The sequence below is a fragment of the Selenihalanaerobacter shriftii genome (genome assembly GCF_900167185.1).
Lineage (GTDB): Bacteria > Bacillota > Halanaerobiia > Halobacteroidales > Acetohalobiaceae > Selenihalanaerobacter > Selenihalanaerobacter shriftii.
On record NZ_FUWM01000006.1, the window covers coordinates 57,672 to 115,342 of the forward strand.

The window sequence follows — 57,671 nt, forward strand, 5'->3', positions numbered from 1 at the left end:
TAAACTTCTTATCTCTCGTTTATGCAATAAAAGCTTTCTAACTCTTTCAGGATCATGGTTATAACGATTACCCTGTTTATATGGAGCTATATGCATATTATACAAAAATAATTCTCCATCTTCAACTATAGCAAAACTATCCTTTAGGTTAACCCTACCCTGGCGAATAGACTTAACCTCTGTCCCTTGCAAGACAATTCCTGCTTCATAGGTCTCTTCAATATGATATTCGTGTTTTGCCTTTCGGTTTCGCACAATCACTTTACCATTTTTACTCATAGTCTATTCACCTCTTAAATCAAGCTGCATATAACATTATAACACCTATATTCTATCTGTCAAGGGGTAAAGCAAATAAAGGTTATCTTTTATTTGGAAGTTAAGACTAAATCTACTTGCCTATCTGCTAAATTCACTCTATCAACCGCTACTTCTACCTGGTCTCCTAATCGATAAGTATTTCCAGTTCGTTCTCCAATATAGGCTTGCTTATCTTCATGATAAATATAATAATCATCAGTTAAATTACTTACGTGAACTAATCCTTCTATTGAATTTGGCAACTCTACAAAGAAACCAAATGACATCATGCCACTAATAATTCCTTCATATACTTCACCTTCTTTATCTTGCATATACTCAACTTTCTTTAAATCCTTAGACTCCATCTCAGCATCAGAAGCTTTTCGCTCCCTAATAGATGAATGATCAGTGATTTCAGGCAATAGCTCTTCTAATTTCTCACTTCTACTTTGGTTTAACTTACCTTGATTAATTACTTCCTTTATAATTCTGTGAATCATTAAATCAGGATAACGTCTTATAGGTGAAGTAAAGTGAGAATAATATTCACTGGCTAAACCAAAGTGTCCAATATTTTGATCTGCATAATGAGCTTGTTTCATAGACCGAAGTAGAACCGTATTAATCACTTTCTCTTCAGGTTCTCCTTTTACATTTTCTAAAACCATCTGTAATGCTTTAGGATGCGTTTCACTGTCTATTCCTTTTATATGATAACCAAAATTATGGATAAATTCATTTAGTGCTTCTAAATCACTTTGATCCGGATAATCATGAACTCGATAAATAAATGGTACTTCTCGCCAGTACATATCTTCAGCCACTACTTCATTGGTCTTAATCATAAATTCTTCTATTAATTTCTCGGCTATACTTCGTTCTACCTTAATAATATCTATCGGTTTACCATCATCATCTAAAACTAATCTAGTCTCAGGGAAATCAAAATCAATACTACCTTGAATAAATCGGTTTTCTCTCAATTTTAAACATAATTCTTCCATTAATCTTAACTCATCAATAAAATCATCATATTGTTGAATCAACTCTTCATCTTCATTAACTAATATTTCTTTTACTTTATTATAAGTCAAACGATGGTTCACATTAATTATACTTTCTAATATCTCATAATCAGTTAACTCTCCAGTCTCTAGGTCATAATTCATTAAAACAGTCATTGCTAAACGATCCTCACCTGACCGTAGACTACATAGATTATTTGATAGTTTCTCTGGCAACATAGGTATTACCCTATCTACTAAATAAATGCTTGTTGCTCTCCTTCTAGCTTCTTGATCTAAAATATCACTTTCTTTAACATAGTAAGCAACATCCGCAATATGCACCCCTAATTTTACATTTTTATCTCCTATCTTTTCGATAGAAACTGCATCATCATAATCTTTAGCATCATCTCCATCAATAGTTACCATCTTTAAATCTCTTAAATCTCTTCTACGTTTTGCTTCCTGCTGAGGAATTTCTTCAGAGATAGCTGCTACATGCTCCTTTACTTCATTAGGAAACTCTTTAGGGAGGTCTAATTTGCGAATAATTGCTTCAATATCTACTCCTGGTTCTCCTCGATTACCTAAGATTTCAATAATTTTACCTTCAGGATTTCTTCTCTCTTCTGGCCATCTAGTAATCTCCACAACTACCTTCTGACCTTGACTAGCACCATTAGTCTCTTTTTTAGGTACAAAAATATCATAATGAATATGTGAATCATCAGCTACTACAAATCCAAAGTTCTGACTTGCCTCAAAATCACCAACTATTGTCTTATTAGTTCTTTCTAATATTCTGATAATCTCCCCTGATAATCTCTTTCCATTTTCTGTTCCTTTAATTCTAACTATTATTCGATCATTATTCATTGCACCATTTATGTCACCAGCACTTATATAAACATCCTCTTTTTCTATATCATCAGGAATTAAGAATCCAAATCCTTTACTATGTCTTTCTAGTCTCCCTACTACTAAATTCATTTTCTCTGGTATTCCATACCTACCTATTCTAGTCTGAACTATTTCACCATCTTGCTCCATTCGATCTAATATTTTTAAAAACATATCTTCTTCTTGCTGCGATATTTCAAATGCATTCAATAACTCTTCTGCAGTTAATGGCTTATATGCTTTATTATGCATAAAGTTTAAAATTTCATCTTTAGCGCCCATTCCTACCCCTCCTAATTATTAAATTCTTATTTATCAAACATGCTTTAGGCACCCCTTCTTTATAATTTTAGGGTGCCCAATTTATATCTAAATTATACCACCTAGTTCTATTTCAAAAAATTACAATCCTAATTCATCACTTTTAGATTGCATTCCCACCAATACTAATTCAATAAAGTCATCTAAATCTAGATCTAATTCATTACAAGCTTTAATCTGCTCACGATTTGCACCTCTAGCAAAAGAAGTTTCATCAAATCTATTCATTACAAAGTCCACATCAACAACATCTAATTTCTTTTCTGGATGAATTAAAGTAGACGCCACAATAAGTCCTGTTAATGGATCAACTGCATAAAGAGCTTTATCCATTTCGCTTTTTCGTGGTAAATCATGAGCTTCATTGTGCACCTTTACAGCATAAACTATCTCATCGGATAGTCCTAACTCTTCTAACATTTTAGCGCCTATTATACTATGTTTATTAGGCTCATCTTTTGTTTCCTCATAATCAATATCATGCAAAAGACCAGCCAATCCCCACTTTTTCACATCTTTATCAAAATGTTTTGCTAATTCCTCCATACCTGCTTCTACAGCAATAGAATGTTTTATAAGATTTTTATTATTTAGATTTTCTTTTAATTTCTGTAATGCTTCATTCCTCTTCATTGACACTCCCTCCTATATATAGTGTCAGTGATCAGTGTCGATGTCAATGGTCAGTGTCGGTATCAGTGACAGTATTAGTATCTAGTCTTTGTTATTTGCCATCTATCCTCATAAAGACTGCCTCAGCTTCAGCAACCTTCTGCCCTTCTTGATTAATTATCTTAGCTGCTGTATTTATAGTCCGTTTCTTTTCTCTTTCTATCCAACCAGTAATAGTTAATTCTTGGCCAATCTCTACTGGTTTTCTAAATTTAGTTTCCATTTTAGCAGTTACAGCCTTAACACCTTGTAAATAAAGCATATTTGCCATTATTTCATCCAAAAGGGTAGAAACTAATCCACCATGCATAATGCCATCAAAACCTTGGTGTACTTCCTCAGGGGTGAATTTGCTTTCTATGATGTCATCATTTAATTCAAACTCTAATTTTAATCCAATAGGGTTTTTAGGTCCACATGCAAAACACATCTCTTCCCCCTGTCTTTCCATAATAATTCCTCCTAGACTTACCTACTCTTCATAATTTAATTCTATGTTAAAATAAAATCTCCTTTTTCAAGGCTTACTCAAATTTTTCAAATGACATTGAACTCATAAATTCATTCTGAAAATCCTGCCTACCGGATAATTCTAAGTAATCCACTTTTTCAGCTATTTCTTTAGCTATCTTCCGTTTTTCTTGGCTCAATATAGCAGCCTTTGCTCCACTACCAGCAGCATTACCGATTCCCTTAATTTTAATTTCAGGTGAAGTCGGTAATACACCAATGGTAACTGCATCTTGTGGCTGAATATAATTACCAAAACCACCCGCAATTAAAACTTCAGAAATATCTTTGCTCTCTACTCCTAATTCACTCATAAGTATCTTAATTCCTGCTTTAATAGCACCTTGAGCTAATTGAATAGCTCTAATATCCTTTTGACTAATAGTTACTGGCTCTCCATTAGCAGCTTCTTTTGCATTAACTAAAATTATTTTTCTATTATTCCCTTCTTCAATAATTGCATCTTTAATTACCTGTGGTACTGAATCATCCATCTCTTCAACTGATAATACCTTACCTGTTTTATTAATAATACCTTTCTTTAATAACTCAGCTAATAATGAAATAATCCCAGAACCACAAATACCTTTAGCCGGCTGATTTCCAATTACACTAATCTCTAGTTCATCATTTATTCTGACTTCTTCTATGGCACCTTCTACACCGTTCATACCAAATTCAATTTCTGCACCTTCAAAAGCTGGACCAGCAGCTGCTGCACAGGCTATCATCCTGTCTTGATTACCTAATACAATCTCGCTATTTGTTCCAAGATCAACCAATAACTTAAGGTCTGAGCTTTGATCTATTCTAGTAGTGAGTAACCCAGCTACTATATCTGAACCTACATAACTAGCAACATTAGGTAAATATGTAACAGAAGCATTTTGACCTAAATCAATCCCCAATTTATTAGCAGGCACCATTTGAGGCTCATTAATTACAGAAACATATGGAGATTTAGCCACATTATCTGCCTTTAATCCCAATAATAGATGATTCATAATTGTATTCCCAACAAAAACCAGCTCATATATCCTCTCTTTCTCAATCTGATATTTATCAATTAATTCAACGATAATTTGATTAATTACTTTAATTATTCTATCTTGAAGATCATTTCTACCTGTCTCTCCTTGAATAGCATGATTAACTCTAGATATAGCATCACTACCATAATCACTTTGACGATTAGCCATAGCTACTTTTCCTACTTGCTCTCCAGTAGTTAAATCCAATAAGTATCCAACTACAGTAGTCGTTCCAATATCAAATGCTAAACCATAATTAAAATCTGTAGTATCACTAGGTTCTATCCCAATTGCCTGTCCATTCCGTCTAACTACAGTAATATTATACTCAGCATTACGAAGAATATCAGGTAGTTTATTCAATATATCTAGATTAACCTTTAACTCTTCATCAAACTCACGATTAATTCGTGTCCAATCTGAAGCTTGATCTTCTAAAGTAGGCTCCTCTAATTCTAAATAATCTTTTTGAATTAATGGTTCTAAATGTAGCTCGTCTTCATCACCCTCATCTAGTATTCGTAAAGTAGACCTGCCCTCACTTATTAATTCAACTTCAATATCTCCCTCTATAGTAGTTAAACATGCTAGCCTAATCCCTCGTTCTAACTCTAATTTAGATAACAAATCTCTTTCTTTAATTTTCACATCTGAAACTTCACCCTTAACCTTCACTTTACATTTTCCACAGACTCCATTTCCTCCACAATTAGCATCTACTTCTATATCATTTTTTTGCAAAAAACTTAATAAATTATCACTAAATTCAGCCTTTAAATTTAAATCTTCTTCTAAACCTATGATTTTTACTTCTATCACTAATTATTCCTCCTTTACCAGTCTATTATTATTAAATTTCTGTCTTTAATATCATTTTCCTTTGTATAATTTAGTTATTCACATATATTTAATAAATCAAAAAATAAAAAAACCTTCTGACCGAATCTAAAATTGGTCAGAAGGTTTTTTATTAACATATATTCTGATTTAATTATATTCTTAGTTATCATCTATTGTAAATTATACAAATAAAGGTGCAAATACTAATGACACAATAGTCATTAACTTAATTAAAATATTTAAAGAAGGTCCAGAAGTATCCTTAAATGGATCACCTACTGTATCTCCTACAACTGTAGCATCATGTGTCTCAGTACCTTTACCTCCAAAATTACCACTTTCAACATACTTTTTAGCGTTATCCCAAGCTCCACCGGCATTAGACATCATAATCGCCATCAATACACCAGAGGATAAAGCACCAGCTAATAAACCACCTAGAGCTGCAGCGCTCCATAATCCAATAACTATCGGTGTAATAACTGCCATAGCACCTGGTAATAACATTTCTCTTAAAGCAGCAGCAGTACTAATATCTACACATTTAGCATATTCTGGTCTACTTTCACCTTCCATGATTCCTGGAATATCTCTAAATTGCCGTCTAATCTCTTCAATCATTTCAAAAGCTGCTTTTCCTACAGCCTCCATAGTAATTGCTGAGAATAAAAACGGTAACGCAGCACCAATAAAGAGACCAATAATTACATTTGGATTAGTTAAAGCAATAGTCTCTAAATTAGCTGCTTCAGTAAATGCTGAGAATAAAGCTAATGATGTTAAAGCCGCAGACCCGATAGCAAAACCTTTACCTATAGCTGCAGTAGTATTCCCAACAGCATCTAATTGATCTGTAATCTCTCTAACTTCAGGTTCTAGCTCTGCCATTTCTGCAATTCCACCAGCATTATCAGCAATTGGTCCATAAGCATCAACTGCTAATGTAATACCAGTAGTTGATAACATTCCAACAGCAGCTAAAGCAATTCCATATAATCCACCTAAGTTAAAAGCTATATAAATCGCAATTGAAATTACAATAATAGGTAAAGTAGTACTTCTCATACCAACAGCTAAACCACTAATAATATTAGTAGCTACACCAGTCTGTGATTGATCAGCAATATGTTGAACCGGTGGCTTATGATCGGAAGTATAATATTCAGTAATTCGACCGATAATAATTCCAGCTAATAATCCAGCCAAAATCGCCCAGAAATAATTTAAATCTCCAAGTAAATAATTAACTAATATATAAGTGCTAACTAAAGTTAAACCTGCTGCAACTAAAGTTCCTCTTTCTAATACAGCACCTAAATTAACTTCATCTTTAGCTTTAACAAATCGCGTTCCAATAATAGCAGCAACAATACCAATAGCAGCAATAAACATCGGTAATAAAACAAAATTAACTCCAATCTCTGGCATCTTTTCTGCTAATCCAGCACCTAATGCCATAGCTGCCACAATAGAACCTACATATGACTCAAATAGGTCAGCGCCCATCCCTGCTACATCACCAACATTATCACCAACATTATCAGCGATTACACCAGGGTTACGAGGGTCATCCTCTGGAATTCCTGCTTCTACTTTACCAACTAAATCCGCTCCTACATCAGCAGCTTTTGTATAAATCCCACCACCAACACGAGCAAATAAAGCAATAGAACTAGCACCAAAGGCAAATCCTCTTATATACTCTACATTACCATTAAATAATATGTATAGTCCACCTAATCCTAAAAGACCTAAACCAACAACCGACATTCCCATAACTGCTCCACCAGAAAAAGCGATTTGTAACGCTTCATTCATTCCACTACGAGCAGCATTAGTAGTTCTAGAGTTTGCTCTAGTAGCAATCTGCATTCCAAAATAACCAGCTAAAGCTGAAAAAACTGCCCCTGTAACAAAAGCAATGGCAGTAGGAATATTAAGAAAAATTCCAATAATAATTGCTACAACTACTACAAAAATAGATAAATTCCTATACTCTGTACTTAAAAACGCCATAGCCCCTTCATTGATAGCTATAGTTAACTCTTCCATTCTTTCTGTCCCCATATCCGCTTTGCTAACCTTACTTCTAAGTGCAAATGCAAAAATTAATGCTATAATTCCAGCAAGCGGTATTGCATAAATCCCCACAACATATTCCTCCTTCTTTTCTATTAAATTCTATTATATTATTATACCCCTAAATAAATTAGGGGATTAAAAACTTATAAAGCAGCTAATAGTAATGAAGTTAGCATAAATAAAACTGCCGCTACAGTAGTTAGCTTACTTAACTTTTCATTTAATGCTTTATTTTCATTTCCAAAAAGTGAAGAAGCACCACCAGAAATCGCTCCAGAAAGTCCTGCACTTTTACCTGACTGTAAAAGAACTCCAGCAATTACACCGATAGACATTATAATATGAATTATCTTTAAAAATAGCACCCTTTTCTACACCTCCTAAGAAATTTACCATTATTAATTTTAACACACTTCTATGGAAAAGACAACAAAAAATTAAAATTTGATTACAATTAATGGTTAAAAAATAAAAATAGGGCTTAAACAGCCCTATTTTTATTTTGAAATTATAAATTATAAAAAGCATCAATTCCTTTATAATAACCTATTGTCCCTAATTCTTCTTCAATTCTTAACAATTGATTATATTTAGCTACTCTGTCAGTCCTCGATGGAGCTCCAGTCTTAATTTGGCCAGCATTGGTAGCAACTACTAAATCAGAAATAGTAGTATCTTCTGTTTCTCCTGAACGATGCGAAACTACTACGGTAAATCCGGCCTTCTTAGCCATCTCAATAGCTTCTAAAGTCTCAGTAACAGTACCAATTTGATTTACCTTAATTAAGATAGAGTTACTTGCACCCATCTCAATTCCTTTAGCTAATCTTTCTGTATTAGTTACAAAAAGGTCATCTCCAACAATTTGAACCTGGTCTCCTAATTTTTCAGTCATCTGCTGCCAACCCTTCCAGTCATCTTCAGCTAATCCATCTTCAATTGAGATAATTGGATACTTATCTACTAATTCTGAATAAAAAGCAACCATCTCTTCAGATGTCTTCTCTACACCTTCACCGGCTAAGATATACTTTTCATCCTGATAAATTTCAGTGGCAGCTACATCAAGAGCAAAATTAATATCTTCACCTGGAACATACCCAGCAGATTCTACAGCTTCTACAATTACTTCTAGTGCTTCTTCATTAGAGCTTAAATTCGGAGCAAAACCACCTTCATCACCTACAGCAGTATTTAAATCTCTCTCTTGTAAAACATTCTTTAAATTATGGAATATTTCTGCTCCCATTCTCAAGGCTTGGTAGAATGTATTAGCGCCAACCGGCATAATCATAAATTCTTGTATATCTACATTATTATCTGCGTGTTCTCCACCATTTAATATATTCATCATAGGTACTGGTAGTTCCTTAGCATTTACTCCACCAATATAACTATATAATGGTAAGTTTAAAGCATGAGCTGCTGCTTTAGCTACTGCTAATGAAACTCCCAAAATAGCATTAGCGCCTAAATCCCCCTTATTTTCAGTTCCATCTAATTCAATCATAATTTCATCTATTTCTACCTGTCTAGTTGCATCCATTCCAACTAATTCCGGAGCAATTACTTCATTTACATTATTAACTGCTTGCCTAACTCCTTTTCCTAAATACCTATCTTCATCCCCATCTCTTAATTCTACTGCTTCATAAGCACCAGTAGATGCTCCTGATGGCACTGCAGCTCTACCCATGGCACCGCTACTTAATATCACCTCTACCTCAACAGTAGGGTTACCTCTTGAATCAAGAATTTCTCTAGCATAAACATCTTCAATAGCAGTATAAAACATATTCATTTCCTCCTCTTTTTAATTGTATAATCTTTTAGTTTTTAATGATCTAATTATTTAAGAATTTTAATTGTCAATTATCAATTCTAAATAATGGGTTTCCAGTCATCTCTTTAGGCTGTTCAATATTTAGTATTTCCAACATGGTAGGGGCTATATCTGCTAAAGTTCCTTCATTAGCTATTTTAATATCCTGTTCAGTTTGAGTAACATAGATACATGGTACCTTATTATTAGTATGAGCAGTATATAAATCTTTAGTTTCATAATCGAGCATCTGCTCTGCATTACCATGGTCAGCTGTAATTAAAAGCTCCCCTCCCATATCCAAAATCTTATCTACAACTTGTGGTAAAGTTTTATCGACAGCTTCTACAGCAGCTTTACAAGCATCTAAGTCTCCAGTATGTCCTACCATATCTGGGTTAGCGAAATTCATAATCACTACATCATAATTATTATTCTCTAATCTATCAAATAATCTATTAACCACTTCATAAATGCTCATTTCAGGCTTTTCATCATAAGTAGCTATCTTTGGTGAAGGAATTAATTCTCTGTCTTCACCTGAATTAGGTTTCTCTTTACCTCCATTAAAAAAGAAAGTAACATGAGCATATTTTTCAGTTTCAGCAATCCGTAACTGTTTTAAATCATTCTTACCTAAAATTTCTCCTAGAGTATTGATAATAGTCTCTGGAGGATAAGCTACTGGAGCATCAATTGTCTCATCATACTCCGTCATACAGACAAATTGCACCTTAGGTGCTTCTGGCTTACGTTCAAAACCATGAAAAGCTGAATCAGTAAAAGTACGAGTGATTTGTCGAGCTCTATCAGCTCTAAAATTATAAAAAATTACTGAATCATTCTCATTTACTTTAGCAACAGGATTATTATCTTTAACTATTACAGTTGGTAAAACAAATTCATCTGTATTCTCATCTTGATAAGATTGCTCTACAGCTTCCAATGCACTTTCTGCTGTAATTCCTTCACCAAAAGCCATAGCATTATAAGCTTTTTCTATTCTATCCCATCTTTCATCTCGATCCATTGTATAATATCTACCACTAACTGTTGCTATCTCTCCTACACCTATTTCTTCTATCTTCTTCTCAAGCTCCTTAATATAGCCCTTAGCACTCTTTGGAGGCACATCTCGACCATCCAATATAGCATGAATATATACTTCTTCTATTTCATTCTTTTGAGCTAATTCTAATAATCCATAAAGATGTTCAATATGACTATGAACACCACCATCTGATAATAACCCTAATAAATGAAGGGCTGAATCATTCCATTTACAGTTCTTAATTACTTCTAAAATAACATTATTCTTAAAAAATGATCCATCTTCAATCGCTAAACTAATCTTAGTTAAATCTTGATATACAATTCGACCTGCCCCTAAATTCAAATGACCTACTTCTGAATTACCCATCTGTCCCTCGGGTAACCCTACTGCTTTCCCCGAAGACTCCAAAACTGTATTAGGATATTTATCTAAAAGTTTTTCGAAATTATTTGTATTAGCTTGTTTAATTGCATTACCTTTCTCCTTTTCATTAAGCCCCCAACCATCTAAGACAACCAAGGCAAAAGGTTTGGGTACCGATGTCACATAAATTACCTCCCTTAACTACTAAACTTAGCTATTTCAGCAAAAGATTGAGCTTCTAAACTGGCACTACCCACTAAGGCACCATCAATATCTGAAGTCTCCATGAATTCAGCAATATTATGAGGCTTAACACTACCTCCATACTGAATTCTCATCTGATCAGCTACATCACCAAACTCATTACTTAAAACATTTCTAATATATTTAATTACTTCGTTTGCATCTTCAGCAGTTGCAGACTCACCAGTTCCAATTGCCCAAATAGGTTCATAAGCAATAGTGATTATTGCTAAATTATTACTATCTACATCACTTAACGCATTCAAAACCTGACTCTTAACTTTTTCTTTTGTTTCACCTGCTTCTTTTTCTTCTAAAGTCTCACCAACACAAATAATTGGCTTAATCTCGTGTTTTAAAGCAGCTTTTACTTTTTTATTCACTTCTTCATCCGTTTCTTCAAAATACTCTCTTCTTTCAGAATGGCCAAGGGTCACATACTCACACCCAACATCTTTAAGCATTAATGGAGAAATCTCACCAGTATATGCCCCTTCTTCTTTCCAAAACATATTTTCAGCACCTAAAGCTACATTAGTATTATCAACTAATTCATTGATTGTGGATAATGCTGTAGCTGGTGCACAAATAGCTATATCTACATCATCTACTCCTTGCACTAAGTTTACTAATTCCCTTACCATCTCTGCCGCTTCACTATTCGTTTTATGCATCTTCCAATTACCTGCTATAAATGGTCTTCGCATAATTACTCTCCTCCCAATTCCTCTTAATCTATATTTATATATAGAACTTACTTACTATAAATCAATCTTGATTTTCATATGACTGGCTGCGTATATATTCATTATTATATTTCTTATTAAAAGATTACTATACTTTGAGTTATCTTTGTACTTATTTGTTATCTAGGGCTTCGACTGCCTGCAAAGGTTTACCTTCCATAAACTGTAGAGAAGCTCCTCCACCAGTGGAGATATGAGTCATATCATCAGCTAAACCAGCTTTTTTAACTGCTGCTGCTGAATCTCCACCACCGATAATAGTTATGGCATCAGATTCGGCTAATGCTTCAGCAATTTCAAAAGTCCCTTTAGCAAAAGTAGCCATTTCAAATACTCCCATTGGCCCGTTCCAGACTATAGTCTTAGCATCTTTAATTACATCTTTAAAGTCATTCACTGTCTCTGGTCCAATATCTAGTGCCTGCCATTTATCTTCAATCTGCTTAACAGAAACTACTTTATGTTCTGCATCAGCAGCAAAGTCATCAGCAATTACTACATCCTTTGGTATTAACAGTTTTACCCCTTTTTCTTTAGCTTTATCAATTAATTTTTTAGCTAAATCTATTTTTTCTTCCTCTAATAAGGAATCTCCTATTTCATAGCCTTGAGCTGCAATGAAAGTATTAGCCATACCTCCACCAATCAATAAGGCATCAACTTTCTCAATTAAAGTCTCAATAACTCCTATCTTATCAGAAACTTTAACACCACCCATAATTGCTACAAATGGTTCTTCAGGATCCTGAATAGCGTCACCCATAGTCTCTAATTCTTTCTGAATTAAAAAACCCATCACTGCTTCATCTGTATATTCAGCTACACCAGCTGTAGAAGCATGTGCTCTATGAGTCGCTCCAAAAGCATCATTAACATATAAATCAGCTAATTCCCCTAACTTCTTCGCGAAGTCAGAGTCATTTTGTTTCTCTCCTGGATTAAAGCGAGTATTCTCTAATAGAACTACATCTCCTGTTTCTATTTCATTAATAGCTTTTTCAACTTCAGCTCCTACTGTTTCATCAGTTTTAAATACTGTTTTATTTAATAAATTAGCTAACCTCTTAGCTACCGGGTCTAACCTTAATTCTTCTTTTACTTCTCCCCCTGGTCTACCTAAATGAGCCATTAAGATTACTTTAGCTTCTTCATTTATTAAATATTCGATTGTAGGTAAAGCAGCTTTAATTCTAGTGTCATCTGTTACTTCCCCATCTTCCATAGGCACATTAAAATCAACTCTAACTAGTACGCGTTTATCTTTAACATTTACATCCTTTAGAATTTTTTTCTGCATATTAAACAACACCTCCATTTTTAAAATATAACCGCAAAGGTAGTTTTAATCTTACTAACTTTGCGGTTTATTTTATATATTATAATCTAAGTGCTAAGTCTATTACTCGATTAGAATATCCCCATTCATTATCATACCAAGATAAAACTTTAACTTGATTACCGGCAACCATCATCGTAGATTGAGCATCAATTAATGATGAGTAAGGAGAACCAATAATATCACGTGACACTACTTCATCTTCTGTATAACCAAGTACTCCTTCCATCTCTCCTTCAGATGCCTCTTTAAAGGCTGCATTTACTTCTTCTACTGTTACATCAGTTGATAAATTAAAGACTCCATCAACTATAGAACCATCTGGTACTGGAACTCTCATAGCCATACCATCAATCTTTCCTTCTAGCTCCGGTAAAACCTTAGTAGTAGCAATTGCAGCTCCAGTAGTCGTTGGAATAATATTCTCAGCTGCAGCTCGACCTCTACGAGTCTTCTTCATTGGAGCATCTAGTATAGCTTGACTAGCCGTGTAACCATGTACAGTAGTAAGCAATCCTTTCTCAATACCAAACTTATCATTCAATACTTTAGCCATTGGTGCTAAGCAGTTAGTTGTACATGATGCATTAGAAACAATCTTATCTGAATCCTTTAATTCATCGTCATTAACTCCTAATACAATTGTATTATCTATTTCATCTTTAGCCGGTACAGTTAAGATAACCTTATTAGCACCAGCATCTAAATGTTTCTGTAACAGAGCACGTTTGCGGAAGACTCCTGTAGCTTCAATTACAATATCTATATTTTTTTCATCCCAAGCTAGATTAGCAGGGTCTTTTTTTGAAGTAACTTCAATCTCTGTTCCATTTACTTTAATACCATTAGCAGTGGCTTCTACTTCTCCATCAAATCTTCCATGTACAGAGTCATATTTAAGTAAATAAGCTAAAGTCTCTGCATCTGTTAAATCATTAATAGCCACAACCTCAAGGTCATCATCTCTTTTTTGAATAATTCTAAACACATTTCGACCAATTCTACCAAAACCATTAATCGCTAATCTCTTTGTCATAATTATTTCCTCCTTATTATTTATCTTAAAATTTAGTTCTAACCTTTAATTTTAAAATCAAACCAATTTATTAAATAAATTGGTTCATCACCCCCTCAATAAAGTTAACATTCTTTCACCAGCATGCTGATCAGTGATCAAAACATCTTGATATTTATTGGAAACAACAGCAATGATTGCTTCGGCCTTCTCTTTTCCACCTGCCACAGCAATAGTTTTCTCTATCTTTGCTAACTCATCCAACTGTAGTCCTACACTGGTAGTTGAATAAATTATATCTACTTCTTGATTAAAGTAATAACCAAAAGCTTCTCCTACTGCCCCATCATTTAATATCTGATTCATTTTCTTTGAATTAACCTGACGCCTTTTAGCCATTAATTCAGCTGTTCCAATACCATGAATTAATATATCAGCATTCTTGACTAAATTTAGTACTCTTTTAATTTGACTCTCTTTAGTAAGTGTCTCCAATAAATCTTTATTTAAATTATCAGGAACATGCAAAAGATGGTATTTACCATTTATCTTTTTGGCTATCTTAGCTGCAATAGTATTTGCTTGGATCTCTACTTCTTCTCCTAAACCGCCTCGTCCCGGAACTACAACTACATCTGTTAACTCTTTTTTAGTTAACATTAAATCCGCCACTATGGCTAAAGTAGTTCCTCCTGTTACAGCTAATGTATATTCATCTTTTAAATTTTGTTGCAAAAATTCAGCAGTAAATTTTCCCAATTCTCTTTGTGTTTCAATATTATTTAACCCACTAGGAACAACATATACTTCTTTTAAACCTAACTCTTCTTTCAATCCTAACTCTAATTCATCTAAACCTCGTAAAACCTTAATATATCTATTCAATTGATAAAAAAGCTTCTCGCCAGCTTCAGTTATTTTAGCACCAGCACTGGTGGCATCAATGTATCGCTGATCTTTTAAGAAGTTCAAGTTATTCCTAACTCTACGTTCACTCATCTCTAATTTTTCAGCTAAAGATCTTCTCCCAATAGGCTGTAAATAAAAGATGGTTCGAAGTATATTATATCTTCTTTCTACTATTTTTATTAGTTCTGGTGCAATTTTTTGTTGAATTTTAATAAGTTCTTTCATAAATTATATTCATACCTCCAGGGTCATAATTGTACCCATTGAGACAAAATTGTCCCATGTTTATTATACATTAACCTTTATATAATTAATATCATATGGATTATTCATTAATTATATTTATTCTAAATAATTTTTTTATAAATTTAAATCAAATTCGTATCAACTTTTATCTATAATAAACTAATTTCAACTTAACTCACAATTATTGGGACAACTATGTACCCATTACACCAAAAATGTCCCAATAATTTTAAAGCAAAACTTGAACCATTTAAATAATTCTATATTATCTTGTAATCTCCTGCAAAACAAACTAAATTTTTATTAAATTCATAATTAAAAAGTCAATATATTTCTAATATTAGAAATATATTGACTGGATATCTGGTTACTCATATCTCTTGCGCTTAGTAGAAGATGAAATACCTAATTCATTGCGATATTTAGCTACAGTTCGCCGTGAAACTTCTGCACCTAAATCAGTTAATCTATCTGCTATTTTCTGATCACTTAATGGTTTAGTTACATCTTCATTAGTAACTATTTCCTCTATCATTTTTTTAATACTAACTGATGATAGTGACCTTCCATTCTTAGCTTTAATCCCTGACGAAAAGAAAAACTTTAGCTCAAATAAACCATGAGGAGTTTGAATATATTTTTGAGTAGTAGCTCTACTAACAGTTGATTCATGCATATCAATTTCATCAGCTACATCTTGCATCGTCAGTGGTCTTAAATATTTAAAACCTTTTTCTAAAAATTCTTGTTGTAATTCAGCTATAACTTTGGCAATACGATAAATAGTCATTCTTCTTTGTTCAATACTCTTAATTAACCACAAAGCTGAATCTATCTTTTCTTTCAGATAATCTTTAGCTTCAGTATCTGATTTGAATTTTTTTAATAATTTCTGATAATAGGCGCTAATACGCAAATTAGATGTAGTACTCTGATTCATAGTTACTATATATTCACCACTAACTTTTTCTAATATTAAATCTGGTTCAATATATTTAGTATCGCCTTCTTTTTCAAATTGCTTAGCCGGACATGGATTTAAAGTTTTAATTAAATCCACTAATTCCTGACTATGTTGAGGAGTAATACTTAACTTTTTGGCTAATTTCTTAACTTTATTTTTACTTAATAATTCAAAATAATCATCAATTATTTCTTTAATCAATCCTTTATCTTTTCCTAAAGTTAAAACCTCACTCTGAATATTTAATGAATCTTGTAAATCTCTTGCTGCTATCCCTACAGGATCAAACTGCTGAATCTCATTTAAAATAGCTACAACCTTTTTTCTATCTACCTGTAATTCATTAGCTAATTTATCTACTGATACATCTAAAAAGCCATTACTATCTAAAGAACCAATGATATATTCACCAATTTTTCTTTCCTTAGGAGTTAATCTTAACATCTGTAATTGATTGCTTAAATGTTCTTCTAAAGTTAATGAAGCTGAAATGAAATTTTCATAATTATACTCGTCTTCATCCTGATTATAGTAATTAGAATAATCTGAACTTGAATCCACAAAATAATCTTCCCAATCTAAATCTTCAAATTCATCTTCTGGTTCTTCTACCTCTGCTTCTTCCATACCATCTTCAGCCAACTCTAACACTGGATTCTCTAATAATTCCTTTTCTAAACGATTATTTAATTCAAGTCTAGACAGTTGCAATAACTCAATAGCCTGTTGCAACTTAGGAGTCATAACTAATTCTTGTTTTTGTTCCATAGAAATTGTTGGAGCTAACTTCACAACTATCAACTCCTTTTCAATTTAGCAATGATCTATTTTCTTTAATCTTATCAGCTAATTTATCAATACGCCTTAATCGATGATTAACTCCTGATTTACTTAAGGTTGGCTTTAATAGTTGTCCTAGTTCTTTAAAACTAATATAAGGGTTATCTAACCTTAATTTAGCGATTTCCTGTAAGCTAGGAGATAATGAATCTAGCCCTTTAATATTTTCAATTAATTTAATATTCTCAACCTGTCGCCTGGCCGCTTCCACTGTCTTATTTAAATTAGCAGTCTCACAATTAACAATCCGATTAACTTGATTTCTAACCTCTTTTAAGACTCTAGTATTCTCAAATTCTAACAGAGCCGAATGAGCACCAATAATATTTAAAAACTTTACAATTTCTTCTGAACTCTTTAAATAAAGCAGATAGTCATCCTTCCTTGTCCTAATCTTAAACTTTAGCTCAAACTCTTCTTTAACAATTTCAACAAATTTTTGGGCATAATCATAATTGTGTATCCAAATTTCTAAATGATAACTACTACCTGGATCATTCAAAGAACCTCCTCCTAAAAACGTTCCTCTAATATAAGCTCTTTGACAGCATCGCTTACTAATTAGATGTTGAGGAATATCGTAATCTAATTCATAATTATCTTTAATTAAACCACAATTAATTAATAATTCCTTAACACCATTTTGAGGAGGTAACTTAATAATATAATAATTATCCTTCTTAAGATACATTGCCTTTCTAACCATTATTTTAGTTAAAAAATTAAATCTATTCTTAAGCAGTCTGTATATTTTCCGTGCTACTGCTGCTTGTTGAGAGACTATCTTTAAAGCTAATCTTTTTCTAACAATCTCTAAAGAACCATCTAATCTTATTAATGCTGCTAACTCTGCCCAACCACAACAGTCATTTTCAATATCAATTCTAGCTACTTCATTCTTAACCTGCTCACTAAATGACATCTCTTATCACCTATCTTTTTTGAACTTATTACGTAAATATAGATCAATTAATGAACCTTGTTCTATATTTTGCTTTAATCGAATAATTAATTTAACAATTACTTCTGCTAATTTATGGGGATTATGTCTAACTAAATTATCTTTATTAAGCAAAGGAGCTTGCACAACATTAACCCCTAACTCTTCTAAACGCTCAAAATCTATGTCTACCGGTTCAGCACCTTCTTCTTGATATTTAGTTAATAAATCTGATGAAATTTTTTCATTATTAACCAAAACATAATCCAATATACCTTTCCCAGCATGATCATACAAAGCTTGAACATGATCTCCTACAGTATAACCCGTAGTTTCTCCTGGTTGAGTCATTATATTACAATTATATATTTTTAAAGCATCTGACTCTTTAATAGCCCCACTTAGCTCAGAAACTAATAAGTTTGGAATCACACTAGTATAAAGACTACCAGGCCCCAAAACAATAGCATCTGCTTCTTTAATAGATTTAATTACTTCTGGCAACGAGTTACAGTCATCAGGTTTTAAGAAGACACGTTTAATCTCTTTATCAACTTCTGGAATCTTTGATTCTCCCTTGACTATACTTCCATCTTTAGTTTCAGCACATAGAGTTACATCCTCTAAAGTCGATGGTAATACCCGCCCCTTAATTGCTAAAACTTTACTTGATTCTTTAATCGCTTCTTCAAAATCTCCAATTACTTTTGTCATTGTAGCTATAAATAGATTACCAAAGCTATGTCCACTTAATTCTTGTCCAGTATCGAATCTATACTGAAATAATTTTTCCATTAAAACCTCAGTATTTGCTAATGCCACTAAACAATTTCGAATATCACCAGGAGGTAAGATATCTAGCTCATCACGTAAAATCCCAGAACTCCCTCCGTCATCAGCTACAGTTACTACTGCTGTAATATTGCTAGTAAATTCTTTGATTCCCCTTAACATAGTTGGCAAACCTGTCCCTCCACCTATTACTACAATATTAGGACCTTTATTTAAATGTCTTTGTTGATAAATTAGCTCTACTAATTCCTCTTCATTCCCAGGCAATAAGGCCTCAATAATTGAATTGATCATCTTACTAATTCCATAAATAACACAAAAAATCCCTGAAATAATAACTGTTAAACCAACAATCTTATTAAGCCAATCAGAAAAATGACCAGTAAGATTATAAATAAAAGTCACCAATTTACCTTCAAGCAAACTCAAAAGATCAAAACCTAAAGTAACGGTAACTCCTATACTAATCAATAAAATACCTATAACTGCTAATAATAACCACCGTTTTATCTTTAAACCTGGATACAACCATTTGAAAACTCTCATAATTGTCATCCCCTAAATATCTTTATCAATATCTCGATGTTCTATAATTACATGATATTGTTTATTCTTTAAAAAATCTGATAATTTATTAGTAAACGTCACTGACCTATGTTTTCCACCGGTACAACCAATAGCGATCGCTAAATGAGTCTTCCCCTCTTTAATATATTGAGGAACTAAAAAGTCTATTAAATCAAAGAATTTATCTTTAAAACTTTTAGCAACAGGCCATTTTAATATATAATCTTGAACTTCCTTATCATTGCCGGTCAAAGCACGCAATGATTTAACATAATGGGGATTAGGAAGGAAACGAACATCAAACATTAAATCTGAATCCATTGGCATTCCATATTTAAAACCAAATGAAATTATTGAAATATTGATTTTATCATTTAATTCTATACGGGTAAAATTAGCTTTTAATTCCTTTTTTAATTCTTTAATAGTCAACTGTGAAGTATCAATAATCTTATCTGCACTACCACGTAACCTTTCTAATTTCTCTCTTTCTAATTTTATAGCATCTAAAATCCTACCTTCTTCAGCTAAAGGATGTCTACGTCTAGTCTCCTTAAATCTACGAATTAAAGCATCAGTCGATGCTTCTAAAAACAGAATTTGATAATCTATTGACTCTTCTTCTAAAGCAGCTAATTCCTCAAATAAAGCATTAAAGAAATCTCTGCCTCTAATATCTATTACTAAAGCTATCTTGTCTACTTTCCCTTCAGATTGCAAACATAACTCAGCAAACTTAGAAATTAGAGCCGGAGGTAAGTTATCGACACAAAAGAAACCCAAATCTTCAAATATTCTAATTGTTTCAGTTTTACCTGCTCCTGACATTCCGGTAATAATTACAAACTCTATATTTTTCATACTATCACCTCATATAAATCATATCACCTTTGTTGCCCATTAGCAAATTTCATGCCATGTAAAAATATAGCATTAACATCTAACTACTATTAGTAATTCTGTAAGCCATGAAATTCCTCCTCCTTTTAAGAAGAATTCTACTGTTAAACTACATTGATTACCTGGTTTAAATCAATATTTGTTTCTTTTAATAATTTTAAAGCAGAACTGACTTCCCCAATTTCAGTTGACTTATGAGCATCACTATTTACTACAAACTTAACTCCTGTTTTAGCTGCTGCATTTATAAAGTCCGTAGTTAGTTGTTGATGACTATTATTTATTTCTAAAAGGGTATCATTCTTTTGACAAATCTTAGCTAATTCAATAGTATCAATATCTAATTGAAAGCCAGGATGAGTGATTATATCTATATCATATTTTTCAACAGCATTAATTAAGGCTTGAGTATTATAATATCTAATTTCTTCCTTAGAAACTAAACCTAATCTATAATTAATCATATTATCAAAAATAAGTCTCTTACCTGTCTTCAAATCTTGAGGTTTAATCCAAAGATGTAGACCTGCCAAAACTATATCTAATTCTTCTAAAACAAAATTTGGGATATCTAAATCACCATCTAAGCTAACTATATTAGCTTCTACACCAGCCAAGATATTTAACTCTTTAACCTCCCGGTTATAATTTGAAACTTCATTTTTTATTTCTAATAATTGAAGAGCATCTTTGACTCCTAATTTAGTTAAACTTTGACTAGCAGGACCATGTTCGGTAATTGCTAACTCTTCTAATCCTTTTTCTAAAGCTTGTTGAATATTATTGCTAATCAACCCAGTCCCATGCCCATAATTAGTATGAGTATGATAATCTGCTAATAATCGCAATTAACCAGACACTCCTTATGCTCATTTTTTAGCTCCAGTTCTAACCCAATACTCAATAATATTAATTTCATCTGTATTTATATATTTTCTCATTGAATTATCATCTTGAATAGAAATTACTAATTTACTTTCTTTAGGTTTACCTGGTTTCACAAATCTCATAATTTCTTGATAATTACTAAATTTGTTTTCTTCACCTACTGTCGATTCATTCTTATGACAATTAATACAATCCTCTTGCAAGATAGGTTTAATATCTGCTTGATAAGTAGGCTTTTGTTTACGATTATCCAACTCTGCATCTGAGCCTAAATCTTGTACTTCGTCTACTTCATCTACTGATTTTTCAGTCATATCATTTAACTTTTCTGGGCCAGCAGGATCACTAAATTCATCAGTCTGAGGCACTTCTTGTCTAGGTTGATCCTCTTGACCTGGCACTTTATCCTGTGATGAACATCCAACAATAGTAATCACTAAAAAGGCTGCTAATAAAATGCTTAATAACTTCCTCATAAATCTCACCTTCCATTTCATTAGTGTCAGTTATCAATATCAGTGTCAGTGAAACTCGGTAGAAACTGATTCCTGCCACTGACTACTTATTAATCTTTCCTAAACGGAAGGTGGTTATACTGGCTTAAAATTAAAATAGTAAGACATAAAAAAACCTACAATTATGATAATTGTAGGTTTAATAATTTAAATTTAATTACTACATGCTTTTTAATTTATTTAAAATCTCTCTTGCTTTAGTAAAGTTAGCCTTTAAATGTAAGGTCTTCTCTAAACTATCCTTAGCTTGCTCTACTCTATTTAATTCCATATAAGCATAAGCTAACTTAAAATGACTCATATAATAAGTAGGATTTATCTTAGTTGCTTTCTTATAGGATTTTAATCCTAATATTTTTTGTCCTGTATCCATATACAAATCCCCTAATCCTAAATAAGCCCTAACATAAGTAGGATTAAGCTGAATTGCCTCTTTTAAATATTTTTCAGCTTTATGGTTTTTGCCCAATTTACGATATGTAGCTCCTAAATAATAACTACTAGGATATACTCCTTTATAATCTTTTACAACATTTTCTAAATATTCAAGGGCTTTTTCATAATTGCCCTGCTTATAATTAACAATACCTAGTTTTTGATCAGTGATAAAATGCGAAGTTAATCCATCGGCTATTATATATTCCGTGATAGCAGCCTCATAATTATCATTACTTAAATAAAGGTCTCCTAAACTAATATGGTTAGCTGCTAAGCTGCCATCTAAAGACAAAGCTTTCCGATAATACTTAATAGCATTATCTATATTCCCCTCTTCTTTAGCAATTAATCCTAAATTACTATAAGCCTCTATTTTATCACCAGGGGATTTTAATGCTCCTTTGAAACGTGTTTTAGCCTTTGTTAATTTTCCTTGATTATAGTATGTTAATCCGGCTTTAATATCACTACCTACTGCTAATGCTACTGAAGTCAATGAGACTACTAAAAACGATATAATCAATAACTGCGATAATTTTTTCATAATTCTCACTCCTCGTATAATATAATTGTTAATTGATCCACTCTTTATCTACTAACTTCTACATATTATTATTAACTCCTGCAAAACTAAAAAATTATATCTCTCTAGTCAATTAAACCTTCTTTTATCTTTAATTTTCGTTTGATAAAAGTATTTACTTTCTTTAAAGAGGTATTTAATATATCATTTTCATTTAAACCTGATTTTTGAGCTAATTCAATAGCTTTATCAACTCTTCCTACATCTTTAGAAAAATGAGCATCACTATTAATAACTACTTTTAATCCAACTTTTTTAGCTTGAGCAGCTATCTCTAAACAGTTCTCATAACTCCCTTTTCGACTTTTACGAAAAGAACTATTGTTAATTTCTAAGACTACATCATGCTCTAAAGCTTCTTTAATTACCTCTTGAACATCAACTATAAACTGAGGATTTCCAGGATGAACTATTATATCTACTAATGGGTTTTGAATAGCCCCAATCATTGCCTTAGTATTTTCAAGCTTACTACCACCATCATACCCTGTCAAAAGATGCATTCCCGCCAATACAATATCTAATCTCTCCAAAGCATCAGATGGTAAATCAAGAGTACCATAAATATCAGTAATATTTGTTTCTACACCTTTTAAAACTCTAACACCTTCTATTTCATCTGGTAAAATTTTTAAATTATAAAAATAATAAGGATGACCAGCCCCTGGCATACAAGGCCCATGATCAGTAGTTCCTAAAACTTGAATCCCATTCTCCTTTGCTCCAGCTGCCATCTCTTCTAAAGTACTATATGCATGTCCACATGCAATAGTATGAGTATGTAAATCAGCTATAATTTCCATCTAATCACCACCTATACTATAATATTAATCCTGCTTTTCCTAGCATAACTCCTATAATTAGTATTAAAAAGTATAACTCAAATTGAGTAATACTAAATATTGATAATAATAAAGTTGAAAAAGAAAGAAACATCTCTGACCAAAGTACTAATTTCAACTGAGTATTTACTAATGGCCCAGTTACTTCTGTTATGAAAGGAACAATAGCAATTATTAAAGTACTTATAATTAATCGTAAAGTATATCTCTCATATACCCTCTTATTTGATAATAAGTAAGAAGATATCCAAATAACTAAAAATACAATTGGTACCCATGTAGTGATATATTGGGATAGTAATAAAGTTATTAATAATGCTAAAAAATATGTAAGCTTATCTTTGCCTCTTGTTTCATGAGGAATGATGATTTGTGCTAAAATAGCTCCTAAACCCAAGCTAGGTAACAATCCACCAGCCCTAGCCAGTTTATCTAAAAACTGAGCTGGAATAATCCCTAATAAATTTCTTAAAATCGGAACAAAATTCATTAAAGTTAATATAAATATAAAGATCCCTACTTCAATCAACCACTGATTGACATCCGATTTTAAATTATTTATTATCTCTTGTAATAGATAACTAATTATTAAAGCCAATGTTAAATTAATAAATAGACTAATATTATTAGTAATTAACGTTAATACAGTTGCTAATATAGCAACTGTATTAACGTATTTTAATCCAAAACTATTATTAAATAGGTTACTACCCCATATTAATTCTAAAAGAAGGCCTATATTAACTCCGGCTGATAAATTTCCTAATAATAAACCGCCTAATGGTGCAACTATAATAGGATGAAGCAAATACTTGAATTTTCCTTTTAAATTTCTTTCTAATAAATTAATTAAGCTAATTACCAGACTTAAACTAAATAATTTTACAATCACTTTCAACCCCTTACTTAAAAACTAATAACTTTTCATTTACCTATTAATCTGTTTTGAATTAATTCTATAAAGACTTGAAAAGTCCTTCTTAAAAATTTTTAGATAAATTTATTGTAACTGAATTTCATTAATCATACTTGTATATTCATCATTTAATGCTGTAGCTCTTTTAATAGTATCTGCTTCTGTATAAACGTGAAATATAGGGTCTTCAGAATCAGGCAATATTAAAGTCCAACCATCATCATGATAGACCTTAACACCATCTATTAATTCTATATTCTCTTCAGGGGTCTGCTCAATTAAACTACGCATTACCTTTCCTTTGTCTTCCCAAGGACACTCTATTGCTTCTTTTGTTCTATGAAATTCAGGAATTGCATCAATTAATTCAGATAATTTCACCTCTTCTTTAGCTAAAAATTCTAAGACCTTAACTAAAAATAGTAACCCATCCCCAACTATCGGCAAGGAATCTATATTTTTACCATTCGATAAATCATACTCTAACATCTTCATTAATAATTCTTTATCTTGGGCTTTAGTCCAAGTCACTTCTGCACCATATTCTTTTGCTATATCCTCAATAATTCCAGGTGCTGTTATAGGGATAAATATTTTTTTAGCTCCATTTTCTAAATCAATCACAGATCTTATTACTTCATTAAATTCTTGACTAATTAACTCTCCTCTATCTGTAACTAAAGTAACCTCTCCACCACTATGATCTAAAATAAACCCTAAGGCTATATTTTCATCTTCAAACATATTTAAAATCAAATCCTGTTTTTGTAATCTTTCATTAAAACTTAATGGTCTTGACCGCTCAGATTCATAATTTGTCTTGACTAAACTACAGTTTATTTTTGAAGCTAGTGGTGTTAAAATATCATCTAAATTATCTTGATCATAATCAGCTACTATCCTATACTCTTGTCCTTTAATCAAGTTAGTATTTACTATATTATATAAACGATCTAAATATAAGTCTACCATCTGTGGAATGATATCCACTTCACCTACAGCATCCAGATCTGCTCGTTGAAAATCCTCTCTAAAAAAGACTTTTTCAATTCCTTTTTCTTCATCTCGAGATATATTTACTCCATATTCATTTAAAAACTCAATTACAGTATTTTGAGGGTCCTTTTGACATGCTCGAACATGAATACCTCCTTCAGCTTCTAAAATTCTATCACTATATCTTGCTACTGGATTAGGCATTTCACCTATATCCCATACTCTAATTCCAGCCGACATTAAACCAGTAGCTACAGCTTGTTTAAGCATTTTAGACATATCATAAGTATCCGAGCTGACAGTAATTATAGTTTCATCATCTAACATAGCTCCATATGCAGTACCTAATTTAGCAGCAAATTCAGGAGTTACTTCAATATTACTAATTCCTACTACTCCCTGATTGCCAAATAGTGTTCGTGACCATTCAGTCTCCCACACCAAACTCTTATTTAAAATAGTCGAGTCAGCCAATTCTTTATATGGCCAAACTTTAACATTAGGTTTAACCTTAGCTTTTTTACCTATAGTTGTTCCATCTCCAATTGCTGTTCCTTCAAACAAAGAAACATGATCTTTAAGATTAACATTATCACAGGTAACTGTTCCCCTTAGTTCAGACTTTTGATCAATAAAAGAGTTATTCCAAATAATACTCTTTTTAATCGAAGTATTATCCTTGATAATGTTATTATCACCAATTATAGATTCTTGTAAATGAACCCCATTCTTAATCTTGCAATTCTCTCCTATATAAAGCGGTCCGGTTAACTCTACATCATTGGACATTTCAGTTCCTTCTCCTACCCAAACCTGATTTTGAATCTGCTTGCCTGGTATATCAACTTCTACCTTACCTGCAATAATATCATAATGAGTCTGTCGATACTGATGTAAATTACCTATATCACACCAATATTTATCTGTTACATAACCATACATTGGTTCATTAGCAGCCAACAATTGTGGGAATAAATCTTGACTAAAATCAAATTTTATTCCTTTTTCATAATAACTAAATATATGAGGATCTAAAATATAGATTCCAGTATTAACTGTATCACTAAATACTTCTCCCCAACTAGGCTTTTCTAAAAATTGAATTATCTCTCCCTCTGCACTAATCATAACTACTCCATATTCTAAAGGAATATCCTCTTGGGTTAAAACTAAAGTAGCTACTGAACTCTTATTCTGATGATAATTGATAGCCTTAGTCAAGTCTGCATCAGTCAAAGCATCTCCACTGATTACTATAAAGGGTTCGTCTAAAAATTCTTCAGCATTTTTAACACTGCCTGCAGTACCTAAAGGACTATCTTCTATATAGTAATGTAAATTAACACCTAATTCTGAACCATCACCAAAATAATCCTCAATCACCTGTGGTAAATAAAAAGTAGTCACCGCTATATCTCTAATCTGGTGACGTTTTAATAACTCAATTATATGTTCCATAACCGGTTTATTCATAATCGGCACCATAGGCTTAGGACAATCACACGTTAATGGTCTTAATCTGGTTCCTTTTCCTCCTGCCATAATTACTGCTTTCACATAAATACCTCCTTAATTTTGATTTATATTTTAGGTATTAATCCTTCATTTTTCCATGATGAACTCTGATATTCATCTAAGACCTGTTGATAAACCTCTTTTGTTTTCCGGGCTATTCCTTGCCAACTATAATCTTCTACTGCCTTTCGATAACCTGTTTTCTGCAATGAATTAGCATAATCCTGATCGGTTAATAATTTAATTATCTTTTCAGCTAATGAGTTAGCATTACCAGGTAATGCCTTTAATCCATCTCTCCCATCTTCTATAATCTCATCTAAACCACCAACTCCTGAAACAACTACTGGTGTCTTGCTAGCCATAGCCTCTAGAGCAACAATCCCAAAGGGTTCATAAAGGCTAGGAAATACAGCAACATCGGCTACTTGATATAACCTTTCTTTCTCTTCTTCAGATATATATCCAGTAAAAGTAACATTATCTGCAATCCCAAAATTATAAACTTGAGACTTAAGTTCATCAAGCATAGGTCCTTTTCCGGCAATGACAAATTGAGTATCTGGAGTTGCTGATAAAATTTTTGGAGCAGCTTCTAATAAGACCTGTACTCCTTTTTCGCGTACTATTCTTCCAATAAAAAAGATTAAATTTCCATTAGTATACTTTTCTTTAAAATCCATTGGAACCTCAACATCATCAAATGTATCTAAATCAACCCCATTATTAATAACATCTATCTTATCTTTAGGAGTTTGGAATAAACCATGAATTTCTTCTTTCATATATTGACTGCAACAGATTAATCGCCATGCTTCATAACCGATTAACCATTCAACGTCATTAATATACTTTTGATGTGAATTATATATTCCATTATTTCTTCCTGATTCTGTTGCGTGAATAGTAGCTACTAAAGGTAAATGATGACTATATTTTAGACTCTTACCAGTAAAACCCACTAACCAATCATGAGTATGAATTAAATTAAATTCATATTCATCTAATAAACTATTTGCTACTTCTAACAAATTAAAATTAACTAACATTACCCAAGTCAAAAAATCTGGAGTCGAAATTTCAGGTTTATTCACACGATACACATTAACTCCTTCTTCTTGTTCATATCTATCTGCCTCTTCTCCACCTTGGGTTACTAAATGAATTTCTACTCCTTCCTCAACTAAAACTGTAGATAAATCATTAACATGACTAGCTAAACCACCAACACTAATAGGTGGATATTCCCATGACACCATCAATACTTTCATCTACTATTTCCCTCCAAGTTTTTAACTACTGTGTTTAAAAATTAATATTTCCAATCAAACTCTTTTTATTCGCTATCTTTTCATCAACTTAATGTATAAGTCAATTCCAAGTTAATCATATTAATATAAAGTAGAACCAAAATTGGGAGGTTGAAACTTTGGAAAAAGGATATTTATCTTTAGTATTACATGCACATTTACCTTATGTGCGACATCCAGAAAAAGAGGATATAATGGAGGAAGAATGGCTTTATGAAGCAATTACTGAAACCTATATTCCTTTAATTAATATCTTCGATGATTTATTGGCAGATAATATAGACTTTAGATTAACTTTATCTATTTCACCACCTCTTCTATCAATGTTAGCTGATCCATTATTACAAAAGAGGTATTTAAAACATCTTAATAATTTAATAGAATTAACAGAAAAAGAAATGGTCAGAACTAAAGACCAACCAAAATTTCATAAAATGGCCCAAAAATATGCTTATCTATTTAAAGAAGCACGTCATGTATTTGCAGAAAAGTATAATCGTAACCTAGTAAAAGCTTTCAAAAAATTTCAAGATGCCGGCTGTTTAGAAATAATCACTTCCAGTGCTACTCATGCTTTTTTACCATTCTTCGATATTTATCCTGAAGCTATAAATGCTCAGATTAAAATTGCTCAAGATATCTACTATAAACATTTTGGTAAAAAATCTCCAGGAATCTGGTTGCCGGAATGTGGATATCAACCAGGACATGATAAGTTTTTAGCTAATCAAGGAATCAATTACTTTTTTACTGATACTCATGGTATCTTACATGCTGATACTAGACCAAAATACGGAGTCTATGCCCCAATATATACAGATTCAGGAGTAGCTGCTTTTGGTCGAGATTTAGAGTCTTCAAAGCAAGTTTGGAGTGCCCAAGAAGGTTATCCTGGAGATTATGACTATCGAGAATTTTATCGTGATATTGGATATGATCTTGATTATGACTATATTGAACCTTATATTCATCAAAGTGGAATTAGAAAACATACAGGAATTAAGTATCATCGCATCACTGGAGAGACAGATTATAAAGAACCATATAATCCACAATGGGCTACACATAAAGCAGATCTTCATGCTAATGATTTTATTTCAAATCGTCAAAAACAAGTGGAGTATCTTACAAATAAGATGGATCGAAAACCTATTATTGTAGCCCCTTATGATGCTGAATTATTTGGACATTGGTGGTATGAAGGTATTGAATGGTTAGATCTTTTAATCCGTAAAATAGCCTGCGACCAAGACAGCATTGATTTAATTACACCTAGTCAATATTTAAATGAATACAAGACTAATCAAGTAACTACTCCTTCTTATTCTAGTTGGGGACACAAGGGTTATGGAGAGGTCTGGTTAGAAAGCAATAATGATTGGATTTATCGTCATCTTCACTGGGCTACAGAAAAAATGATTGAAATAGCTAATCAATATCCTAATGCGTCTGGTTTAAAATATGAAGCACTTAATCAACTAGCTAGAGAGCTTTTATTAGCTCAAAGTAGTGATTGGCCTTTTATCATGAAAACAGGCACTATGGTGGAATATGCAGGTAAACGAGTCAAGACCCATATAACCAGATTCAAAAGTCTTTATCAAGAAATTCAAGAAGAAAATATTAATCACAATCTTCTAGAAAAAATCAAGAATTATGATAATATTTTTCCAGATATTGATTATCATATTTATCGTTCGGATAATATCTCTTCAGAACTACAAAAAGAATTAATATAATAAAGTTCTGAAAAATAAGAGGTGAAAATCATGAATTTTATAATCTATTCATTTATAGCAGCCATCCTAGGCATATTATTGCTTCAATTTGTTTGGATATCCAAACAAGATAAAGAATCTACCTATGAAACTGATGAAACAGTAGATGAACACCATGAAAAAACAAATAATATAATACAAAAAACAGAACAACTTAACTCAAAAATTAAAGCAAATAAAGAAAACAATATTGAACCTAAAAACATAGGAAATAAATTAGCTGTTGATATGGAGGTATCTAAAGAATTGAACAATAACCTAAACCACAGGAGATTTTCTCAAGAAAAAAACACCCCATCTATAGAAGGTGTAAAATTAAGCATGGAATTTTTTGATTCTTATGATTATCCAGAATTAGCTGACTACAATTTAAAAACAAAATTTAATAAAAATCGTATTACTGCTCTAGTTCGTGATCCCTATTGGATTTATCTTTATTGGGAAGTAAATCAGTTATTTGAAGTAGATGGACAGACAATACTGAAAGTTTTAGATATTACTGCAAAAAATTACCCTCACTCTCCTCCTAATAGTGCTTCTATAACAGAAGTAAATTTGGATGCACAAAATTGGTACTTAAAAGTACCTAAAGCTAATAGAAGGTATACTATAGAATTAGGAATTCAAAAGACTACTGGGAAATTCGAATTAATTGCTCGTTCTAATTATTTTACTACTCCTAGAGATAAACCATCAGATAAATTTGATCCAGAATTTATGACTATTGATGGAGTATTTAATTATAGTTATGATACTCTAGAATTTAATATAGGAAGCTCTCCGTTAGGTCAAGCAGGAGAAAAAGAAATAGGTCCTAATATAAGCTCATACACAATCATTGAGGATTGGTAGATAATCTACCAATCCTTATTTTATTTTGAAAATTTGATTATATAAAATAACCCTTAATTATGCTATTAATAGCATAATTAAGGGTTAAAAAATAAATATTAATACCTACATTCCCTGATTTCCATTATGAACTTCATAACTCCAGTTATTACCATCATTATTATCCCAGTTCTCTGCACAATCCTTAAAACAGAAGTTAAACCGTTGTGTAGTATTCAACCTAACTGTAGTTTTGAAATCACCAGATGGAGCACGATTCATCCTTATTGTCTTCACATCTTGCCAACTTTGATTCTGACCTACCCCAGCATGAAGATATACTTGTTGAGCTCCAGAACCTTTTAATAAACCGTTATACTCAACTGTTACGTGTTCACCAGTAGTAATAGGAGTTGGATTTACATTCACACCATCAACTTTATTCATTCTTTTAATTACCTCCTTCATTTTAATTTATCTAAAGTATTGCTTTATAGAATTTATCTATATTATTTCTCTAATGTAGCATTTTATCAGAGGTAATTAATAGAAGTTATTATTATTTATTATTGAAATTTAATAATTCTTTTTTATATTTGATTATAGTAGGAATAATAATAATAATAGCCAAAGTAACTAAAATTACAATTAGCTTACTTGAAATTTTAGATTTTGATCCTACTGAATAAATCATAGCAAATTCACCATTCTTAACATCATAACTACTTAATATTTCCTTTTGTTCTTTATCTTCAGGTACTAAAATATCTAATACATTAGGATTAAATTCAGTATCAGTACCACCACCAAATTTCCATTCGCTTACCTCTTTAACTACTGGTCGATAATTATCATAACTGAAACCATCTAATGAACCAACTAGCAAATAATACTTTGCAGCTTTTAAATCACCGATTTTCTTTTTCGGTATACTAACTTGTATAGTCTGTTGGTCATCCAAAATTTGAACTTCAGCTTCCGATATATCTCCGTCTTTTGCTGTAGGCTTATCTTGATAATCAAAGACCTTTATATTCCATCCATTAATCTTAATTAATTTATTCCAAGGTGTATCTGGATCAAATTTAACATTTGCTCCTTTCTTAAATACATTGGTAGCTCCTCCTAAATCATTATCTATATATATTTGAACCAACTGATGACTAAAGCCATATTTAGCATGCCAAGGATTAGTTATAGATGTGAATTTTAATTCAAATATATAATTAGAATCTACATCCTTTACTTTAAAGTTTAACAAATCAAATAATCCTTCAAAAGGAACAAACTGTTGACTAGTAGGATAAATATAGGTTCCCGGACCATATTCATCGCCTTGAGGATCAGTCATTTGAAACAAATAATTATCTTCGCCCATCACAGGATTATTCATTAACAGAACTATTAATAAACTAATTAATAATAATCCTACTCTTCTTTTCATCGCGGTACCTCCTAAATTTTAATTAACTCAATTTGATTAATCTTTATGAAAGAAGAGTATAAATTATTATTATTAAAATAAAAAAAGTCGACTTTAATTAAAGTCGACTTAATATAATCTATTCTTTCCCTAAATTATTTTGTAATTTTTTAGTGAATTCTTGGGCAGCATCATATCCAGTTAATTTTAATCTAAAGTTCATAGCAGCTACTTCAATTATCATTGCTAAATCACGCCCTGGTTTAACTGGAACTGTTAATTTGGAGATGCTTACATCTAAAATTTCTTCATAATCTTCATTCAATCCTAGACGATCATAATGTTTTTCTTTTTGCCAGGTTTCTAGCTTAATAATTAATTCAACTTCCTGTTTTAACTTAATGGCTCCTGCTCCAAACAAAGTCTTAATATCTATAATTCCTAAACCTCTCAATTCCATATAATACTGGGAAATCTTTAAAGCAGAGCCTAATAGACGATCTTTGCCTAGTTTTTTAATCTTTACAACATCATCGGCAACTAATTGATGACCACGTTTTACTAAACCTAACGCTGTCTCACTCTTACCGATTCCACTCTTTCCTGTAATTAGTACTCCTACTCCATATACATTTACTAAGACTCCATGTGTAGTAATATTAGGAGCAAATACTATTTCTAAATATTCACTTAATCTACTTAAGAAACTAGTAGTAGACGATTTAGTACTTAAGAGTGGAATAGAGTTCTCTTCAGCCAAGTTTACTAACTCATTAGGAGGGTTTAAACCACGAGTAATTACCACTCCTGGTAATTTATTATATCCCATAAACTTATTTAATCTGGCATCTCTTTTATCCTTAGTTAATCCAGATAAAAAAGAGAGTTCAGTTTTTCCTAATATTTGAATTCTTTCTGGAGTAAAATAATCAAAAAAACCAGCTAATTCTATACCTGGTCGTTTAATATCACTAACTCCAACTTCTTTCTTTAATCCCTCTTTACCAGCCAATACTTCTAAGTTAAATTCTTCTACTATCTGTAAGATTGGGATTGCTTCTTCCATTAGTTCAATCGTCCAATCTCAACTAAAGCCTTAGCAATAGCACCAACTACTCCTACTTCACTTTCTAATTGAGCAGGGACGATTTTTACTACTTCTGCTGGTGCTTTTAAAGCACGTTGGTTTACTACCTCTCTAATCGGTTGTAGAATCATATCACCAGCTTGAGAAACTCCTCCACCAACTATAATCATTTCTGGATTTAGAATATTTACCAAGTTAGCCACTCCAATTCCTAAATAATTTGTTACTTGCTCAAGAATTTGTCCAGCTACTTTGTCACCTTTAGCAGCAGCTTTAGTAACTATAGCACCATCTATTTCATCTATATCATCTATATCATCTACTAACTCTTCCATTAATGAATTTTGACCAACATCCACTGCTTCTTTACCTAAACGACCTAAAGCAGTTCCAGAAGCTATAGCCTCCCAACAACCTACATCACCACATCCACATTCTGAATGTGAAGCTGGGTCAATTACTATATGACCTATCTCTCCAGCACTATCATTAGCACCATGGTATAATTTACGATTAATTATTATCCCACCACCAATTCCTGTGCTAACTGTCATATAAATTAGATTATCAATATTTCGACCAGCACCAAACCATTTTTCACCTAATGCAGCAGCATTTGCATCATTTTCAATAAAGACTGGTATATCTATTTCATTCTTTATTAATTCTTTAATATTAACATCTTTCCATCCTAAATTGGGGGCATGATAAATAATTCCTTCTGTAACATTTAAAGGTCCAGGACAACCGACTCCAATAGCCTGCACCTCTTTTCTCTTAATTTCTGCATCTTTAAGAACCTGCTCTATACTTTCAATTATTCTCTTAACTACAACCGTTTGTCCTTCATCAGCCAAAGTAGCAAGCCTACTTTTAGCCAAAATTTCACCTTCTAAATCAGCTAAAGCTGTTAAAATTTTGGTACCACCTAAATCCACACCAATCACATAACCCTGCACACCAATTCCCCTCCTAATAAAGACTTAATATTAACAATCAATAAAAAACCATCTTTATTTACTCCTTTATATTATAATAACCTCTTCAAGCGATTATTCTTAGTAGGACCAGGAATTCTTCCTCTCTTAGCTATATGTTCACCATTTATCTTTTTAATATCCATGGTCATATTAATAGCTTCTGCTCCAGAAATATAGCTACCGACTCCAAAACCATCTACTCCACAATCTTTTAATTTTAGAATTCTATCTGGCGTAATCCCACCAGAAACAAATATATTTACATAATCATGACCAGCTTGGTCTAACCGGGCTCTAATCTCTTTAACCATACCTGGTGTTACTCCACCTCGTTCAGATGGAGTGTCTAACCTAACACCATCTAATCTTTCTTTTAATTCATCAGCTATACGCAATGTTTCCTCAGCTTCATCTTTAAATGTGTCCACTAATATAGTTCGTGGTTCTCCATCAGGCATAATTTCATCATAGGCTTTTGCTACCTTCAAAGTATCTCCTACTGTTAATATTAATGAATGGGGGACCGTCCCTGAAGGAATCTTTTCAGCTAATTTAGCTCCTAAAATACAACTGGCTCCATTCACTCCACCAATAATTGCAGATCTCTCCATTACTGGTGCTACTGCTGGATGTAAATGCCGTGATCCAAAACAGAGCACTGGAGTACCTGCAGCTGCTTCTTTACAATTAGCTGCCGCCGTAGCCCAACCACTGGAACTAGCCAATGCCCCTAACATAGCCGTTTCAAAAATCCCGAAATCATTATAATCTCCTTCAATTCTTAAAACTACTTCTTTCTTTTCCATCATACTGCCCTCTTGTAAGCCCCAAACCTTTACATCTTTTTCTTGTAATAAGTTTAAAACCTCATTTACTCCAGCTAAAACCCCTGCTCCACTAGTAAATATATCTACTACTACTTCAGTTTCTGCTAAATCTAAATTATTTAAAATCTCCCGTGTTTTAATAAAATAGATGTCTGTAGTTAATCCTTGTCTAATCTCCTCATGATTAGCAGAATAAAGTAATCTATCTTCATCAACCTTAAAATTTTCTACATCTTGTAAGGTTTTAAGTTCCTTTTTAGCCATAAACTATATCTTCCTTTCTATTATTAAATTATTTCCTCAATCTTATCATCGATTATTGGTAATTGAGATGAGTATAATAAGTGAGAATTACAATTACAATCACTGGCTCCAAATCCTGATACCGGTTCTACTAAATTTAAATTATTCAGTAAAGTTTGATGAATTTTGCATTCAAATTCCTTATCTCCTGGCCACTTTTTGATATCTATTACTTCTGCTTTTTGGAGTAAATAATCTATATGCCAATGTAACTTTTTCTTCTTTCGTTTATGACGAGCAACCCGTGCAGTAAGATTTCGTTGAGCAGTACCCGTATAAATATAATATCCTTCTTTAAAATTCAATTTACCTAAACTTCCTACTTTAATCTCTACATCTTCTGGTAAATGAATGATTAAATTATAGATTCCACTATCTATCTCTTGATTCATTTTATATTCGCTACCTTTCTATTTGATTAACCCTTGTTCTTTAGCAGCAGTCACTAAACCAAAACAGCCAGACAACATCATATCACCCTCAGGAACAGCAAAATAATAACCTAAGTCATTAGCCAAATGACGATTTGGGCCTGTTACTGCTACAAAGTCAAAATCAATATTAGGTAAGTCTGAATCTATATAAGCCCCATGTCCACGGTCATCATATACTTCTTGATTAGTTAAATCATTTATTGCTAATCGTTGAATATAGTCTTGTAACTTTTCTGGACTCATTAAAGAAGTATGATGTTCAAATAACCCCCATACTTTCTCACCTTTAACCAAAATACCTAACGTATGCAAATTCCCTATATTAACTACTACAATCCCTTCTTCTTGTTTATCTGCTACTTTTTCATCACAGAGCGCGCCTTTAATAGCTGCTGCTCCTGTATCCATTAATAAAGCTTCAGGAATTATATCTTGAGCTGCTTGCATCCGAGTTAAATAATTAGGGATATTTAAGTAACTAAGATCTTTAATATCTCCCCCATTTTCTATAAAACGGCGCCAATGTTCAAATCTGAATTTACGATTACTTTCTGTTAAAGCCTCACCATGATCTTGAACAGCTATGGCATATTTATCAGGTAATTTTATATTAAAATTAGCTAAACTATCTTCTAATTCTTTTAAAGTTAAATCTCCAAAGTTTACCTCCTGGTAATTAACCTCCTCAGGGGGTTCATTTACTATCTCTATACCCATCTCCTTCACAAACTCTAAATTATCCTTAATAGTCTTTGCAGGATTAGGTAATGCATAAACATTATAACCTTCAGCTAAATGTTTCTTAATCGCTTTACTATTAGACCCACCACCCATTAACTGACCAGTAATGAATATATCTTGACCTGCTTTAGTAGCTTGATTGATCTCCTTTGCTTTCATTACAGTGGGAGAAGGCAAGACTAATTTTATACAATTTTCAATTACTTGTCCAAATTCATAGAGTAAAATATCCTGAGTCCCAGCTCCTATATCTATAGCTAATAATCTATTCTCTTTCTTCATTCTAGTCCTCCTTTCCTCACTATATTATTCATGATTCCCCTTTCAGTTTCCTCCTTTTCCAATTATAAATTCAAAAATCCTCTATCTGTTTTTAGATAGAGGATTTTATATTATATCTTTAACCTTTCACGTACATCACTCTGAATCTTTGACATTAAACTATGATTCGAAGTCTCTACATAAATTCTAATTAAAGGTTCAGTTCCAGATGGCCTCATTAAACACCAGCTTCCGTCTTCTAGAATGAATTTCATTCCATCTTTAGTTATCCTTTCAATCACTTTTTGCTCTGCTATCTTTTCTGCATCAAACTCTTCTATTCTCTTCACAACTTCTGGTTTTTGTTCTGGACTACATTCTATATCTAATCTCTCACTGATTAGTTTGCCGTATTTTTCTTCGACTTCTTGAATAATCTTTGATAATCTCTTCCCTCGACTCATAATCATTTCAACTATTAGCACACAAGCTAATAAACCATCCTTTTCTGGAATATGACCTTTAATACTTAATCCTCCACTTTCTTCACCACCGATAATTACATCATTCTTTAGCATTTTATTTCCAATATATTTAAAGCCAACTGGAGTTTCATAAACATCTAAATCATGCTTCCTTGCAATTCGATCTAACATATGAGTAGTAGCAACTGTTCTAGCTACTCCTCCAGTCATTCCTCTATCCTCTAATAGATGATCTAAAAGCAAGAATAAAACTTGATTAGGACTTAAATATTCTCCTTCTTCAGTAATAATTCCAAACCTATCTGCATCTCCATCCAATGCCAAACCTATATTATAATCTTCAGTTTTAACTTTATTTATTAATTGAGTAAGCTCAGCTTCAGTTGGTTCCGGCATTCCACCACCAAAGAGAGGGTCACGATAATTATTTATCTCTTCTGTATCAATTCTAGTTGTTGAGAATATATCTGTTAAATATCCCAAGCCAGCTCCATACATAGGATCGGCTAGAATTTTTAATTTTCCAGTTTCAAATTGTGAAAAGTCAATCACTTCTCGTAAATTATCTAAATAAATTGCTCTTGGATCAATCTCTTTAATATTATCTAACTTCTTTATGTTAATTTCATTTGTCTTCTGTACTCTAGCTACTTCTTCTTCTATTTGATCAGTAATCTCTGGTAAAGCAGGCCCTGCATACTCCGGTATGAATTTGATTCCATGATACTGAGCTGGATTATGACTAGCTGTTAGCATTAAAGCACCATCTAATTCTTCTTCTTGAATAGTGAAAGCAGTTACAGGTGTAGGTAAAGCTTCCTTTGCTATTATAGCCTCTATCCCATTCCCTTCTAATACTTCGGCTGCTGTTTGGGCAAACTCTTCTGTTAAGAAACGATTATCATAGCCTATGAATATTCCCCTATCAGTCTTATCATTATTATTTAAGTAATTAGCTATCGCTTGAACTACTATTTTGAAATTATCAAACGTAAATTCATCTGCTATAACTGCCCTCCATCCATCTGTTCCAAATTCAATTGCCATTATTTATCTTCCTCCTCCAATATATCAGATTATACTCTTTATATTCTATCACAGTTCATTTGAAATTATGTTATAAAATCAGAATCTCAGGTCTCTGCCAACCATTATATTCCTGCATCGGCCACTCTTCACTATAAGTAATTAATTCTGGACCAGTTTCTGTAGCTACAATTGTATCTTCTAGCTTTAAGCCTGGTAAAGTAGGGGTCCAAGCAAAAGGTTGATTTACCTGAACTTCTTCTTCAGAATCTTCTGTCACTATATAATCTCTAGCTTTATATCCTAAAGCACCTCCATGATCATTAAATTCCCATTCTGTATTATAGCCTAACTCCTTATATTTATTAACTACTTTACTAAATAATTCTCCAGTTTCTTGCTCAACCTTTGTTCCTTCTAAATAAATATTCTCAATTTCTAATAAATGATATAATTGTTCTGATAATTGATAAGAGAGTGATTGAAAAGAGACCATACGAGTTAGACTGACTGTTAATCCCTTACGTTCTACGGCTAGACTAATCATAACTCTATTATTTGCTTCTTTAGCAGTAGGTTGAGGGTGACTATATTTAGAAATCCTTTCATCAGCAGCAACTAAAAGTGAGACTGGATATGCTCCTATTTCCCAAACTGCCTGAGCAACCATACCGGCTACTTCAGATTCTTTAACGCCTCTCTTTAATTGTTGACAGACCTCAAAAAGCATATTAGTAACTTCTCTACCTAATTCCTTATATCGTTCTAATTCAGACTCAAGCAATGAATATCTGAGTCTTGCTAATTCATCACCTATATACTCTACTCCTTTAGTTGCTATATCAGAGCCTAGCTTTAAGCCTGCAATTAAGTTACCTAAGCTTTTATTTTGATACCATTTTCTACTTAAAAACGTGAAGTCCTGTTTAAATACTTCTTCTTCACGCAATCTGTTTTTTTCTAAATTATTAGTTAAAATATACTTATCTTGTTTAGTAATTAAAAGTTCTGAAGCACCAGTTTCTCGATTATTAACTATTCGATTATTACCTCCACCTGTTAGCCAAGCAAAGTTGTGGTTCTTGCCAATGATAATGCCATCTAATTGCTTTTCAATCAAAAGTTGTCTAACCCTGTCTTCTTTAGTCCTTATTTCATCAGCCAATCTTTCTGAATTTTCATTCTTTTTATCTTGGTAAGTACTCATTTTAATATCCCCTCCTTGTATTAGAGCCTAGTAAATAGTTATCAAGTTAAGAAGTAGTAGTTATCATAGGCTCATAACCAGCCTTGTCTTTTAGGCTGGGTAGGTTAGTTAGTAGCCTAGTAAATAGTTATCAAACTAAGAAATAATAGTTATCATAGGCTCATAAAAAAAACAGTTATTAAATCCCACATAGTAGAATATACCTCTTATAATAATATCTACTAAATCATTTTGAGATTAATAACTGTCAATTGTACTTTATTTTATTTAATATTAAATACTCTATTGAAAAGTAATATTTTAAATCAAATATTTTTAAAAAATATTATTCCTCATTTAATAATTCATAATAATATTCTTCATATTCATCAACAATTCTTTCTGCACTAAATCTAGTCACTGCCCTGTGTCTAGCATTCTGTGAAAATTCATAATACATCTCTTCATTCTGTAGTAATCTGATTCCTTTATCGGCCATCTCCTTAACATTACCTGGTTCAGCTAAAAAACCTGTTACTCCATCTATGATTACCTCTGGAATACCACCTGTATTAGACGCAATTACCGGAACTTCACAAGCCATAGCTTCAATAGCCACCAAACCAAAACTTTCTTTTTTAGAAGGCAACAAGAATAAATCTGAAATTGATAACAATTCAACTATATTATCTTGTTTTCCTAAAAAGTGAACTTTATCTTCTAAGTTCAACTTAGCTACTAATTCTTTAGCCTCATGTCTATTAGGTCCATCACCTATTAAAAGCAATTTACTATCTACTTCTTTATTGATGGCTGCAAAAATATTAATAACATCTGGAATATTCTTAACATCCCTAAAATTAGATATATGAGTAATAATCTTTTCTTCTCCACTGGTTAATTTAAGTGGCTCTTCTGGCTCAGTCTTCATATGTTCTCTAGTATCTATAAAGTTATAGATAGTCCTTATTTTCTCCTCCGTCAAATCAAAAATTTCAATACTTTCTTGTTGCAGTTGATTAGAAACTGCTGTAATGCCATCACTGCTTTCAATACTAAACCGCGTTATATTCTCAAATGAACTTTGGTTCCCCACTAGCGTAATATCTGTACCGTGAAGAGTAGTAATTACCTTAACTCCTGAATCCTCTTTTACTTCTTTAGCAATATAAGCACAAAGTGAATGAGGAATAGCATAATGAGCATGAATAATATCTAAATCTTCTTCAGTGACTAATTCAGCAATCTTATTAGCTAAAGCTAACGAATATGGTGGAAATTTAAATAAAGGATATGATGGGACCTCTACTTCATGAAAATAAATATTTTCATAATATTGATCTAATCTAAAAGGGGGTTCGTAGCTAATAAAATGGACTTTATGTCCTCGTTTTGCCAGCTGTTTTCCTAATTCTGTAGCAACTACCCCACTTCCCCCGTAAGTTGGATAACAGACAATTCCTATATTCATCTTAAACCCCACCTTTTAGCATTGTCATGTCTGAAATTTCTATGGTCTTTTTATACTTAAATCCTTCACCAACTTGAGTATTAATTAAATACCCAAAATATCTAAATTTAGCATCTAATCTACCTATAAAATCTGAATCATTTAAAGCAGTCTTAAAATTATACTCCTTACTCTTTTTAACTTGTGATTCATGAGCAAATAATGCATCCATCTTTCTTTCATATTCATTAGAAATATCGACTACAAAATCTGGTTCATCTACTCGAGCTAAAAAATAATAAACTACAGCTTCAGGACGATAAGGTTCTCCTTTAGCCTTAAACTTCTTTAATCCCGCTTTAAAACAAGACTCTGCAATTAAACGACTACTATTTTCATGATCTGGATGACGGTCATGCCAGTAAGGTGCTAAAACTACCTTAGGCCTATGTTTTCTAATCTCCTCTACCACCAGTTTAATTGCCCTATCTTCTACCTTAATCTTACTATCAGGTAATTCTAAACATTTTCTAAACTCTACCCCTATAATCTCACCAGCTCTTATTGCTTCTTCAGCCCTAATCTCTGCTGTACCATTACTACCCATTTCTCCAGCAGTTAAGTCAATAATAGCTACTTTATGACCGGATTTTTGATGTTTTATTAAAGTTCCTCCAGCACCAATCTCTACATCATCTGGATGTGCTCCAAAAGCTAATAAATCAACTGTCATCTTCATCATCACCTCTATAATAGAAGAATCGATGTTCAAAATCTAAATTAAAATAATCCACTAGATCATCTATTAAATCATAATCATATTTAATCAGATAAGGAAAGATATTAAATACTCTTTCTTGTAAATTATTAAATGGTAATAAATTATTCTCCATTTTATTAAATTGTCTGACTAAAGTTTGACTATTCCGTTTATGAAACTGTTCAGTCTTATCCTCTAAATACTCTACTTGTCCAATAATTCTTTCTAAATTATTTCTACCTAATTTATTTAAATTCTGATCTATTTTAGATATTTCATTTATCAAATTTTTATATTCTTCAGTAAAACTATCCTTAATATCACCAAAAGTTTCTGAAATATTTAATTCATCTCTCTTAGCTAATTCCTTTTCTAATTTCTGGTCAAGATTCTGTTTTATGATATCCTCTCTTCTTATATCATATTTTTCCATATAATTGGCTAATCTAGATTCAATAATGGTTATACTTTCTCGAGGATATAGAATAGGCATCTGTAAATCAAAAATAGAATATAACTCTTTTAGTTGGCTATGATAGCTAATCTCTCCTGGACCACCTACATAAGCTACAGTTGGTAATAAATAATTTTGGACTATTGGTCGCAAAACTACATTAGGACTAAAAGCAGTAGGTTCATCTTCAATCTTTTTTAATATTTCTGATTGATCTGCTACTAATTTTTGATTTCTAGTATAAAACTTTTGATCATTTATTAATAGCGAATTCCTTTCACCATTAAGGTAAACAAATAGATGTGAGTTATCTTGATCTTTGTTGATTTGGAGTGAGTAGTCTAATTGTTGTAATTCTTGGTTGGTCTCTTGCAGTTTTTCAGTTAATGATTCTTGATTTTTGATAATATCTTTATAGATTCCTACACTTAATTTTCTTATTTCCGGCCACATAGGGTCAAAAATAATCAAACCATATTCATTAAATAATTCTAAGATAATTCTACTAAACCACTCTGCTAAATCATCTGCATCTTTAGCTAATTCATATAGTTCAGAAATTATCTTATCTTTAAAATCAGTATCATATGTTTGGGCTACCAATGAATCTATTAAATCAAATGCTTTATCATTTATATTAATATCTCCAATAGAAGTTCCTATATAATCTCCTTCTATCTTAATAGTGTCTAATTTATTATCTGTATTAATCAAATTAATATGATTGATCTCTTCAAAATCATGATCTTCACTGGCTACCCAAAAAATTGGGACCACGTCTGTATTAGTAATTCTACTAGCCTTTTTAGCTAATAAAATAGCCGTTATAGCTTTGTAAATAGTATAAAGAGGGCCAGTAAGAATACCAGCCTGTTGGCCAGTAACTACTGCTCCTGCGTCTCCTTTTTTCAATAGTTCTATATTCTCTAATGTCTTTTGATTACAATCTAATTCTTGATTATAATCTTTTAAAATTTTCGTTATATTATCTCTATTCTGTTGATAGTTATTCTGCAAATAAGAATTCCTATTAACAAATGATTCGTTCAGTCTAGGATCATAATTATAAAATTCTTCTACTTTCTCAAAATTAAATAAATAGTCTTCATATATTTGATTTAATCCGGCTGTCATTATATCACACTCCTAAAACTACTCCATACTTAATCTTTATGATTTATACTTTGCCTCGATTCTTTTAAATTCAGTTTTAAATTCATTAATTAAAGTTTCTTTTTTTTCCTCACTAATAAATGCAGCTTTAACACCATTTAATATTACTTCTTCAATATCTGACAACTCAAAATCTAAAGAATTATATAAGGCTATATACTCTTCACTCAAAGTCAAATTAGAAACAGTTCGATTATCAGTATTAACTGTAACCAAAATTCCTAATTCATAATAATCTTTTATTGGATGTTCTTCAAGGTTAGGAATAACATTAGTATGCAGATTACTTGTTGGACAAACCTCTAGGGAAATCTGCTGTTCCTGTACAATTTCTACAGTTTCCTGGTCTTCATTAATACGTACCCCATGTCCAATTCGTTCTGCACTTAAATAATCAATAGCCTTTCTAACACTGTCTGCTCCTGCTGCTTCTCCTGCATGTACAGTCCGATGTAATCCAGCTCCTTTAGCCAATTGAAAAGCCTGTTCATGTTCTTCCGGCGGAAAATTAGCCTCATCGCCAGCTAAATCAATACCAACTACCCCTGCATCTAAATAATTAATTGCTAATTCCGTCACTTCTACACTCTTACTAGGGTCTTGATGACGCATACAACACAGAATTAAATTAACCTCTAAATCATAATCATCTTCTGCTCTTTGTAAACCGGTCAATACAGCTTCCACTACTTCTTCCTTGCTTAAACTTTCAGTTAATAAGAGTGGAGCAAACCTTACTTCTAAATATTTAATATTCTCTTGAGCAGCATCTTCTACTAACTCATAAGCTATTCTAATTAAAGCTTCTTTAGATTGCATTATCTTTAAAGCAAACTCAAATTTCTTTAAGTACTCAGCTAAACTATCACAATCATCACTGACTTGTAAATAATCTTCCAATTCTTCTTTATTAACAGTTGGTAATTCAATCCCAAATTCTTGAGCTATCTCTATCGCAGTTTCAACTCTTAGAGAACCATCTAGATGTAGATGTAACTCTACCTTTGGCAACTCTCTAATTAAATCTTCCATTCTTAACCTCCTTATGAACCTTCCTACTACAATATAAACTTCTTAATTACTTCCGCTACTCCAAATTCCTCGTTAGATTTTGTTATATAATCAGCCTTTTCTTTCAACTCCACAGAAGCATTAGCCACGGCAACACCTAACCCTGCATATTCTACCATTTCTAAATCATTTAAACTATCACCAATGGCTATTACTTCATCTTGCTTCACTCCTAAATCCATTGCTAAATCAGATAAAGCTGTTCCTTTAGAAATCTCTTTATTCATAATTTCTACAAATCTCGGTTTAGATTTAGTAATATTCAGTAAATCTCTAAATCGACTACCTAATTTTAATAAAATTTCATCAGTTTTTGCCGCATTTTCACTAATAATTAATAATTTAGTTGGTGGCTTTGTTAAAAATTCAACAGGATCTTCATTAATTAGAACAGGTTTTATCCCAGAAATTCTTTCATATATGTCGGCTTCATCTCCCAAATTATTTACGTACAATATATCATCTAAGTAAATATTCAAATGCCAATCTTCTTCTGTAGCTAAAGCAACAATCTCCTTTGCTAAATCTATAGGTACCGGTCGATGGTACTTTACATCACTAGAAACCGCCTCTTTTATTAAAGCGCCATTATAAGTGATAATTGGAATATCTAAACCCAAATCTTTAACATATGGTAAGGTTGAGGAATACATTCTACCAGTAGCTACTGTCACTACTATACCTTTATCGACTGCTTCTTGTATAACTTTTTTTACTTTTAAAGGTAAAATTAATTCATCTGATAATAAAGTATCATCCATATCAATTGCTACTAATTTATACTTCATTTATAGACCTCCATCTATATAAAGACTCCTTTAATCTTATTTCTATAAGCAGTAACTAATTCCTTGTTTATTAAAAGACTAGTTTTAATTATCTAAGTTATATAGTTTTAGGCTACTCTCTAAATATTTAGAGAGTAGCCTAAAACTAATAATCTATTTTATTCTACTTCATAAGGTCCAGCCTCTGTGATTGCTGACTTTAAATCAGCAAGATTTACTTTGGCATCATCATACTTAATAGTTACTGAATCGCTATCTAAATCTACTTCTGCTAACTGAACACCATCTAAAACCTTTAAAGCCTCTTCTACAGCATTCTTACAATGACCACAAGACATACCTTGAACAGCAATATTTACTTCATCCATTTTTATATTTGTCACCTCCTTATGAACTAATGGTGATTATGGCCTCCACCACAATCTAGGTCACATTCTACATTATTAAAGGTATTTCTAACTACTCTTTTAATTACTGGTTGATATTTACCTTCTTCACTACCTTTTTCTCCATATTTCTTAGTTATTAGAAAAGAACTTAATAGAGAAATAATTCCTACAAATGCCCCTACTAAATCTGCATCTCCAAATCCCAAGTTATTACCAGCCCACTTACCAATAAAGTAACCTATAAAAAGATTTATTAACGGTAAAAAATATACTAGAAATGCTGCACCTAATATATTCTTATTCTTCATCTCAATTATTACCATCTGTCCTGGCTTAGCTCCAATAGAGTTTTGAGCCTCAACTTCTAAATCTTCAGCATCATCACATTTACCACATTTATCACAGCTCCCTTGTCGTCTAATGGCAACTGTTGCTAATCCATCATGAACCTCTAATACCTCTGCATTCTCACGCAATAGGATTACTCCTTTCTCTACTTAAAAGTCTCTATTTAGTAAACTTAAAGATAACATCCATTAACTCATCAATGATTTCATCATTTTCTTCATCTTCAGCTACCGCTTGCATAACACAACCATGGGTATGATCCTCTAATATAGACATTCCAACCTTCATTAAAGCCGCTTTAGCAGCCGCAACCTGAGTTAAAACATCTACACAGTACTTCTCTTCATCAATCATTCGCTGAATACCCCGTACTTGACCCTCTATTCTTTTTAAGCGAGTGATTAAATCATCTTTTTGTTTATTATATGAACTCACTTCTCCCCCTCCTTTTTAAACACATTTCTATATATATTTCTATATCTTAATTCTATATCGATATTAATCTTCCTCTATTTAAGTTAATTGCTTTTTCTTAATTTTAAATTCTATAATTTAGGATGTTCGAGGATTATACCTTTTAAGCAGTAAAGAGTTAGAAACTACTGAAATTGAACTAAAAGCCATCGCACCTGCTGCCATAGCAGGAACTAGAAAACCAAAAGCTGCTATAGGAATTCCTACTATATTATAGAAGAATGCCCAAAATAGATTCTGTTTAATCTTCTTCATGGTTTTCTTGCTTAACCTAATCCCAGTAGCTACACTTATTAGATCTCCACGCATTAAAGTAATATCTGCTGCTTCAATTGCCACATCTGTTCCAGTACCAATAGCTAAACCGATATCAGCTGTTGCTAAGGCTGGGGCATCATTAATTCCATCTCCAACCATTGCTACTACTTTATCGCCCTCTTTTAACTTCTTAATTTGATCAGCTTTATCTTCTGGTAAAACTTCAGCTACAACTCGTTCAATTCCTACTTCTTTAGCAATCGCCTTAGCAGTCCGCTCATTATCTCCAGTTAACATTACAGTTTCAATGCCCATCTCTTGTAATTCTTCAATCGCTTGAGCAGAAGTCTCTTTTACAGTATCTGCAACAGCAATTACACCTACTAATTCTTTATCAATAGCTATTAGCATTGCTGTCTTACCTTCAGTTTCTAGCTTATGACTCGCTTCTTTTAAAGAAGAGATATCAATATTATTATCATTCATTAATTTTTGATTTCCAAATAATATTTCTTCTCCGTTATGCTCAGCTCTAACTCCATGGCCTGGAATTGCTTCAAAAGCATCTGGATCTTCAGGCTTAATCTCTAATTCTTTAACATATTCCATAATAGCTAAAGCCAATGGATGTTCTGAACCTTTTTCTACTATTGCAGCATACTTTAATAATTCTTCATCTGAAAAGTCTGCTATATTGATAATATCTGTTACTTCTGGTTCTCCTTTGGTAATCGTACCTGTCTTATCAAAAACAATGGTTTCTATCTTATGTGCTTTTTCTAAATGTTGTCCTCCTTTAAATAGAATTCCATTTTCAGCACCTTTACCTGTACCAACCATAATTGCAGTTGGTGTGGCTAGACCTAAAGAACATGGGCAAGCAATAACTAAGACTGCTGTCATATTAAGAATAGACAACGTTAGATCTCCAGTGGTAGTATACCAACCAATGAAGGTGATAATAGCTATTCCAACTACTATTGGAACAAAGATCCCCGATACCTTATCAGCAACCCGTTGAATTGGAGCTTTAGAACCTTGAGCCTCTTCTACCATTTGAATAATTTGAGATAAAGCAGTGTCCGCACCAACTTTAGTAGCCTCAAACTTTAATGCACCATTCTTATTTAAAGTTGCTCCAATCACTTCATCTCCAGCTTCTTTCTCGACTGGAATACTCTCACCAGTCAACATCGACTCATCAACTGCCGAATGTCCTTCTTTAACAACTCCATCGACTGGTATCTTTTCTCCTGGTTTTACCATTATTATATCGCCAGCCTGCACATCTTCTATTGGAATCTCCTTTTCTTCTCCATCTTCAATAATTCTAGCTGTATTAGCCTGTAAATCAAACAATTTTCTAATAGCTTCTGATGTTCTACCTTTAGCTCTGGCTTCTAATAACTTCCCTAAGCCGATTAAAGCAAAGATCATTACTGCCGTGTCATAAAAGACATGCCCTTCTAAGATAAACGTATTAGCTACACTGTATAAATAAGCAGCAGTAGTTCCCGTTGCAATTAATACCGACATATTAGCACTCTTATTCTTTAAAGCATAATAAGAATCTTTATAATACTGCCACCCTACAACTGTCTGAATTATTGTAGAGATTACAAATTGAAGAAATATATTTTCTAAAATATCTGGAATATTCTGTCCAGTGAATTTTAAGAACATCATTGTAAAAAAAGGTAAAGAACCTATTGCAGCGATGATAAATAAATTCAACTGCCTTCTCTCTTCTTTACTCCTTCTTTTCTGTTCCCTATCTTCATTAGAATCATCTCCAAGTTTATCAACCTCGTATCCTAAATCTTCAATCTTTGCACTTAAACCTGACTTAGAGATTTCTCCTGGAAGGTATTCGATAGTCGCTTTTTCTACAGCAAAATTCACTGTAGCATGTAGTACACCTGCTAATTCATTTAATCCCTTTTCTACTCGAGTTACACACGCAGAACAAGTCATCCCATTAACTTTAAAATCAACTCTCTCTACAGGGACATCATACCCCAAATCCTCTATCTTATCTATGAAATCTTTCATCCCTACTTCTTCTGAATTATAATTAACTGTTGCCTTTTCTACTGCAAAATTAACAGTAGCTTCACTTACTCCTTCTAATTTGTTTAAACCCTGTTCTACTCTATTAGCACAAGCTGAACAAGTCATCCCTTCTATCTCTATATCTGTTCTAGTTTCTTTCTGTACTTCTTCTGTCATATTACTCCCTCCTTCGCATTTATATTAAATATAAATAATAATCACTCTTTATATACCCTTAAGGGGTATGTCTATAGAAAGAGTAACATATCTTATCTAACTTGTCAACCATTAAATATTTAATTAACATATTAATAATTGCTGATTCTCCATTAAATTAATTTCTCTAATTAACTACAAATTTTATTATTATCTTTGTCACTTTTCAAAAAAAGTATTCAATAATAAAAATATTGATAAATTTCCCGGGAAAACTTAATTCTTCGGCAATAAAAAAAGAGAGACCAAAAAACATTGATCTCATAAAATGAATAATTTTACTAGTTATTAAAATCAATCTAAATTCAAATACTAAAACCAAATTATCAATATTAACTATATAATTTATAATAGGAGGAATAATTTATGTTTAAACAGATAGAACAGCACATGAAATTTGGAGGTATGAAAGTTAAAAATAATGTCCCAATCGAAGAAATTAATAATTTCATTTTAGAATTACCTGAAGAAAAACGAAGTAGTTGGGCAGAAGTAACTCAAATTTTAGAAAATAAGGGGATGATTACTATGGATGGCGATGATTATAGTACCATTGATGACGAATTATTAGATGCTCAAGTAGAAGAAAATAGACGAATATAAATTCTTTAACATTTACTATCAGTGCCAGTTGTCTGTGCTAGTTAATTTAACTGCCACCGACCGCTGACACTGATCTCTTCAATTCTTTTTTGGTATGATTATCCAACATAAGATATAAGCAATAAAACCTGCTCCTGCTCCAATGAATAATAAAACCCATATTAATCTCACAATTGTAGAGTCAACACCAAAATATTCACTAATCCCACCACAAATACCAGCAACCATTTTATCTGTACTTGAACGATAAAGTTTATCATTTAAATTCAAAGCTATCCTCTCCTTGTTTAAGTTACTCACTAATGATTATATTCAACAAAGAAAGAGTAGTTCCTTTTAAAGACATATATTTTAAGGTCTAGTATGCTCTTTTAAATAATTATAAATAGTAGTAGCCATCTTTTGACTAATACCATGCACTTCACCAAGTTCCTCAATTGATGCCTTACGAATCTTATCTAAAGAACCAAAATATTTTAATAGACTCTTTCTCCTCTTTTCACCTATTCCTGGAATATCATCTAACATCGAATGAGTGACCCGCCTTGACCGCAGCTTCCGATGATAATTAACAGCAAATCTATGGGCTTCATCTCTTATACGCTGAATTAGATATAAGGCCTCTGAATCTCTAGGCAAGATGATCGGGTTCTGTCTATCTTTCACAAAAACCTCTTCTTCTCTTTTTGCTAAACCAAAGATAGGTTGATCTGCTACCCCTAAATTATCTAAAATTTTTAAAGCAAAATTCAACTGCCCTTTCCCGCCATCTATTAAGATTAAATCTGGCATCTGTTGCCCTTCATTAACTAAACGAGAATATCTCCGCTGAACAACTTCTTCCATCATAGCAAAATCATTTGGACCCTCTACTGTCTTAATCTTAAATCTTCGATAATCGCTCTTTTTGGGCCTCCCATTTTCGAAGACAACTAATGAAGCTACTGGATCTGTACCTTGAATATTTGAAATATCAAAGCCTTCTACTCTAATTGGGGGCTTATCTAAATCTAAATAAGTCTGTAGCTGGCTTACTCCTTTAAGAGGCTTACGACTCTGATAATCAGACTTAATTAGATAATCTTTTAGATTATACTTAGCATTCCTTTGGGCCATATTTACTAACTCTTTTTTAGCTCCTCGTTGAGGAGTCTTTAGATGAACCCGGGAACCTCTTTTTTCATTTAACCAATCCTCTATTATCTCTTTATCCTCGATTTCAATTTCTAGCAAAATCTCTTTTGGAATATAATTAGTATTCATATAGTACTGTTTGAGGAATGCAGTTAAGGTTTCATCTATGGCTTCAATTGATGTACCCTCCATAATAAAATCTTCCTCACCTACTAAACGTCCATTTCTAACTACCATAATCTGCACGCAGGCTAAATCATCTTCATGAGCAGTAGCAATTACATCCTGATCTTCAAAATTAGGTGAAACCATCTTCTGTTTTTTAGTTATTTTTTTAATAGCTGTAATCTGATCGCGAAGTTCAGCTGCTATTTCAAAGTCTCTTTTTTCAGCTACCTCTTGCATTTGGCCTTCTAATTCCTTAATTAAATCCTGCTGTTTCCCTTCTAGAAAGAGTTGGACCTCTTTTACCATATTTTGATATTCATTTGATGGAATCTCTTCAATACAAGGACCTAAACACTTTTCAATATGATAATTTAAACAAGCACGTTCCTCTTTTTTTTGCTCAGTCAATTTCTTTTTGCAATTTCTTAAGGGGAATAAATCTCTTAATAATTTTAAAGTTTTACGTACGGCATTAACATTAGTATAAGGACCGAAATATTTAGCCCCATCCTTCTTTACAATCCTAGTCATAAATACCCTAGGATAATCTTCATTAGTAGTTATTTTAATATAAGGATAGGTCTTATCATCCTTTAATCTAATATTAAATTTAGGATTATATTTTTTAATCATGGTAGCTTCTAGAATTAAAGCCTCTACTTCAGAGTCTGTTAGAATATAATCAAGATCAGATATTCTTTTAACTAATGCTTTTGTCTTTAATGAATGGTTTCTAGACTTTTGAAAATAAGATCTAACTCTTTTCCGCAATGATTTAGCTTTACCTACATAAATTACTTGTCCAGATTTATTCTGCATTAAATAAACCCCTGGACTATTAGGTAGGTTATCTAATTGTTGCTCTAATTTCATAATATAAACACCCCATAATTTAATTGCCAATTGACAATTAAAACCTTAAAAATAATTAGACACAGACTTACATAGACAGCTCACAGACTAATAATACGTGATATTATAATCTGTTATTATAATATTTCTTGTAAAAATTGCCCTGTATAAGATTCTTTAACCTCAGCTACTTCTTCTGGAGTTCCTGTAGTAATTACTTCTCCTCCATCTCGACCGCCTTCTGGACCTAAATCTATTATATAATCGGCAGACTTAATAACATCTAAGTTATGTTCAATTACAATAACTGTGTTACCGCCTTCTCTTAACCTCTTTAATACTTCTAATAATTTTTTAACATCTTCAAAATGTAATCCTGTCGTTGGCTCATCCAAAATATAGACTGTATTCCCAGTGCTTCTCTTACTCAATTCAGTAGCTAATTTGACTCGTTGAGCTTCTCCTCCAGAAAGAGTTGTAGCCGGTTGACCTAATTTCATATAACCTAGGCCAACATCATATAAAGTCTGTAGTCTCCGTTTGATCTTAGGAATATGCTCAAAGAATTCCAATGCTTCTTCTACTATCATATCTAATACATCAGCTACCGTCTTACCTTTATATTTAATCTCTAAAGTTTCATTGTTATATCGTTCCCCTTCACAGACTTCACACGGCACATAGACATCTGCTAAGAAATGCATCTCAATCTTGATAATCCCATCACCACTACAGGCCTCACAGCGGCCACCTTTTACATTAAAGCTAAAACGTCCTTTCTTATAACCACGACGTTTTGCTTCTGGTGTTTTAGCAAATATTTCTCTAATATAATTAAATACTTTCGTATACGTAGCTGGATTTGACCGAGGAGTCCTACCAATAGGTGATTGATCAATATTAATCACTTTATCTATCTCTTCTATACCTAATATTTCATCATATTGCCCTGGTTTATCTTTAGATTGATAGATCTCCTGCATTAATTTTTTATTTAAAGTTTGATTAATTAAGGTACTCTTTCCTGACCCAGAAACTCCAGTTATACAAGTGAAAACCCCTAATGGGATTTCAACATCTATATCTTTTAAATTATGTTGACTAGCTCCTTTTATCTCTAAGTATTTACCATTAGATCGATACCTTTCTTCTGGTATAGGAATTTCTTTTTCACCAGCAAGATACTTTCCAGTCAGTGATTCTTCTGCTTTTATCATATCCTCAGTCTTACCTTGGGCTACTATTCGTCCCCCATGCCTACCAGCCCCTGGACCTATATCTATAACATGATCAGCTGATCGAATAGTCTCTTCATCATGTTCTACTACAATAACTGTATTCCCGACATCTCTTAAATCCTTTAATGTCCTAATCAGTCGTTCATTATCTCTTTGATGCAAGCCAATACTAGGTTCATCAAGAATATAAAGTACTCCTACTAGACTTGAACCTATTTGAGTAGCTAGTCTAATTCTCTGTGCTTCCCCTCCGGATAATGTACCAGCTGAACGGCTTAAAGTTAAATAATCAAGTCCTACATTATTTAAGAAAGTTAATCGTTCTCTAATTTCTTTTAAAATTTGACCTCCTATTATTTCCTCACGTTCATCTAATTCTATATTATTAAAGAAGGCAAGTGTGTCTTCAATAGGTATATCTGTTACTTCTTTAATTGAACGTCCACCAACTGTAACCGCTAGGCTTTCTGGTCTTAACCTACCACCTTCACAGTCCGGACAGTTACCAATGCTCATATATTTTTCTAATCGTTTTCTAGATTTATCAGACTTTGTTTCTCTAGTTTTTCTTCTTAAATACCCAATAACCCCTTTAAACTTCGTTTCATGCATCCTAGTTCGATTATAACGATTAGTATACTTAAACTTTAATTCCTCTGAAGAACCATATAAGATAATATCAATAATTTCATCATCTAACCCTCTTAATGGCGTATCCAAACTGAAATTAAAATGTTTAGCTAATGCTGTTAATAATTGTGGGTAGTAACGACTTCTAGATCTACGCCAAGGCAGAATAGCCCCATCATTAATCGATTTGTCATGTTCTAAGATTAAATCAGGATCAAATTCCCGTTTTGAACCTAAACCATCACAGGTTGAACAAGCACCATAAGGACTATTAAAAGAAAACATTCGTGGAGTTAATTCTTCTAAATTAATACCACAATCAGGACAAGCAAAATGCACACTAAAAAGATGTTCTACTTCATCTATAATATCTACAATTACTAATCCTTCCCCTAATTCTAAAGCAGTCTCTAATGAATCCGCCAATCTTTCTTTAATTCCATCTTTAATAATTAAACGATCAATAACTACTTCAATTCGATGACGTTTATTCTTATCTAAATTAATCTCTTCAGCAACATCTCTTACTTCCCCATCAATCTTAACCCGTACGTAACCTTCACGTTGAATATTTTTGAGAACATCTTGGTGTTCACCTTTACGATCTTTAACTACTGGAGCTAGAATCTGCAACTTAGTTCTTTCTTCGAAATCTGATACTTGTTCTACAATTTCATCAATCGTCTGCGAAGATATCTGATCTCCACATTCTGGACAATGAGGGGTCCCAACTCTAGCATATAATAATCGTAAATAATCATATATCTCCGTGACAGTCCCTACTGTAGAACGAGGGTTTTGACTAGTAGTCTTTTGATCAATTGAAATTGAAGGAGATAGGCCTTCAATATACTCTACCTTTGGCTTCTCCATCTGACCTAAAAATTGTCGGGCATAAGCAGATAATGATTCTACATATCTCCGCTGCCCTTCAGCATAAATAGTGTCAAAAGCCAGAGAAGATTTACCAGAACCACTTAATCCAGTAATTACGATCAACTCATCTCGGGGAATTTCTACATCTATATTCTTTAAATTATGCTCTTGTGCTCCTTTAACTATAATCTTATCCTTAGCCATCACTAATTACCTCCGATATTATTTTATTTATGCTTTCAATTTGAAAGCTCTTGTTCTAGTTCCTCAATCTCATCTCTAATTTGAGCTGCTAATTCAAATTCTAAATTAGCTGATGCCTCTTCCATCTCTTCTTCTAATTCTATTAATAGTTGTTCAATTTCTTCTTTTGTCAAGTCTTCTTTCTCGGTATCCGAATCTACACCATAATCCACATCATTATTTTCAGCTACCATATCGACCGGTCGAATTACCTCTCTAATCGGCTTGATTATAGTCTGTGGTGTAATATTGTTCTTTTCATTAAAGTCTTGTTGAATTCGTCTTCTTCGATCTGTCTCATCAATAGCTGATTTCATTGAATCTGTCATCTTATCTGCATACATAATCACCCTACCATTGACATTACGAGCAGCTCGTCCAATAGTCTGCACCAATGAACGAGTTGAACGCAAGAACCCTTCTTTATCTGCATCTAAAATAGCTACCAGTGAAACTTCTGGTAAATCCAAACCTTCTCTTAAAAGGTTAATTCCTACTAAAACATCAAATTCACCTTTCCTTAAATCACGAATAATCTCTAACCGTTCAATAGTATCTATATCAGAATGAAGATATCTAACCTTAATTCCAGCCTCAGCTAGATATTCAGTTAAATCTTCAGACATTCTTTTAGTTAATGTAGTAATTAAGACTCGTTCATCATCTTCTACTACTTTTTGAATCTCTCCTAATAAATCATCAATCTGTCCTTTAATTGGCCTTACTTCTATCTGTGGATCAATTAAACCAGTAGGTCTAATAATCTGTTCTACTATTTGCTTGCTATTTTCATGTTCATAAGGTCCAGGAGTAGCTGAGATATAGGCTGCTTGATCTATTGTTTTTTCGAATTCAGAAAAGTTTAACGGTCTATTATCCAAAGCAGACGGGAGTCTAAATCCATGTTCTACTAGCTTCTGCTTTCTAGCTCTATCTCCAGCATACATTCCACCGATTTGTGGAATAGTCTTATGAGATTCATCAATTAGAAGTAAGAAATCATCAGGAAAGTAATCAATTAAAGTTTGTGGTCTAGAACCTGGTGATCTATTGGCCAAGTGTCTTGAATAATTTTCAATACCTTGACAGAATCCTACCTCCTCTAACATTTCTAAATCATATTTAGTCCTCTGTTCTACTCTCTGAGCCTCTAAAAGCTTGTCCTGACTACGTAACTTCTCTAATTGCTCTCCTAATTCAGCTCTAATACTCTTAATAGCTCTTTGTAGTTTCTCCTCCTTAGTAACAAAGTGACTTGCCGGATAAATAGTTAACTCTTTTAATTCTTCTTTAATTTCTCCGGTTAATGGGTTTACTTCTCTTAATCTATCTATTTCATCTCCAAATAACTCTACTCGATATACTTTTTCTTCATATGCTGGGTGAATTTCTATAACATCACCTCTGACTCGAAAACTACCTCTATTTAAGTCAAAGTTATTTCTTTTATATTGAATGTGTACTAATTCTCTAGTAATATCACGTCTATCCTTAATTTCTCCTTTCTTTAAAGAACAGGTTAAATCTAAATAATCCGCCGGTGAACCTAAACCATAAATACATGAAACACTAGCTACAATAATTACATCTTCTCTTTCAAAAAGTTTACTAGTAGCTGCTAGTCTCAATTTATCTACTTCTTCATTGATGGACGCATCCTTCTCTATATAAGTATCAGTCTGAGGTACATAAGCCTCTGGTTGATAATAATCATAATAACTAACAAAGTATTCTACAGCATTATTAGGAAAAAAATCTCTAAATTCACTACAAAGTTGGGCAGCTAAAGTCTTATTATGAGCAATTACTAAAGTCGGCTTCTGTACTCTTTCAATCAAATTAGCCATAGTAAATGTTTTACCAGAGCCAGTAACACCTAAAAGGGTCTGATCCCTCATTCCTGCTTCTACTCCAGCAGTTAACTGCTCAATAGCCTTTGGTTGATCCCCACAAGGACTATATTCTGAAATTAACTCAAATTCAGGCATCATTATCGCCTCCTAACATTTCTATTATAACATAATTAAATAAAATTAAAAAAGCTAGTTATTTATCTTCTTTATCTAATTCCATATGTTTTAAGATTAGCTTATCCAGTTCTTGGCTTAAAGATAGGATATCTTCATGTGAAAAACTACCTTTATCAGATACATTCATTCGTAATAACTTTCTTTGTTGGCTGATAATCCTTTTCAATTCTTCTTTTATCATATCTATCACAACCTTATTAGTAATAGTTACTATTATTATAACAGAATTCATTTGTTAAGTAAAGGTTGTGGAAATGTTTTACATGAAACATTCTGTAATAAAAGAAAAAAAGCTCAATTATCTTATAGATAACTGAGCCTTAATCTCCTATTGAATTCCTTCAGTTAATTCAGAAACATATACTAACTGAATCCCCATCTCTTCTAACTTAGGAATCATTTCTTGAATAGCTAAAGCAGTATTAGGTCGAACATGTCCAATTGTTATTAGTTCACCTTTCTTTAAAGCTACTTCAGCTAATTTTTTAATCTGCTTTTTAACTTCTGCTTTATTGTCAACATTATCAATGAATAGATAATTAACAGCATAAGCTTCATCAACCCTCTGGGCCATAGCTGGCACAACTGAGTTAGGAGCTGTACTACTGTCGACAAAGAAGAGTTCTTGCTTCCGTAAGTAATCTAAGACTACTTCCATCACCTTCTCATTAGCTGTAGCCTTTGATCCCATATGAT

At 32.5% G+C, this 57,671-nt stretch carries 51 protein-coding genes (2 of these 51 cut by a window edge); 3 read left to right on the forward strand and 48 right to left on the reverse strand.

Features of this window, described 5'->3' with window-relative positions; all coding sequences use genetic code 11:
* The 24 genes from smpB to B5D41_RS03790 all read right to left on the reverse strand — a co-directional run.
* A protein-coding gene (smpB, locus tag B5D41_RS03675) for an SsrA-binding protein SmpB (protein WP_078809257.1) crosses the window boundary here: on the reverse strand, nucleotides 1-279 show its 5' portion. It extends 192 nt beyond the left edge of the window; the window shows 279 of its 471 coding nt (coding positions 1-279); the start codon lies at nucleotides 277-279; its stop codon lies off the left edge, out of view.
* A gap of 89 nt (nucleotides 280-368) precedes the next feature.
* Complete coding sequence (gene rnr, locus B5D41_RS03680; RefSeq protein ID WP_078809258.1) at nucleotides 369-2,492, reverse strand: ribonuclease R; 2,124 nt, start codon at nucleotides 2,490-2,492, stop codon at nucleotides 369-371.
* A gap of 120 nt (nucleotides 2,493-2,612) precedes the next feature.
* Nucleotides 2,613-3,164, reverse strand: a complete 552-nt coding sequence (locus tag B5D41_RS03685; protein WP_078809259.1) for an HDIG domain-containing metalloprotein — start codon at nucleotides 3,162-3,164, stop codon at nucleotides 2,613-2,615.
* A 91-nt stretch (nucleotides 3,165-3,255) separates the two neighbouring features.
* Nucleotides 3,256-3,654 (reverse strand): PaaI family thioesterase, encoded by a 399-nt coding sequence (locus tag B5D41_RS03690; protein ID WP_078809260.1) that lies wholly within the window; start codon nucleotides 3,652-3,654, stop codon nucleotides 3,256-3,258.
* A gap of 73 nt (nucleotides 3,655-3,727) precedes the next feature.
* Nucleotides 3,728-5,563 (reverse strand): ASKHA domain-containing protein, encoded by a 1,836-nt coding sequence (locus B5D41_RS03695; RefSeq protein WP_078809261.1) that lies wholly within the window; start codon nucleotides 5,561-5,563, stop codon nucleotides 3,728-3,730.
* 201 nt (nucleotides 5,564-5,764) lie between these two features.
* Complete coding sequence (locus B5D41_RS03700; RefSeq protein ID WP_143555654.1) at nucleotides 5,765-7,735, reverse strand: sodium-translocating pyrophosphatase; 1,971 nt, start codon at nucleotides 7,733-7,735, stop codon at nucleotides 5,765-5,767.
* Nucleotides 7,736-7,809: 74 nt separating this feature from the next.
* Complete coding sequence (gene secG, locus B5D41_RS03705; protein ID WP_078809262.1) at nucleotides 7,810-8,031, reverse strand: preprotein translocase subunit SecG; 222 nt, start codon at nucleotides 8,029-8,031, stop codon at nucleotides 7,810-7,812.
* Between the two features lie 143 nt (nucleotides 8,032-8,174).
* The gene (gene eno / locus B5D41_RS03710) at nucleotides 8,175-9,461 is read right to left on the reverse strand and encodes a phosphopyruvate hydratase (protein ID WP_078809263.1); all 1,287 of its coding nucleotides are present in this window, start codon (nucleotides 9,459-9,461) and stop codon (nucleotides 8,175-8,177) included.
* A gap of 73 nt (nucleotides 9,462-9,534) precedes the next feature.
* The gene (gene gpmI / locus B5D41_RS03715) at nucleotides 9,535-11,088 is read right to left on the reverse strand and encodes a 2,3-bisphosphoglycerate-independent phosphoglycerate mutase (RefSeq protein ID WP_078809264.1); all 1,554 of its coding nucleotides are present in this window, start codon (nucleotides 11,086-11,088) and stop codon (nucleotides 9,535-9,537) included.
* 14 nt (nucleotides 11,089-11,102) lie between these two features.
* Nucleotides 11,103-11,855 (reverse strand): triose-phosphate isomerase, encoded by a 753-nt coding sequence (gene tpiA / locus B5D41_RS03720; RefSeq protein ID WP_078809265.1) that lies wholly within the window; start codon nucleotides 11,853-11,855, stop codon nucleotides 11,103-11,105.
* A gap of 151 nt (nucleotides 11,856-12,006) precedes the next feature.
* Nucleotides 12,007-13,191, reverse strand: coding sequence for a phosphoglycerate kinase (locus tag B5D41_RS03725; protein ID WP_078809266.1), 1,185 nt, complete (start codon nucleotides 13,189-13,191; stop codon nucleotides 12,007-12,009).
* 79 nt (nucleotides 13,192-13,270) lie between these two features.
* On the reverse strand, nucleotides 13,271-14,266 hold the full coding sequence (gene gap, locus B5D41_RS03730; protein WP_078809267.1) for a type I glyceraldehyde-3-phosphate dehydrogenase: 996 nt from the start codon (nucleotides 14,264-14,266) through the stop codon (nucleotides 13,271-13,273).
* 87 nt (nucleotides 14,267-14,353) lie between these two features.
* Nucleotides 14,354-15,379, reverse strand: coding sequence for a sugar-binding transcriptional regulator (locus B5D41_RS03735; RefSeq protein WP_078809268.1), 1,026 nt, complete (start codon nucleotides 15,377-15,379; stop codon nucleotides 14,354-14,356).
* Nucleotides 15,380-15,767: 388 nt separating this feature from the next.
* The gene (gene rpoN, locus B5D41_RS03740) at nucleotides 15,768-17,156 is read right to left on the reverse strand and encodes an RNA polymerase factor sigma-54 (RefSeq protein WP_078809269.1); all 1,389 of its coding nucleotides are present in this window, start codon (nucleotides 17,154-17,156) and stop codon (nucleotides 15,768-15,770) included.
* A gap of 16 nt (nucleotides 17,157-17,172) precedes the next feature.
* On the reverse strand, nucleotides 17,173-18,126 hold the full coding sequence (gene whiA, locus B5D41_RS03745) for a DNA-binding protein WhiA (RefSeq protein ID WP_078809270.1): 954 nt from the start codon (nucleotides 18,124-18,126) through the stop codon (nucleotides 17,173-17,175).
* A gap of 6 nt (nucleotides 18,127-18,132) precedes the next feature.
* Nucleotides 18,133-19,482: a gluconeogenesis factor YvcK family protein gene (locus B5D41_RS03750; RefSeq protein ID WP_078809271.1), complete on the reverse strand. Its 1,350-nt coding sequence runs from the start codon at nucleotides 19,480-19,482 to the stop codon at nucleotides 18,133-18,135.
* 12 nt (nucleotides 19,483-19,494) lie between these two features.
* Nucleotides 19,495-20,364: an RNase adapter RapZ gene (rapZ, locus tag B5D41_RS03755; protein WP_078809272.1), complete on the reverse strand. Its 870-nt coding sequence runs from the start codon at nucleotides 20,362-20,364 to the stop codon at nucleotides 19,495-19,497.
* 143 nt (nucleotides 20,365-20,507) lie between these two features.
* Nucleotides 20,508-21,251, reverse strand: coding sequence for a PHP domain-containing protein (locus B5D41_RS03760; RefSeq protein WP_078809273.1), 744 nt, complete (start codon nucleotides 21,249-21,251; stop codon nucleotides 20,508-20,510).
* A gap of 21 nt (nucleotides 21,252-21,272) precedes the next feature.
* Complete coding sequence (locus B5D41_RS03765) at nucleotides 21,273-21,767, reverse strand: hypothetical protein (protein ID WP_078809274.1); 495 nt, start codon at nucleotides 21,765-21,767, stop codon at nucleotides 21,273-21,275.
* Between the two features lie 199 nt (nucleotides 21,768-21,966).
* Complete coding sequence (locus B5D41_RS03770; RefSeq protein ID WP_078809275.1) at nucleotides 21,967-22,788, reverse strand: tetratricopeptide repeat protein; 822 nt, start codon at nucleotides 22,786-22,788, stop codon at nucleotides 21,967-21,969.
* A gap of 104 nt (nucleotides 22,789-22,892) precedes the next feature.
* The gene (locus B5D41_RS03775) at nucleotides 22,893-23,630 is read right to left on the reverse strand and encodes a phosphatase (RefSeq protein WP_078809276.1); all 738 of its coding nucleotides are present in this window, start codon (nucleotides 23,628-23,630) and stop codon (nucleotides 22,893-22,895) included.
* A gap of 16 nt (nucleotides 23,631-23,646) precedes the next feature.
* Nucleotides 23,647-24,561 carry a hypothetical protein gene (locus B5D41_RS03780; RefSeq protein WP_078809277.1) on the reverse strand — a complete coding sequence of 305 codons (915 nt, stop codon included), beginning with the start codon at nucleotides 24,559-24,561 and terminating at the stop codon, nucleotides 23,647-23,649.
* 108 nt (nucleotides 24,562-24,669) lie between these two features.
* Nucleotides 24,670-27,138 carry a sugar phosphate nucleotidyltransferase gene (locus B5D41_RS03785; protein WP_078809278.1) on the reverse strand — a complete coding sequence of 823 codons (2,469 nt, stop codon included), beginning with the start codon at nucleotides 27,136-27,138 and terminating at the stop codon, nucleotides 24,670-24,672.
* A gap of 23 nt (nucleotides 27,139-27,161) precedes the next feature.
* Nucleotides 27,162-28,367 (reverse strand): glycosyltransferase family 4 protein, encoded by a 1,206-nt coding sequence (locus B5D41_RS03790; protein WP_078809279.1) that lies wholly within the window; start codon nucleotides 28,365-28,367, stop codon nucleotides 27,162-27,164.
* Between the two features lie 158 nt (nucleotides 28,368-28,525).
* Between B5D41_RS03790 and B5D41_RS03795 the strand changes: the two genes are divergently transcribed.
* Both B5D41_RS03795 and B5D41_RS03800 read left to right on the forward strand, forming a co-directional pair.
* Nucleotides 28,526-30,145: a glycoside hydrolase family 57 protein gene (locus B5D41_RS03795; protein WP_078809280.1), complete on the forward strand. Its 1,620-nt coding sequence runs from the start codon at nucleotides 28,526-28,528 to the stop codon at nucleotides 30,143-30,145.
* A gap of 30 nt (nucleotides 30,146-30,175) precedes the next feature.
* Entirely contained in the window at nucleotides 30,176-31,036 is an 861-nt protein-coding gene (locus tag B5D41_RS03800; RefSeq protein ID WP_143555655.1) for a DUF4912 domain-containing protein, read from the forward strand.
* A gap of 105 nt (nucleotides 31,037-31,141) precedes the next feature.
* On the opposite strand, the gene B5D41_RS03805 is transcribed toward B5D41_RS03800, so the two are convergent.
* The 18 genes from B5D41_RS03805 to B5D41_RS03890 all read right to left on the reverse strand — a co-directional run bounded on the left by B5D41_RS03805 (nucleotide 31,142) and on the right by B5D41_RS03890 (nucleotide 49,162).
* A complete protein-coding gene (locus B5D41_RS03805; protein ID WP_078809281.1) occupies nucleotides 31,142-31,462 on the reverse strand; it encodes a carbohydrate-binding protein in 321 nt (106 codons plus the stop codon).
* 112 nt (nucleotides 31,463-31,574) lie between these two features.
* Complete coding sequence (locus B5D41_RS03810) at nucleotides 31,575-32,459, reverse strand: glucodextranase DOMON-like domain-containing protein (protein WP_078809282.1); 885 nt, start codon at nucleotides 32,457-32,459, stop codon at nucleotides 31,575-31,577.
* A 118-nt stretch (nucleotides 32,460-32,577) separates the two neighbouring features.
* Entirely contained in the window at nucleotides 32,578-33,504 is a 927-nt protein-coding gene (gene hprK, locus B5D41_RS03815; protein ID WP_078809283.1) for an HPr(Ser) kinase/phosphatase, read from the reverse strand.
* The gene (locus tag B5D41_RS03820; protein WP_078809284.1) at nucleotides 33,504-34,484 is read right to left on the reverse strand and encodes an ROK family protein; all 981 of its coding nucleotides are present in this window, start codon (nucleotides 34,482-34,484) and stop codon (nucleotides 33,504-33,506) included. Before B5D41_RS03820 ends, hprK begins: the two co-directional genes overlap by 1 nt.
* A 71-nt stretch (nucleotides 34,485-34,555) precedes the next feature.
* Nucleotides 34,556-35,596: a nicotinate phosphoribosyltransferase gene (locus B5D41_RS03825; RefSeq protein WP_078809285.1), complete on the reverse strand. Its 1,041-nt coding sequence runs from the start codon at nucleotides 35,594-35,596 to the stop codon at nucleotides 34,556-34,558.
* Between the two features lie 23 nt (nucleotides 35,597-35,619).
* The gene (locus tag B5D41_RS03830) at nucleotides 35,620-36,027 is read right to left on the reverse strand and encodes a GIY-YIG nuclease family protein (RefSeq protein WP_078809286.1); all 408 of its coding nucleotides are present in this window, start codon (nucleotides 36,025-36,027) and stop codon (nucleotides 35,620-35,622) included.
* 18 nt (nucleotides 36,028-36,045) lie between these two features.
* Nucleotides 36,046-37,092 (reverse strand): DUF1786 domain-containing protein, encoded by a 1,047-nt coding sequence (locus B5D41_RS03835; protein WP_078809287.1) that lies wholly within the window; start codon nucleotides 37,090-37,092, stop codon nucleotides 36,046-36,048.
* 110 nt (nucleotides 37,093-37,202) lie between these two features.
* Complete coding sequence (locus B5D41_RS03840; protein ID WP_078809288.1) at nucleotides 37,203-38,603, reverse strand: phosphoglucomutase/phosphomannomutase family protein; 1,401 nt, start codon at nucleotides 38,601-38,603, stop codon at nucleotides 37,203-37,205.
* Nucleotides 38,604-38,673: 70 nt separating this feature from the next.
* A complete protein-coding gene (locus tag B5D41_RS03845) occupies nucleotides 38,674-39,789 on the reverse strand; it encodes a M24 family metallopeptidase (RefSeq protein WP_078809289.1) in 1,116 nt (371 codons plus the stop codon).
* 325 nt (nucleotides 39,790-40,114) lie between these two features.
* Nucleotides 40,115-41,239, reverse strand: a complete 1,125-nt coding sequence (bshA, locus tag B5D41_RS03850) for an N-acetyl-alpha-D-glucosaminyl L-malate synthase BshA (protein ID WP_078809290.1) — start codon at nucleotides 41,237-41,239, stop codon at nucleotides 40,115-40,117.
* Between the two features lies 1 nt (nucleotide 41,240).
* Nucleotides 41,241-41,951 carry a bacillithiol biosynthesis deacetylase BshB1 gene (bshB1, locus tag B5D41_RS03855; protein ID WP_078809291.1) on the reverse strand — a complete coding sequence of 237 codons (711 nt, stop codon included), beginning with the start codon at nucleotides 41,949-41,951 and terminating at the stop codon, nucleotides 41,241-41,243.
* Complete coding sequence (gene bshC / locus B5D41_RS03860; RefSeq protein WP_078809292.1) at nucleotides 41,941-43,566, reverse strand: bacillithiol biosynthesis cysteine-adding enzyme BshC; 1,626 nt, start codon at nucleotides 43,564-43,566, stop codon at nucleotides 41,941-41,943. Before bshC ends, bshB1 begins: the two co-directional genes overlap by 11 nt.
* Nucleotides 43,567-43,602: 36 nt before the next feature.
* Nucleotides 43,603-44,637, reverse strand: coding sequence for an adenosine deaminase (add, locus tag B5D41_RS03865; protein ID WP_078809293.1), 1,035 nt, complete (start codon nucleotides 44,635-44,637; stop codon nucleotides 43,603-43,605).
* A 26-nt stretch (nucleotides 44,638-44,663) separates the two neighbouring features.
* Complete coding sequence (locus B5D41_RS03870; protein WP_078809294.1) at nucleotides 44,664-45,464, reverse strand: Cof-type HAD-IIB family hydrolase; 801 nt, start codon at nucleotides 45,462-45,464, stop codon at nucleotides 44,664-44,666.
* Nucleotides 45,465-45,622: 158 nt separating this feature from the next.
* Nucleotides 45,623-45,832, reverse strand: coding sequence for a heavy-metal-associated domain-containing protein (locus B5D41_RS03875; protein ID WP_078809295.1), 210 nt, complete (start codon nucleotides 45,830-45,832; stop codon nucleotides 45,623-45,625).
* Nucleotides 45,833-45,858: 26 nt separating this feature from the next.
* On the reverse strand, nucleotides 45,859-46,329 hold the full coding sequence (locus B5D41_RS03880) for a SoxR reducing system RseC family protein (RefSeq protein ID WP_159442876.1): 471 nt from the start codon (nucleotides 46,327-46,329) through the stop codon (nucleotides 45,859-45,861).
* Nucleotides 46,330-46,360: 31 nt separating this feature from the next.
* Nucleotides 46,361-46,636: a metal-sensitive transcriptional regulator gene (locus tag B5D41_RS03885; RefSeq protein ID WP_078809297.1), complete on the reverse strand. Its 276-nt coding sequence runs from the start codon at nucleotides 46,634-46,636 to the stop codon at nucleotides 46,361-46,363.
* 117 nt (nucleotides 46,637-46,753) lie between these two features.
* Nucleotides 46,754-49,162: a heavy metal translocating P-type ATPase gene (locus B5D41_RS03890; protein WP_078809298.1), complete on the reverse strand. Its 2,409-nt coding sequence runs from the start codon at nucleotides 49,160-49,162 to the stop codon at nucleotides 46,754-46,756.
* A gap of 405 nt (nucleotides 49,163-49,567) precedes the next feature.
* On the opposite strand from B5D41_RS03890, the gene B5D41_RS03895 reads away from it, so the two are divergent.
* Nucleotides 49,568-49,804 (forward strand): hypothetical protein, encoded by a 237-nt coding sequence (locus tag B5D41_RS03895; RefSeq protein WP_078809299.1) that lies wholly within the window; start codon nucleotides 49,568-49,570, stop codon nucleotides 49,802-49,804.
* A 78-nt stretch (nucleotides 49,805-49,882) separates the two neighbouring features.
* Here B5D41_RS03895 and B5D41_RS03900 read toward each other — a convergent pair whose 3' ends face one another.
* The 6 genes from B5D41_RS03900 to B5D41_RS03925 all read right to left on the reverse strand — a co-directional run.
* The gene (locus B5D41_RS03900) at nucleotides 49,883-50,074 is read right to left on the reverse strand and encodes a PspC domain-containing protein (protein WP_234983886.1); all 192 of its coding nucleotides are present in this window, start codon (nucleotides 50,072-50,074) and stop codon (nucleotides 49,883-49,885) included.
* Between the two features lie 81 nt (nucleotides 50,075-50,155).
* A complete protein-coding gene (gene uvrC, locus B5D41_RS03905) occupies nucleotides 50,156-51,979 on the reverse strand; it encodes an excinuclease ABC subunit UvrC (RefSeq protein WP_078809300.1) in 1,824 nt (607 codons plus the stop codon).
* Nucleotides 51,980-52,095: 116 nt separating this feature from the next.
* Entirely contained in the window at nucleotides 52,096-54,906 is a 2,811-nt protein-coding gene (gene uvrA, locus B5D41_RS03910) for an excinuclease ABC subunit UvrA (RefSeq protein ID WP_078809301.1), read from the reverse strand.
* 35 nt (nucleotides 54,907-54,941) lie between these two features.
* On the reverse strand, nucleotides 54,942-56,933 hold the full coding sequence (gene uvrB / locus B5D41_RS03915) for an excinuclease ABC subunit UvrB (RefSeq protein ID WP_078809302.1): 1,992 nt from the start codon (nucleotides 56,931-56,933) through the stop codon (nucleotides 54,942-54,944).
* 58 nt (nucleotides 56,934-56,991) lie between these two features.
* Nucleotides 56,992-57,156 carry a Spo0E family sporulation regulatory protein-aspartic acid phosphatase gene (locus B5D41_RS03920; protein WP_159442877.1) on the reverse strand — a complete coding sequence of 55 codons (165 nt, stop codon included), beginning with the start codon at nucleotides 57,154-57,156 and terminating at the stop codon, nucleotides 56,992-56,994.
* A 147-nt stretch (nucleotides 57,157-57,303) separates the two neighbouring features.
* Nucleotides 57,304-57,671, reverse strand: partial view of a divergent polysaccharide deacetylase family protein gene (locus tag B5D41_RS03925; RefSeq protein WP_078809304.1) — the end only. Its footprint extends 796 nt past the window's final position; the window shows 368 of its 1,164 coding nt (coding positions 797-1,164); the start codon falls outside the window, past its right edge; the stop codon is at nucleotides 57,304-57,306.

Coding starts and splice junctions, on each gene's coding strand:
- hprK (WP_078809283.1), bottom strand. CDS start 33,504: ATGGAAGAAGCAATCCCAATCTTACAGATAGTAGAAGAATTTAACTTA.
- B5D41_RS03805 (WP_078809281.1), bottom strand. CDS start 31,462: ATGAATAAAGTTGATGGTGTGAATGTAAATCCAACTCCTATTACTACT.
- B5D41_RS03790 (WP_078809279.1), bottom strand. CDS start 28,367: ATGAAAGTATTGATGGTGTCATGGGAATATCCACCTATTAGTGTTGGT.
- bshC (WP_078809292.1), bottom strand. CDS start 43,566: ATGACAGCCGGATTAAATCAAATATATGAAGACTATTTATTTAATTTT.
- B5D41_RS03775 (WP_078809276.1), bottom strand. CDS start 23,630: ATGGAAATTATAGCTGATTTACATACTCATACTATTGCATGTGGACAT.
- B5D41_RS03835 (WP_078809287.1), bottom strand. CDS start 37,092: ATGAAGAAAGAGAATAGATTATTAGCTATAGATATAGGAGCTGGGACT.
- bshB1 (WP_078809291.1), bottom strand. CDS start 41,951: ATGACAGTTGATTTATTAGCTTTTGGAGCACATCCAGATGATGTAGAG.
- rapZ (WP_078809272.1), bottom strand. CDS start 20,364: ATGAAAAATATAGAGTTTGTAATTATTACCGGAATGTCAGGAGCAGGT.
- uvrB (WP_078809302.1), bottom strand. CDS start 56,933: ATGCCTGAATTTGAGTTAATTTCAGAATATAGTCCTTGTGGGGATCAA.
- B5D41_RS03920 (WP_159442877.1), bottom strand. CDS start 57,156: ATGATAAAAGAAGAATTGAAAAGGATTATCAGCCAACAAAGAAAGTTA.
- uvrA (WP_078809301.1), bottom strand. CDS start 54,906: ATGGCTAAGGATAAGATTATAGTTAAAGGAGCACAAGAGCATAATTTA.
- B5D41_RS03765 (WP_078809274.1), bottom strand. CDS start 21,767: ATGAGGAAGTTATTAAGCATTTTATTAGCAGCCTTTTTAGTGATTACT.
- B5D41_RS03725 (WP_078809266.1), bottom strand. CDS start 13,191: ATGCAGAAAAAAATTCTAAAGGATGTAAATGTTAAAGATAAACGCGTA.
- B5D41_RS03810 (WP_078809282.1), bottom strand. CDS start 32,459: ATGAAAAGAAGAGTAGGATTATTATTAATTAGTTTATTAATAGTTCTG.
- B5D41_RS03890 (WP_078809298.1), bottom strand. CDS start 49,162: ATGACAGAAGAAGTACAGAAAGAAACTAGAACAGATATAGAGATAGAA.
- gap (WP_078809267.1), bottom strand. CDS start 14,266: ATGACAAAGAGATTAGCGATTAATGGTTTTGGTAGAATTGGTCGAAAT.
- add (WP_078809293.1), bottom strand. CDS start 44,637: ATGGAAGATTTAATTAGAGAGTTGCCAAAGGTAGAGTTACATCTACAT.
- B5D41_RS03735 (WP_078809268.1), bottom strand. CDS start 15,379: ATGAAAGAACTTATTAAAATTCAACAAAAAATTGCACCAGAACTAATA.
- eno (WP_078809263.1), bottom strand. CDS start 9,461: ATGTTTTATACTGCTATTGAAGATGTTTATGCTAGAGAAATTCTTGAT.
- B5D41_RS03830 (WP_078809286.1), bottom strand. CDS start 36,027: ATGAATCAAGAGATAGATAGTGGAATCTATAATTTAATCATTCATTTA.
- B5D41_RS03800 (WP_143555655.1), top strand. CDS start 30,176: ATGAATTTTATAATCTATTCATTTATAGCAGCCATCCTAGGCATATTA.
- B5D41_RS03870 (WP_078809294.1), bottom strand. CDS start 45,464: ATGAAGTATAAATTAGTAGCAATTGATATGGATGATACTTTATTATCA.
- B5D41_RS03690 (WP_078809260.1), bottom strand. CDS start 3,654: ATGGAAAGACAGGGGGAAGAGATGTGTTTTGCATGTGGACCTAAAAAC.
- B5D41_RS03840 (WP_078809288.1), bottom strand. CDS start 38,603: ATGGCAATTGAATTTGGAACAGATGGATGGAGGGCAGTTATAGCAGAT.
- tpiA (WP_078809265.1), bottom strand. CDS start 11,855: ATGCGAAGACCATTTATAGCAGGTAATTGGAAGATGCATAAAACGAAT.
- B5D41_RS03895 (WP_078809299.1), top strand. CDS start 49,568: ATGTTTAAACAGATAGAACAGCACATGAAATTTGGAGGTATGAAAGTT.
- B5D41_RS03845 (WP_078809289.1), bottom strand. CDS start 39,789: ATGAGTACTTACCAAGATAAAAAGAATGAAAATTCAGAAAGATTGGCT.
- whiA (WP_078809270.1), bottom strand. CDS start 18,126: ATGTCATTTAGTGAGCAGGTTAAGAATGAAGTAGCTAGAATTGATATT.
- uvrC (WP_078809300.1), bottom strand. CDS start 51,979: ATGAAATTAGAGCAACAATTAGATAACCTACCTAATAGTCCAGGGGTT.
- B5D41_RS03770 (WP_078809275.1), bottom strand. CDS start 22,788: ATGAAAAAATTATCGCAGTTATTGATTATATCGTTTTTAGTAGTCTCA.
- B5D41_RS03750 (WP_078809271.1), bottom strand. CDS start 19,482: ATGAGAGTTTTCAAATGGTTGTATCCAGGTTTAAAGATAAAACGGTGG.
- rnr (WP_078809258.1), bottom strand. CDS start 2,492: ATGGGCGCTAAAGATGAAATTTTAAACTTTATGCATAATAAAGCATAT.
- B5D41_RS03685 (WP_078809259.1), bottom strand. CDS start 3,164: ATGAAGAGGAATGAAGCATTACAGAAATTAAAAGAAAATCTAAATAAT.
- B5D41_RS03875 (WP_078809295.1), bottom strand. CDS start 45,832: ATGGATGAAGTAAATATTGCTGTTCAAGGTATGTCTTGTGGTCATTGT.
- bshA (WP_078809290.1), bottom strand. CDS start 41,239: ATGAATATAGGAATTGTCTGTTATCCAACTTACGGGGGAAGTGGGGTA.
- B5D41_RS03825 (WP_078809285.1), bottom strand. CDS start 35,596: ATGGCTAAAAAGGAACTTAAAACCTTACAAGATGTAGAAAATTTTAAG.